The 57,671-nt window shown below is 35.9% G+C and carries 48 protein-coding genes and 1 riboswitch (2 of these 49 only partly in view); of the genes, 30 read left to right on the top strand and 18 right to left on the bottom strand.

The genetic code is table 11. The annotated features are described in order from the left end of the window. From SPD45_RS05020 to SPD45_RS04980, 9 genes are all read left to right on the top strand, one after another. Window positions 1–4,013, top strand: the 3' portion of a protein-coding gene (locus tag SPD45_RS05020; protein ID WP_336266616.1) for a Cna B-type domain-containing protein. Its footprint begins 2,941 nt before the window's first position; only the last 4,013 of its 6,954 coding nucleotides appear in the window; its start codon lies off the left edge, out of view; its stop codon occupies window positions 4,011–4,013. 265 nt (window positions 4,014–4,278) lie between these two features. Continuing rightward, window positions 4,279–5,316: a hydroxymethylglutaryl-CoA lyase gene (locus SPD45_RS05015; RefSeq protein ID WP_442961988.1), complete on the top strand. Its 1,038-nt coding sequence runs from the start codon at window positions 4,279–4,281 to the stop codon at window positions 5,314–5,316. Between the two features lie 180 nt (window positions 5,317–5,496). Then, complete coding sequence (locus SPD45_RS05010) at window positions 5,497–6,066, top strand: helix-turn-helix domain-containing protein (RefSeq protein ID WP_336266622.1); 570 nt, start codon at window positions 5,497–5,499, stop codon at window positions 6,064–6,066. A gap of 29 nt (window positions 6,067–6,095) precedes the next feature. Further along, the gene (locus SPD45_RS05005; RefSeq protein WP_336266615.1) at window positions 6,096–6,485 is read left to right on the top strand and encodes a rhodanese-like domain-containing protein; all 390 of its coding nucleotides are present in this window, start codon (window positions 6,096–6,098) and stop codon (window positions 6,483–6,485) included. Between the two features lie 139 nt (window positions 6,486–6,624). Beyond that, a complete protein-coding gene (locus SPD45_RS05000) occupies window positions 6,625–7,731 on the top strand; it encodes a glycosyl hydrolase lipoprotein (RefSeq protein ID WP_336266614.1) in 1,107 nt (368 codons plus the stop codon). Beyond that, on the top strand, window positions 7,712–8,563 hold the full coding sequence (locus SPD45_RS04995; protein ID WP_336266613.1) for a GGDEF domain-containing protein: 852 nt from the start codon (window positions 7,712–7,714) through the stop codon (window positions 8,561–8,563). The genes SPD45_RS05000 and SPD45_RS04995 overlap by 20 nt, the downstream gene beginning before the upstream one ends. Continuing rightward, window positions 8,553–10,247, top strand: coding sequence for a DUF2334 domain-containing protein (locus SPD45_RS04990; RefSeq protein ID WP_336266612.1), 1,695 nt, complete (start codon window positions 8,553–8,555; stop codon window positions 10,245–10,247). The genes SPD45_RS04995 and SPD45_RS04990 overlap by 11 nt, the downstream gene beginning before the upstream one ends. Continuing rightward, window positions 10,248–11,498: a glycosyltransferase family 2 protein gene (locus tag SPD45_RS04985; RefSeq protein ID WP_336266610.1), complete on the top strand. Its 1,251-nt coding sequence runs from the start codon at window positions 10,248–10,250 to the stop codon at window positions 11,496–11,498. Between the two features lie 111 nt (window positions 11,499–11,609). Beyond that, the gene (locus SPD45_RS04980) at window positions 11,610–13,709 is read left to right on the top strand and encodes a cellulose biosynthesis cyclic di-GMP-binding regulatory protein BcsB (RefSeq protein WP_336266609.1); all 2,100 of its coding nucleotides are present in this window, start codon (window positions 11,610–11,612) and stop codon (window positions 13,707–13,709) included. A gap of 60 nt (window positions 13,710–13,769) precedes the next feature. Here the strand turns inward: SPD45_RS04980 and SPD45_RS04975 are convergent, their stop codons facing one another. Next, window positions 13,770–14,243 (bottom strand): Hsp20/alpha crystallin family protein, encoded by a 474-nt coding sequence (locus SPD45_RS04975; RefSeq protein ID WP_336266607.1) that lies wholly within the window; start codon window positions 14,241–14,243, stop codon window positions 13,770–13,772. Window positions 14,244–14,418: 175 nt separating this feature from the next. On the opposite strand from SPD45_RS04975, the gene SPD45_RS04970 reads away from it, so the two are divergent. Beyond that, window positions 14,419–16,134: an ABC transporter ATP-binding protein gene (locus tag SPD45_RS04970; protein ID WP_336266606.1), complete on the top strand. Its 1,716-nt coding sequence runs from the start codon at window positions 14,419–14,421 to the stop codon at window positions 16,132–16,134. 84 nt (window positions 16,135–16,218) lie between these two features. On the opposite strand, the gene SPD45_RS04965 is transcribed toward SPD45_RS04970, so the two are convergent. From SPD45_RS04965 to SPD45_RS04950, 4 genes are all read right to left on the bottom strand, one after another. After that, the gene (locus SPD45_RS04965; RefSeq protein ID WP_336266605.1) at window positions 16,219–17,934 is read right to left on the bottom strand and encodes an FMN-binding glutamate synthase family protein; all 1,716 of its coding nucleotides are present in this window, start codon (window positions 17,932–17,934) and stop codon (window positions 16,219–16,221) included. A gap of 221 nt (window positions 17,935–18,155) precedes the next feature. Next, a complete protein-coding gene (locus SPD45_RS04960; RefSeq protein ID WP_336266604.1) occupies window positions 18,156–19,340 on the bottom strand; it encodes an MFS transporter in 1,185 nt (394 codons plus the stop codon). Window positions 19,341–19,515: 175 nt separating this feature from the next. Continuing rightward, the gene (locus SPD45_RS04955; protein WP_336266603.1) at window positions 19,516–19,908 is read right to left on the bottom strand and encodes a FixH family protein; all 393 of its coding nucleotides are present in this window, start codon (window positions 19,906–19,908) and stop codon (window positions 19,516–19,518) included. Between the two features lie 12 nt (window positions 19,909–19,920). Beyond that, complete coding sequence (locus SPD45_RS04950) at window positions 19,921–20,523, bottom strand: SCO family protein (RefSeq protein ID WP_336266602.1); 603 nt, start codon at window positions 20,521–20,523, stop codon at window positions 19,921–19,923. Window positions 20,524–20,978: 455 nt separating this feature from the next. Here SPD45_RS04950 and htpG point away from each other — a divergent pair, with 455 nt between their 5' ends. From htpG to SPD45_RS04935, 3 genes are all read left to right on the top strand, one after another. Next, on the top strand, window positions 20,979–22,859 hold the full coding sequence (gene htpG / locus SPD45_RS04945) for a molecular chaperone HtpG (RefSeq protein ID WP_336266601.1): 1,881 nt from the start codon (window positions 20,979–20,981) through the stop codon (window positions 22,857–22,859). Window positions 22,860–23,196: 337 nt separating this feature from the next. After that, window positions 23,197–23,565, top strand: coding sequence for a CidA/LrgA family protein (locus SPD45_RS04940; protein ID WP_336266600.1), 369 nt, complete (start codon window positions 23,197–23,199; stop codon window positions 23,563–23,565). Continuing rightward, window positions 23,558–24,247, top strand: a complete 690-nt coding sequence (locus SPD45_RS04935; RefSeq protein WP_336266599.1) for an LrgB family protein — start codon at window positions 23,558–23,560, stop codon at window positions 24,245–24,247. The genes SPD45_RS04940 and SPD45_RS04935 overlap by 8 nt, the downstream gene beginning before the upstream one ends. A gap of 60 nt (window positions 24,248–24,307) precedes the next feature. Here the strand turns inward: SPD45_RS04935 and SPD45_RS04930 are convergent, their stop codons facing one another. Both SPD45_RS04930 and SPD45_RS04925 read right to left on the bottom strand, forming a co-directional pair. After that, window positions 24,308–25,369: an NAD(P)/FAD-dependent oxidoreductase gene (locus SPD45_RS04930; RefSeq protein ID WP_336266598.1), complete on the bottom strand. Its 1,062-nt coding sequence runs from the start codon at window positions 25,367–25,369 to the stop codon at window positions 24,308–24,310. A 132-nt stretch (window positions 25,370–25,501) separates the two neighbouring features. After that, window positions 25,502–26,731, bottom strand: a complete 1,230-nt coding sequence (locus SPD45_RS04925; RefSeq protein ID WP_336266597.1) for an MFS transporter — start codon at window positions 26,729–26,731, stop codon at window positions 25,502–25,504. A 146-nt stretch (window positions 26,732–26,877) separates the two neighbouring features. Between SPD45_RS04925 and motA the strand changes: the two genes are divergently transcribed. The 3 genes from motA (at window position 26,878) to rlmN (ending at window position 29,753) form a co-directional block, all read left to right on the top strand. Further along, window positions 26,878–27,693 carry a flagellar motor stator protein MotA gene (gene motA, locus SPD45_RS04920; protein ID WP_336266596.1) on the top strand — a complete coding sequence of 272 codons (816 nt, stop codon included), beginning with the start codon at window positions 26,878–26,880 and terminating at the stop codon, window positions 27,691–27,693. Continuing rightward, window positions 27,671–28,462, top strand: coding sequence for a flagellar motor protein MotB (motB, locus tag SPD45_RS04915; protein ID WP_336266594.1), 792 nt, complete (start codon window positions 27,671–27,673; stop codon window positions 28,460–28,462). Before motA ends, motB begins: the two co-directional genes overlap by 23 nt. Before the next feature lie 235 nt (window positions 28,463–28,697). Next, a complete protein-coding gene (gene rlmN, locus SPD45_RS04910; protein ID WP_336266621.1) occupies window positions 28,698–29,753 on the top strand; it encodes a 23S rRNA (adenine(2503)-C(2))-methyltransferase RlmN in 1,056 nt (351 codons plus the stop codon). Window positions 29,754–29,780: 27 nt separating this feature from the next. On the opposite strand, the gene SPD45_RS04905 is transcribed toward rlmN, so the two are convergent. The 7 genes from SPD45_RS04905 to SPD45_RS04875 are packed head-to-tail and all read right to left on the bottom strand — an operon-like array spanning window position 29,781 to window position 35,560. Next, a complete protein-coding gene (locus SPD45_RS04905) occupies window positions 29,781–30,164 on the bottom strand; it encodes a Na+/H+ antiporter subunit G (RefSeq protein ID WP_336266593.1) in 384 nt (127 codons plus the stop codon). Beyond that, window positions 30,142–30,426, bottom strand: coding sequence for a Na(+)/H(+) antiporter subunit F1 (locus SPD45_RS04900; RefSeq protein ID WP_336266592.1), 285 nt, complete (start codon window positions 30,424–30,426; stop codon window positions 30,142–30,144). Before SPD45_RS04900 ends, SPD45_RS04905 begins: the two co-directional genes overlap by 23 nt. Continuing rightward, on the bottom strand, window positions 30,426–30,908 hold the full coding sequence (locus tag SPD45_RS04895) for a Na+/H+ antiporter subunit E (RefSeq protein WP_336266591.1): 483 nt from the start codon (window positions 30,906–30,908) through the stop codon (window positions 30,426–30,428). The genes SPD45_RS04900 and SPD45_RS04895 overlap by 1 nt, the downstream gene beginning before the upstream one ends. A gap of 15 nt (window positions 30,909–30,923) precedes the next feature. After that, window positions 30,924–32,405: a Na+/H+ antiporter subunit D gene (locus SPD45_RS04890; RefSeq protein ID WP_336266590.1), complete on the bottom strand. Its 1,482-nt coding sequence runs from the start codon at window positions 32,403–32,405 to the stop codon at window positions 30,924–30,926. Next, a complete protein-coding gene (locus tag SPD45_RS04885; RefSeq protein WP_336266589.1) occupies window positions 32,398–32,736 on the bottom strand; it encodes a Na(+)/H(+) antiporter subunit C in 339 nt (112 codons plus the stop codon). The genes SPD45_RS04890 and SPD45_RS04885 overlap by 8 nt, the downstream gene beginning before the upstream one ends. A 3-nt stretch (window positions 32,737–32,739) precedes the next feature. Next, window positions 32,740–33,162 carry a Na(+)/H(+) antiporter subunit B gene (locus tag SPD45_RS04880; RefSeq protein ID WP_336266588.1) on the bottom strand — a complete coding sequence of 141 codons (423 nt, stop codon included), beginning with the start codon at window positions 33,160–33,162 and terminating at the stop codon, window positions 32,740–32,742. After that, entirely contained in the window at window positions 33,149–35,560 is a 2,412-nt protein-coding gene (locus SPD45_RS04875) for a Na+/H+ antiporter subunit A (protein ID WP_336266587.1), read from the bottom strand. The genes SPD45_RS04880 and SPD45_RS04875 overlap by 14 nt, the downstream gene beginning before the upstream one ends. A 225-nt stretch (window positions 35,561–35,785) precedes the next feature. On the opposite strand from SPD45_RS04875, the gene SPD45_RS04870 reads away from it, so the two are divergent. Continuing rightward, window positions 35,786–36,463, top strand: a complete 678-nt coding sequence (locus SPD45_RS04870; RefSeq protein WP_336266586.1) for a histidine kinase — start codon at window positions 35,786–35,788, stop codon at window positions 36,461–36,463. A gap of 66 nt (window positions 36,464–36,529) precedes the next feature. Here the strand turns inward: SPD45_RS04870 and SPD45_RS04865 are convergent, their stop codons facing one another. Beyond that, on the bottom strand, window positions 36,530–37,246 hold the full coding sequence (locus SPD45_RS04865; protein ID WP_336266585.1) for an NAD-dependent deacylase: 717 nt from the start codon (window positions 37,244–37,246) through the stop codon (window positions 36,530–36,532). Window positions 37,247–37,325: 79 nt separating this feature from the next. Next, window positions 37,326–38,708 (bottom strand): NADP-specific glutamate dehydrogenase, encoded by a 1,383-nt coding sequence (gdhA, locus tag SPD45_RS04860; RefSeq protein WP_336266584.1) that lies wholly within the window; start codon window positions 38,706–38,708, stop codon window positions 37,326–37,328. 146 nt (window positions 38,709–38,854) lie between these two features. On the opposite strand from gdhA, the gene SPD45_RS04855 reads away from it, so the two are divergent. The 7 genes from SPD45_RS04855 (at window position 38,855) to SPD45_RS04825 (ending at window position 49,186) form a co-directional block, all read left to right on the top strand. Further along, window positions 38,855–39,760, top strand: a complete 906-nt coding sequence (locus SPD45_RS04855) for a LysR family transcriptional regulator (RefSeq protein ID WP_336266583.1) — start codon at window positions 38,855–38,857, stop codon at window positions 39,758–39,760. Between the two features lie 127 nt (window positions 39,761–39,887). Beyond that, a riboswitch (cobalamin riboswitch) is annotated at window positions 39,888–40,099 on the top strand. A gap of 228 nt (window positions 40,100–40,327) precedes the next feature. Beyond that, window positions 40,328–42,514, top strand: a complete 2,187-nt coding sequence (locus tag SPD45_RS04850) for a ribonucleoside-diphosphate reductase subunit alpha (protein WP_442961989.1) — start codon at window positions 40,328–40,330, stop codon at window positions 42,512–42,514. Further along, entirely contained in the window at window positions 42,511–42,945 is a 435-nt protein-coding gene (locus tag SPD45_RS04845; protein WP_336266581.1) for a flavodoxin, read from the top strand. Before SPD45_RS04850 ends, SPD45_RS04845 begins: the two co-directional genes overlap by 4 nt. Further along, entirely contained in the window at window positions 42,926–43,969 is a 1,044-nt protein-coding gene (locus tag SPD45_RS04840; RefSeq protein ID WP_336266580.1) for a ribonucleotide-diphosphate reductase subunit beta, read from the top strand. The genes SPD45_RS04845 and SPD45_RS04840 overlap by 20 nt, the downstream gene beginning before the upstream one ends. 275 nt (window positions 43,970–44,244) lie before the next feature. Then, window positions 44,245–45,420, top strand: coding sequence for an MFS transporter (locus SPD45_RS04835; protein ID WP_336266579.1), 1,176 nt, complete (start codon window positions 44,245–44,247; stop codon window positions 45,418–45,420). A gap of 33 nt (window positions 45,421–45,453) precedes the next feature. Continuing rightward, window positions 45,454–48,621: a DEAD/DEAH box helicase gene (locus SPD45_RS04830; RefSeq protein ID WP_336266578.1), complete on the top strand. Its 3,168-nt coding sequence runs from the start codon at window positions 45,454–45,456 to the stop codon at window positions 48,619–48,621. 415 nt (window positions 48,622–49,036) lie between these two features. Continuing rightward, the gene (locus SPD45_RS04825; RefSeq protein ID WP_336266577.1) at window positions 49,037–49,186 is read left to right on the top strand and encodes a hypothetical protein; all 150 of its coding nucleotides are present in this window, start codon (window positions 49,037–49,039) and stop codon (window positions 49,184–49,186) included. A 108-nt stretch (window positions 49,187–49,294) separates the two neighbouring features. Here the strand turns inward: SPD45_RS04825 and SPD45_RS04820 are convergent, their stop codons facing one another. Then, window positions 49,295–50,908 (bottom strand): long-chain fatty acid--CoA ligase, encoded by a 1,614-nt coding sequence (locus tag SPD45_RS04820; protein WP_336266576.1) that lies wholly within the window; start codon window positions 50,906–50,908, stop codon window positions 49,295–49,297. Between the two features lie 146 nt (window positions 50,909–51,054). Here SPD45_RS04820 and SPD45_RS04815 point away from each other — a divergent pair, with 146 nt between their 5' ends. From SPD45_RS04815 to SPD45_RS04800, 4 genes are all read left to right on the top strand, one after another. Next, window positions 51,055–52,389 carry an MATE family efflux transporter gene (locus tag SPD45_RS04815; protein ID WP_336266575.1) on the top strand — a complete coding sequence of 445 codons (1,335 nt, stop codon included), beginning with the start codon at window positions 51,055–51,057 and terminating at the stop codon, window positions 52,387–52,389. Between the two features lie 15 nt (window positions 52,390–52,404). Next, window positions 52,405–53,010 (top strand): lysozyme family protein, encoded by a 606-nt coding sequence (locus SPD45_RS04810; RefSeq protein WP_336266574.1) that lies wholly within the window; start codon window positions 52,405–52,407, stop codon window positions 53,008–53,010. An 83-nt stretch (window positions 53,011–53,093) separates the two neighbouring features. Next, window positions 53,094–53,471: a RidA family protein gene (locus SPD45_RS04805; protein WP_336266573.1), complete on the top strand. Its 378-nt coding sequence runs from the start codon at window positions 53,094–53,096 to the stop codon at window positions 53,469–53,471. Window positions 53,472–53,534: 63 nt separating this feature from the next. After that, complete coding sequence (locus SPD45_RS04800; protein ID WP_336266572.1) at window positions 53,535–54,707, top strand: iron-containing alcohol dehydrogenase; 1,173 nt, start codon at window positions 53,535–53,537, stop codon at window positions 54,705–54,707. Window positions 54,708–54,725: 18 nt separating this feature from the next. Here SPD45_RS04800 and SPD45_RS04795 read toward each other — a convergent pair whose 3' ends face one another. After that, window positions 54,726–54,971: a DUF1450 domain-containing protein gene (locus SPD45_RS04795; RefSeq protein WP_336266571.1), complete on the bottom strand. Its 246-nt coding sequence runs from the start codon at window positions 54,969–54,971 to the stop codon at window positions 54,726–54,728. A gap of 268 nt (window positions 54,972–55,239) precedes the next feature. Here SPD45_RS04795 and SPD45_RS04790 point away from each other — a divergent pair, with 268 nt between their 5' ends. Together SPD45_RS04790 and SPD45_RS04785 are read left to right on the top strand one after the other, a co-directional pair. Continuing rightward, window positions 55,240–56,145, top strand: a complete 906-nt coding sequence (locus SPD45_RS04790; RefSeq protein WP_336266570.1) for a DUF1002 domain-containing protein — start codon at window positions 55,240–55,242, stop codon at window positions 56,143–56,145. 117 nt (window positions 56,146–56,262) lie between these two features. Next, window positions 56,263–57,671, top strand: partial view of an MFS transporter gene (locus tag SPD45_RS04785; RefSeq protein WP_336266569.1) — the 5' portion only. 115 nt of this gene lie beyond the right edge of the window; the window shows 1,409 of its 1,524 coding nt (coding positions 1–1,409); the start codon lies at window positions 56,263–56,265; the stop codon falls past the right edge of the window.

Below are 57,671 nucleotides of genomic sequence, written 5' to 3'. Positions count from 1 at the left end.
CTGATGCATCTGATGGCTATAATGTTGTAATTAAACAAACTTCAGGTGGCGGTGCGGAAGGAACAGCGGGTTATTTACTCGTCCATAAAATGGATACAACGTATGGTCAAGCACAGCAGCCAATAGAAGGAATTCAATTTGAATTAATTGACACATCGAATGATAAGGTCTTAAAAACAGCGACAACAGATACAGACGGGTATGCAGATTTTGGCCGCTTATTATTCGGAGAGTATAAATTACGTGAAGTGAATACACCTGAAGGTTATGTAGGTTTTGATGAACAAACAATTAAAATTGATAAAGCGTTTATTGTTGGTGAAAGTGAACCACAGGATTATACATTTGAAGTTGAAAACTACAAAGTAAACGGTGATATTGAAATTGTTAAACACGACGATAAAGGCAATCGTTTAGCAGGTGCAGAGTTTACGCTATATAAAGCTGACGGAACAGTAGTCGATACACAAACGACGAATGAAAATGGGGAAATCTTCTTTAAAGATCATGAACCTGGTCAGTATTATGTACAAGAAACGAAAGCACCAAATGGTTTTGTAACAAATGACACGAAATATGAAGTGGAGTTAACAGATACACAGCGTGATGCGATTCAATTGGAAATTGAAAACGAACGTAAATTGACATCTGTAACATTAGAAAAAGAATGGCAAGATGAAGCAAATACGCAAATGCGTCCAGATGAAATAAGTGTCAACCTATTCCGTAATGGGGATTATTTAGAAACGTACACAATGAAAGAAACAGAAGGATGGACGTTAACAGTAGATGGTTTACATGCGGAAGATGAGAATGGTGAGCCGTATGCATACACGATGACAGAACAAGAAGTTCCAGGGTATGCACCATCACTTGATGATTCAGGACTAAAAGTAACGAATACACGTGCAGAAGAACGCGATATTACGATTACGAAAACATGGTATGACGATTATAATAAAGACGGTGACCGTCCTGAAGAAGTGACTGTTGAATTATTCAGGTCGGTAGAGGATGGCGACGAAGCATTAGTCGACACATACACATTAAAAGCAACAGATGATTGGAAACTTACAATTGATAAACTTCCAATGTTTGACGATACGGGTAAGCCGTACAATTATGTCGTGAAAGAACAAGCAATCGAAGGATATGCATCCAAAGTAGATGGCTTCGATATAACGAATACACGCGTAGGGAAAACAGAGGTGCAAGGTGAGAAATTCTGGAAAGATGATGATGATGTAGAGCATCGTCCAGAATCGATTACAGTACATTTAGTACAAAATGGCGAGCACATTGATTCACAAAAAGTAACACCGAATGATGAGGGTAAATGGTTATATAGCTTTGAAAACTTAGAGAAATATGATGATGAAGGTGTAGAATACAACTATTCAATCAATGAAGAAGCTATATCTGGTTACGAAGCAACGTATCAACAAACAACATCCGGTACTATCAATATCAACAATACACGTGTTGGAATGACAAGTTTAACTGGTCAGAAAACATGGGTTGATGGGAATAATGCTGAAGAAACACGTCCAGAATTAATTGAAGTCCAGTTACTACAAAATGGCGAACCATTTGGTAAACCACAAAAAGTAACGGAAGAAAGCAACTGGACGTATGAATTTACTGATTTACCTGCATATGATTCAGAAGGTATTGCTTTCGAATACAAAGTGCAAGAAGTAGCAATAGATAACTATGAAGCTACGTACAATGGTAACAATATTACGAACACACTTGTCGGTGAAACGGAAGTTGCAGTGACAAAAGAATGGAAAGGTGAAGCGGCAGAAAGTGTAGACGTTCAATTACTTGCAAACGGCGATGTAGAGGAGACAGTGACATTAACAGCTGCAAAAGATTGGACACATATATTTGCTAATTTATCAAAGTATGATGAAAACGGCGTTGCAATTGACTATACAGTACAAGAAGTAGCGATGGATGATTACCAATCCGAAGTTACTGGTAATGTAGAAAAAGGTTTTACAATTACGAACACACGTACAGGTAAAACTGAAGTATCCGTTGAGAAAGTATGGCAAGGATCGGAAGAAGAAAGTGCAACAATCAAACTTCTTGCAAATGGGGAAGAAGAGGACGCAGTTGAATTAACAACAGAAAATGATTGGGCACATACGTTTACAGATTTAGAAGCATTTGATAAAGAAGGCCAACCAATCGCTTACACAGTAGAAGAAGTGGCAATCGATGGGTATAATTCAGCCATTACTGGTGATGCTGAAGAAGGATTCACAGTAATAAATACACGTACAGGTAAAACTGAAATTTCCATTACAAAAACGTGGAAAGATGATGGAGAAGAGAAGTCTGATCGTCCAGACTCAATTACAGTAAACTTACTTGCGAATGATGTCGTTGTAAGTGAGCATGAACTAACAGCAGAAAATGATTGGACATTAACGATTGATGAGTTAGCGAAGTACGATGAAGTTGGAGAAGAGATTGTTTACACGATTACAGAGCATGATGTAGCTGGTTATGAATCGACAATTGATGGTTTCGACATTACAAATACTCGTGTGGATGAAAAATCAATTACCATTGAAAAAGCATGGGAAGAAAAAAATGCGAAATATCGTCCAGATAGTATTGAAGTAGAGCTATTCCGTTCGATTGAAGGCGGGGACAAAGAATCTGTTGGCACATATGAAGTATCAGCAGAAAATGATTGGTCATTGACAGTCGATGATCTTCCAGCATTTAATACAGACGGAAAAGCATACAAGTATGAAATCGAAGAAGACGATGTGGCTGAATACAACTCAGAAGTAAATGGCTTCCATATTACAAACACACAAAAAACATACGCTATCGGTGATTATACTTGGATTGACCGGAATAAAGATGGCATCCAGGATGATAATGAAGAGCCACTCGAAGGTGTAACAGTTGAGTTATTTGATGAAGATGGCGAAAAAGTCGGCGAAACAAAAACAGATGAAAATGGTCGATACATCTTTGATGAATTACCAGCAGGAAAATACAAAGTGAAATTCACGCTAACAGAAGAGCAAGCGAAGAAATACAAGTTTACGAAGCAAAATACTGGTGACGATGCTACAAATGATTCTGATGCCAATGAAAATGGATGGACAACAGATATTACGTTAAATGAGAATAATGTTCAGTTAACGAAAGAATATGAAGATCAAGAATTCCATGCATCTGAAGGAATCGATCCAACATGGGATGCAGGCGTCATTGAACTTGTAGACATTGCTGGTACGAAGACGTGGAAAGACGATGATAGTGAAGATCGTCCAAAAACAATTACTGTTAAACTTTTTGCCAATGAAAAAGAGGTAGATGCAATAGAAGTAGAAGGGCCAGAATGGAACTTCAGCTTTACAGGTCTCGATAAGTACGATAAAAATGGTGAAGAAATCACATACACCATTGATGAAGTTGCAGTGGATGGTTATGAGTCAAATATCGAAGGTTTCGACATCACAAACGTTCGTACAGCTGAAACATCTGTAGAAGTAAATAAGGTATGGAAGGGCGACGATGAGTCCTCTCGTCCAGAAGTAATTACAGTTGATCTACTTCAAAATGGGGAAGTAATTGAAACTATCGACATTACAGCTAAGGATAATTGGAAATATAGTTTTACAGCACTGGATGCATTTGATTCAGATGGTGTAGCATATGAGTATACAGTTAAAGAGCATGATGTAGATAGGTATGAGTCTTCTATCAAGGGAACTAAAAATGGATTTGAGATAACAAATACATTTATTCCTGAAGAAGTACCAAATGATTCTGATAAAGAGGATCCAACCAAACCTGAAAAGGAAGATAAAGATCCTTCTAAATCAGGTCAGGATGAACAAGAGGATGAAAAAGGTACACCTGGAGTTGGTGGGAACTTACCAAACACCGCGACAAGCATTTTCACCATTGGGTTTATCGGTGCGTTACTATTGCTATCAGGTGTAGCAATATATCTAGGACGTAAAAGAAACAAAGCATAAATAAAAAAATCTTGCTATGAATCATTTCATGGCAAGATTTTTTTATGCACATTTAGAATTAAAAGAACATAGCTTATCATAAGCGTGGCAGTTTTTCGTGCATAAGAGAAGAAGTTTCTGGGTACAGATAAGGAAGGAAAACAAGCATTGCTAAACAATTCAGACAATTTGACGGTTACTTCAATTATCGGTATAATAGATTCAACAAAGTTGAATATAATTAAACGAGAGTTTAATTTTCGGTTATTTTGAAGGAGGGGAAAGTATGCGTTGGCCAAAAAATGTTCAAATAAAGGAAGTAGGACCTCGTGATGGCTTACAAAATGAGAAAATATGGGTACCGACAGAGGATAAAATTGCATGGATTAATATGTTATCTGAATCAGGTATAAAGGAAATTGAATATTCCTCATTCGTTCATCCAAAATGGATTCCCGCTTTAAGTGATGCAGTGGAAGTTGGAAAAGGAATTAAGCGAAATCCTAATGTGACGTACTCTGCACTTGTGCCGAATGAAAAAGGGTTAGAAAATGCACTTGAAGCAGGCATTGATATGGCGTCTGTATTCATGTCAGCAAGTGAATCACATAATAAATCTAATATTAATAAGTCGATTGAAGAGACGTATCCCATTTTGAAAAACGTCATTGAAGGTGCCAAACAAGAGAAAAAGCGTGTTACAGGTTATGTATCGACGGTGTTTGATTGTCCATTTGAAGGAAAAGTGAATGTCGATGATGTATTACGTGTTTGTGAACGTTTATTTGAATTAGGTGTCGATGACTTATCGCTCGGTGACACGATTGGTACAGCGGTCCCTTCTCAGGTGGAAGATTTACTAGAAGCGGTCATTGATCGTTTTCCAAATCGTAGTATTATTATGCATTTCCATGATACACATGGGATGGCTATTGCGAACATCGTAACTGCGATGCAATACGGTATTACTCGTTTTGACGCATCTTTAGGTGGATTAGGTGGTTGTCCGTACGCACCAGGTGCAGCAGGTAATGTCGCAACGAATGATGTGCTTTACTTATTACAAGGATTAGACATTCAAACAGATGTCGATAGTGCTCAATTACAAGAGGCGACAAAATTTATCCAGAGTGCTTTAAATAAAAAGTTACCAAGCAGAACATTTACTTCCAAATTAAGTGAGGAAAAACAAAAAGAGCGTTACGAAAAATATGAACAAGATGCTGCACCAGAACCAAATGAAGCATATCCACAACGTAAACGTGAAATGATTTATTTCTTTATCAAAAACCAATACGATCGTTTTCGTAGTAAGGCGGAATAACAGACTAGGGCGACAGTCGTCGCTCTAGTTTTTTTGTGGGTATTTCTGCAATGGATAAAGTTTTTTGGACGTGTATTTATAGACCTCATACAAGAGTTGTACAATCATCGCCCTCTTTTTTAAGTTTTTATATAATATGTGTTAAAATAATAGGTAGGTCTTTGAAGGGAGCGAACTCCGATAAGTATCGATCATATAGGAAAAAGAATTAAACAACTACGATTGCGACAGAAAAAAACACAACAACAAATTGCGGATGAATGCAACATATCAAAAAGCTTACTATCAAAAATTGAAAACGGGCAAACATCATCAGCTATAGCGACATTGTCGAAGATTTCTAATGCACTTGATGTACCATTAACATGGCTGTTGGAAGATGATGATGAAAAGAATCTCGTTTTATTAAAAAAAGGAGACCGTCAATCAAAGGTCGGCGATGAACATATGGGCTATTCATTCGAATTATTAGCAAATCGTTCGCCATATACAGGAGTAGAACCGACGATTGTCCATGTTACTCCGAAAGATACGAATTTACGGGAAGAAATGTACACCCATTCGGATGATGAATTTATATACATTTTAAAAGGGACGATAAAACTAGCGTACGATGATGATGAATATATAATGGAACAAGGCGATACAGCCTATTTTACAGGAACAAAGCCACATTTATTTATTCCTGTAGACAATGAAGGGGCAGAGGTGCTTACATTATTCATTGAAACGGAAATGAGTGTAAATTAAAGAAAACGACGATAAAGGAGTGACTTTGTATGTGGTTTGATGTTGTAACGATTGTCATTACATTATTATTTGTCGGTTTTGTTTTTAAGAAAATATTACCTGCACGTGGGGTGGAGCAAATTACGGTAGATGAGTTGCGGCCGTTCTTAAAAGATGAAAATATTCAACTAATTGATGTGCGTCCTGCAGCGAAATATCATGAGTTTCACGTGTATGGGTTTAAAAATATTCCATTAAAAGAAATTCGTAAAGCAGCGAAAACATTGGACAAAGATAAAAAGACGATTTTAATTTGCCAAACAGGTGCTTTAGGAAATGAAGCGTCTAAAAGACTAAAAAATCGTGGTTTTACACATTTAGCAAATGTTCGTGGTGGTTTAAGTACGTGGGACCCGGCACATATTGACCGTACGAAATAAGAGGAAAGCAAAAGGGAGATATTTCACCTTTGCTTTCTTTTTTTATTTAATGAAAAATTTTAGACATCTTCTACATAGCTATATAACTATGGATAGGCTTTTAGTATAATAAAGGTAGGAAATAGGAAAGAGGATCCATATGAGAAAACGAATGATTGTATTTAGTATCGTGACTTTTTTGGCAATGATTGTTTTTGCCATTGTCTATCACGATGAACCCCGTGAAATAAACGAAGAAGTTGAAATATATACGAATGAAATGTCTGCAACGGAATTATTCATTCAAAAATATTTATTGTTGGAAAATGGTATGATTCGTACAAATTTTTCAGATCGAAAAGATGGTAAATTGGCTTTGTCAGAGTCGCTTGGACTATGGATGGATTATTTAGTAGCCAAAGGTGATATGACTCAATTTGAACGAGCATATAAAACGATGAAAGAAGAATTCCAACTATCCAATCATCTATTAAGTTGGAAAATTGAGGATGGAGAAAAAGCACAGACGAACGCATTAATCGATGACTTACGTGTGATTGAAGCGTTATTTAAAATGGGGGAGTTAACGAATAATCGTGATTATATCGATGAAGCGGTGGAGATGGCTAAGGCGATTAAAGACCATCATATAAGCAATGGATATTTTGTTGATTTTTATGATGTGGAACATGAAGAAAAAAATGATTTTACGACGATTTCATATTTGAAGCCAAATGCTCTTTTTTATATGGAAAAGTATAAAGTGTTGCAACCTAATGACGTGACAAACATGTTGACATTTCTTAAGCAACTACCGATAGAAAATGGTTTTTATCCCCAAACATATTATTTAAAAGAAGATCGCTTTGCATTTGAGGAGGAAGTAAATTTAATCGACCAAATTTATATTGGACTTCACCGTGAACAAGCTAGTGTTGATTCAAGTATTTTATTTGATTGGTTAAAAGAGACTTTTTATAAAGAAAATCAGTTATTTGGACGTTATGATGCACAGACAAAGAAGCCAACTGTTACATATGAGTCTGTTGCAGTGTATAGTTTAGCCATTATATACAGTTTAGAAAAAGGGGATCAAATTTTTGCTAAAGATGTATACGATAGAATGATTGAATTACGGGTTGCGGATGAAGGTGATCCTTATTTTGGTGGTTATGTAGCGGATGATAACACTGATACCCACTCCTTCGATAACTTATTAGCTAGCATCGCAGAAAGGAAGTTGAAACATGCAAAAGTTATTCCATAATCGACGTTATATGCTCTTTTTATTTTTTATATTTATATGTATTGTGAGTGGCACTACGTTCATGTTAGCACCCTACGGACAAACAGGAGTACTTTTATTTATATTGCTTTTATTCGTCGGCGCAGTTGGCTTGTTTTTGGGAACGATTGCCTCCTTAGGGGTGACACTCGTTTTATATTTTGTCATTGGGAGCTCTTATTTTTGGGCGACATTACCAGCTAGCATTGTCATTCAAACGGAAATCCCGTTTTTCCTTCTTGTCATATGGATGACTGGATTGTTATTGATAGCACTCTTTTCGGGTGTTTGTGCGACTAGAGTTACCATTTTATTCCGTGAAAAGGAATTACTGGAGGAGCAAATTCGGACAGTGGTGGCGACAGATCCGATTACAGGGTTTGATAATGCGTCACGTCTTATGTTTGAATTAGAAGCTGAATTTAGTAGATCGAAACGATATAGTCGAACATTTTCCTTTTTAATGTTTAAAATGCGCAATTATGATCAATTCCGGCAATTATATGGGGAAATGGAAGAACGCCGTTTGTTGCATCATTTATCTGAGCGTATTTATGCACATACGAGAAAAAGTGATATGCGTTTCCGGGTGGATAAAGATACGTTTGCAATCATTTTAACAGATACTCCTTTTGAACATGTACATATCGTACAGGAAAAAATTGATGAGGATATTCGTACGTTTCGGTTACGTAATAATAAACTAGTGACATTAACTTTCGATTATGGTGACAGTCATTTCGATGATACGTTAGAAAATTATGAAGATATTTTTGTTGATGCAAAGGAACAGGTCGATCAAAATGTCTCGTAAACTATTGATCATTCTATGTATTGTCGTTTGTATCGCATATATACATCCGATTAAAGTTTCAGCGACACCAACAAAGAATGTAGACATATTACTTTTATATGCCAATCAGCAAGATGCGGTGACAGAGAATGTAGCAAAGCTAGACGTTATTTTACATCACTTTTTTGAAGATGTAGTCATCTCTTCTGTTACAGAGGCTACTGAGGAGATGATTGAACAAGCTTCTTTCATTGTGTATGTGGCGGAAGATGACATAGCGCTACGAAAAGATGTAGAGGATGCGTTAAAACAGACTGAACAACCTATTATAACGATTAGTGAACAAACACCTGTATGGATGGACGAATTAGCAACTATACAAAAAAGAACGATGAAAAATGTTAGTTTTGAGCCATATATAGATTCTTTTCCACTTGAAAGAGGGATGGCGTTCACCGAAGTAAATGTGCAAGATCGTAACCGAGTTTTATTATATGGCTATGACGGAAACAAGGCGGTACCATTAATGGTCCAAGTAAAACAACATTATTTTATCGGCATATCAACTTTAGATAATGTTTTGTTACGTCATATCGCAGAATGTTTTCATAATATTTTTCCAAATGATCATGAGGCGAACCAGCTTGCTTATCTTCGTTTAGAAAATATCCATCCGTTAACAGATGTGGAAGCATTGCGTGAAATAGGAGCACTATTAGAAGCACGTAATATACCATATATGTTAATGGTTCGGCCAGCTTATATGGATGAAGAAACGAAACGTGTCACTTATTTAAAAGATCAGAAAGAACTATTACAGTTGCTACAATCATTACAAGAAGCAAACGGTACAGTCGTTTTTAATGGATATATTAATGTGGCGAATGCTTCATATGAATTTTGGGATGGATATTTTGATCAACCAGTGTACAGTGAGCAAGAAGAGCGGGAGCAGTTACTCAGTAAGTCGCAGTTTACAAATAAAGACGATTATGAACAGTATATAGATGAAGTAAGGGAAAAAGAAAGAGCGTTTGTACAAACGCGGATAGAAAAAGGGATCCATGACTTAGCAAAGGTAGATATAGCCCCATTAGCTTTCTCGCCAGTTTTTCATGCGATGAGTCGGGAAGGGTATGCTGTAGCACGAAAACATGCGACATCTTTAGTGGGGAATATCCAATTAATGGATGATACAGCATCATCAATATATGCTCCACCATTCCTCACATCTGCAAGTTTTATGAAAGGGATGACTGTTTATCCCGAAACTGTCGGTGATATTTCAAATACGACAGCAACAGATTTTGCAAATGCGATTGCAAAGTTAGAAATGGCACAAATAGTGCGTGACGGTGTCATAGGGGTAAGTTATCAAACATATTTAGGTCCGGAAAAATTAGAACAAAGTTTAAACACACTGCATCCATTGGGCCGTGTGACATGGCTTGATTTACAAGAAACGGAACAAACTATCCAAACAGAAAAAACAACTATTACTTCGAATAAAACAGAAGGTATAAAAACGATGTATTACTTTACTTGGAAAGATCATATAAGTGAATGGGTGAATCAATTTACATTATTAGAAAAGGTTCTCTGGGTGGTAACATTGTTCGTATGTTTGTTTGTCGTACTCTTTTTATTTTTTGGATTACATTTACGTTTACAGTTAAGGAAGCGACTGTTTAGGGAGAGAAGATAAATGGCGAATACATTATTTATTATTTCATTAATTCTCATTTGGGTCATGCTACTTTATCATATGTTCCTAATGTTAGGTGGCTATTTACATTTTACAAAGTATGAAAGAGTCATACCACAATGGACCCGTAATTTAGGAGAGTTGCCTAAAGTAAGTATTATGATCCCCGCGCATAATGAAGCAGTCGTTATTGGAAACACCTTAAAAGCAATGGTGCAGTTAGATTATCCGAAAGATAAATTAGAAGTCATTGTAATAAGCGATAATTGTTCTGATAATACGAGTGAAATTGCCGGTAAATTTGCTGCAAAGTACCCGTTTGTGAAAGTGGTTGAAACAGAAGGAGAATATAAGGGAAAAGGGAAATCGAGTGCACTTAACTTCGGTTTTAAACATTCAGAAGGAAAATATATAGCTGTTTATGATGCAGATAATACACCAGAAAAAGGCTCCATTTATCATTTAGTGATGGGGCTCGAAAATGACCCAAAGGCTGGAGCGGTTGTCGGTAAATTCCGTGTCGTTAATGCTAAAAAGTCATTATTAACACGCTTTATTAATATTGAAACTATTACATTTCAGTGGATGGCCCAAGCAGGAAGATGGTTTTGGTTTAAAATGGCTACGATTCCTGGAACGAATTTTGCGATTCGGCGTACCATTATTGAAGAGTTAGGTGGTTGGGATGAGAAGGCGTTAGCAGAGGATACGGAGTTAACGATTCGAGTGTATGACCTCGGGTACCATATCCGCTTTTTCCCTGCTGCAGTGACGTGGGAACAAGAACCAGAAGTATGGAAAGTATGGTGGCGCCAGCGCACACGTTGGGCTCGTGGAAATCAATATGTCGTTTTAAAATATATTGGGAAGTTTTTAACATTAAAACGAAGAGTAATAGTTTTTGATTTATTTTATTTCTTTTTTACGTACTTTTTATTTTTCTTCGGTGTCATTTTGTCGAATATTATATTCATCGTTAATTTGTTTTACGATCTCCAATTATCTGTTGGGATTGTCGCGATGGTATTGTGGATTTTGGCATATGCGTTATATGTAACAGAAGTGTTTATCACGTTAAGTATAGAAAAAACAGAAATGACGTTTGTGAACTTTTTAATCGTTCTGTTTATGTACTTTACATATTCCCAATTGTGGATTATTCTCGTCGTTTATTCGCTATATTTAGAAATAAAGCGTGTGTTATTTAATCAAGAAATAAAATGGTATAAAACAGAAAGATTTGATAAATAAAATTGTGCACGTTCGATTTAGTTAAATGCTTTGTTTAAGAAGGACTTCGTTTTTATAAAAGTATTTTCAATGAAAAGTGATATAAGCATAGTTGTTAGAAGGGGTGAAGGGATGAGAGAATCCATTTGGAAGTTGTTGTTTGTGATATGTTTTATTTTCTTGTTCTCGTTTTGGCAAACAGAACAAGTACAAGCAGAAAGTAAACCAACAAAATTGTATACTGGTGAGGAAGACTATGTATTAGAGGGTCTCATTGACCAGAAACAATTTTATTATGACATTCCGACTGAAAAAATAAGTGGCAACAATAATTTTGTTTTACATATTCGTTATTCGGATCTTTTGTTAAAGGATTCAACAGTTACGATTGCTTTAGATGGAGAACCGGTAAAAAGCGTGACAATTAATCCAAAAAAGACGGAAATGGAAATCGATGTCCCATTGCGTGGGGAAATGTTAGAGCGAGGATTTCATCAAGTGACTGTTAGTTTTTATGGGGAATTGGCAGCTGAAATGTGTACAAACGAGGAAAATCCGGCGAATTGGATGACTATATTAGCAGATAGCCATTTTAATTTACATGTAGATAAAGATTTAAAAGATCGAGATAATATGTTGGTCGATTACCCATATCCATTTGTACAAATGGATGGAAGTGATGCTTCATCGACGGTCATTGTTTTGCCAGATGATGCATCCGAAAAAGTAATGTCTGCGGCGTTGAAGTTGACAGGTTATATAAATAGCCAAACAGGGGAGCAGGAATCCGTTGATATAATGTTTGAATCGGATGTAGAAAAACAAGTTAACAAGTTAGATGCACATATGATCGTGATAGGCGAAGTAGATACTTTTTCATCGATAGTAGATGGTATGATTCAAACTGCTGAAGCGGATGTAAAAAAAGATCATCTACTCGTTAAAAATGAAATTATTTCCCTCCCGAAAGGAGACCGTCAAGTAATGTTCGTTTTAGCGAATGACGGAGAAACATTGTCATCGTTAATTCCGATTATTACGACAGATGCATATGTTGATCAATTAACTGGAAATGAGATGGAAATTAAACAATTACCAACTTTGCCAGGGCAAGATCGAAAAGATAAAGTAGATTTTAATAGTTTATCCATTCCATCTATGACGTTAAGTGGTCTGGAGTCATCTTCACCATATTACTTTTACGATGTACCGACATATGTGGACCGTAAAGAGACTAGTTATCTGCATTTAAAGTTAGAAGTAGCAGAAACATTGCGTCACGAATCATTAGCTTCTCAACGATCTGGAGAGCTCGTTGTCATGGTAAATGATGTTCCACACTCTGTCGATTTGAATGAGCTAGAAGAGGATTCAGATGGATTTTTCCGTCTTGCTTTACCTATTAGTTCTGAAACGATACAACAGGGTGATACAATGTCGATTCAGTTTGTTGGACATGGATTGAAGGAGCGCGACATTTGTGTCTTACCAACAGATGAGCGATGGATTTATATTGATGAAGCTAGTTATATTGAGTTTGCTTTAAAAGAGGATGGTACAAACGAGGCAGATTTTTCTAGTTGGCCGCAACCGTTCATTTCTAGTGAGGAAGGTACAAATACATTAGTCGTTGTTCCAGAAAAAATCGATAGAGAAATGTTAAAACAAACCCAAATTGTTATGAATGAACTCGTTACGAAAAATAATATGGCATCTATGGAGCTTGTTCATACGGATAATGTGACGAAAGAACAATTGAAGGATCATCATATTATTTTTATTGGTGATGTTCGTAAATGGGAGGCTTTAAATGATGCGGAGTCTACTTTATTGCAAGTAGATGAAGAGGGAGTTGTAAATGTGTATGAGCATGGATTTGTCGCAGAAGGAGCAAAGCTTGTCACATCGATTCAAGATTCAATATGGAATGATAAGCATAGCCTCGTTATTTTCACATCGGTACATCCAGAAGAAAAAGAATTTGTCAGCTCAGATATCGTTCACGCATTATCAAATGAAAAACTATTCGCCAATATCGTTGTTGAAACAGCGAATACAGATATATTTTCAAATGAAGTGGCATTGAAAGACGGAAGTGATATCGGGAAAGCACCATCAGAAAAATCAACAGAAGAACCGTGGATGCTCTTTATCTTTGTTGGTATGTTCGTAATAGGGTTACTCATTTTCATCGCCGTAGTACGTAATCGACGTAAAGCGATGAAAGAATAGATAAAAAAATAAAGGTTAGGGTTTTCGCCCATCATTTGAGAGCGAAATCCTAACCTTCTTTTATTCTTCCGTATTAATTTTAATACGGCGTGCTTTTGTTTCTTTGTTTTTCGGTAAATGGATGAATAATACTCCATCTTTATTGTCCGCATGTATTTCCTCTACATCGACATTTTCAGGTAATGTAAAAGAACGGAAAAAAGATCCATAATGATGTTCTACTGTATGAAAGGTAATTTCATCATCTTCCACATCTGTATCTTCATGTTTTTCGCTCTTTTCACCTTTTATTTTTAAAATTTGTCCATCAAGTTCAATGTCAATATGGTGAGGGTCAACCCCGGGGATTGCAACTTCGATTGTATAACGGTCTTTTCGCTCGATAATATTGCAAGCGGGCGTGAAACCATCTTTACGATCTAACAACTTACTAGAGAAAAATGGGTCTTCAAAAAAACGCTGAAACATTGTGTCCACTTCATTTTTCAACTTTTTAATTGGTTGTTCATCTGTAATACGTTTAATCGGGTTCATTTCTTATACCTCCTACAATCTTATTCAATTTATATATTTCCTATTATACAAAATATAAACGTAACCATACATAGTTTAAACAAATTGTCACAAATTACTTGTCGCTTCTATTTTTGCACTTCTATTTAGAACACTCTATAATTGCAAGTAGGATTGGAAAGGAGTATACGAAACGATGCTACGTCGATTTTTTGCTTATTATAAACCACATAAACGATTATTTATTATCGATTTTGCGAGTGCAGTTTTCGTTGCTATTTTGGAATTAGCATTTCCAGTAGCTGTACAATGGTTCATCGATGATTTATTACCAGGAAATAATTGGGATCTTATTTGGAAGGTAGGGATTGGCCTACTTCTAATTTATGGTATAAGTTCTGTCTTACAATATGTTGTTACATATTGGGGACATAAGCTCGGTTTAAATATTGAAACAGATATGCGAGAAGATTTATTTCATCACGTACAAAAACAATCCTTTCGCTTTTTTGATAATACGAAAACCGGACATATTATGAGTCGGATTACGAATGATTTGTTTGAAATTGGAGAACTTGCCCACCATGGTCCAGAAGATTTATTTATCGCATGTATGACGTTTATCGGTGCATTTTGGATTATGTTAACGATCAACGTACAGTTGGCACTCGTTATTTTATTTATCGTTCCTCTACTTATTTTCTTTATGACGTATAGCAATATAAAAATGAGTAAAGCATGGAAAAATATGTATGAAGATATTGCAGGGGTAAACGCTCGGATTGAGGATGCAGTCTCAGGTTCACGTGTTGTACAATCATTTACAAATGAACCATATGAAATGGAACGTTTTCGAGAAAATAACGAATTATTTCGCAAGTCAAAATTAGGTGCCTATAGAGTAATGGCAATCGTGACATCAAATATATACTTATTAATGCGTTTTATGACATTAGTCGTGCTCGTATTCGGTGCTTGGCTTAGTTTTACAGGAAAACTTACATACGGAGAGCTTGTTGCTTTCGTTTTATATGTCAATGTATTAATAAAACCGATTGAGAAAATTAGTGCCTTATTAGAATTGTATCCGAAAGGGATGGCTGGGTTTAAACGTTTTACAGAATTATTAGATGAAGAGCCTGATATCGAAGATGAAAAAAATGCTAAAGTCGTCAATGATTTACAAGGAAATATTGCTTTTCAAGATGTCACTTTCACGTACGAAAAGACGCAAGCACCTGTATTGAAAGATTTAAGTTTTCAGGTGAAAAGTGGAGAGACAGTAGCATTTGTCGGTCCATCTGGTGCAGGGAAAACGACGATTTGTTCGCTCATTCCTCGTTTTTATGATGTGAACAAAGGTGCGATAACGATTGATGGGATCGATATTCGAAGGATGACAATGCGCAGTTTGCGCAAAAATATCGGGATCGTACAACAAGATGTGTTTTTATTTACCGGAACATTACGGGAAAATATTGCATATGGAAAACTTGATGCAACAAATGAAGAAATTGAACACGCTGCAAAGCTAGCACATATGGAAGAGTTCATCACAACTTTACCAAATGGATATGAAACACAAGTTGGGGAGCGTGGATTGAAGTTATCAGGTGGTCAAAAACAACGGATTGCAATTGCACGAATGTTTTTAAAGGATCCTTCGATTTTAATTTTGGATGAGGCGACATCTGCACTGGATACGGAAACAGAAGCAATCATTCAACAAGCCTTAATGGATTTAGCAAAAGATCGAACGACATTAATTATTGCTCACCGACTTGCGACGATTAAACATGCAGATCGAATATTAGTCGTTACAAAAGACGGTATCCAAGAAGAAGGAAGTCACGATGAATTAATTGCACAAGGTGGCATGTTTGCACATTTGCATGACATTCAGTTAAGGTAGCAGCGTATTTCTATTAAAATCTGAATGAGCCTATCCATATAAAAAAGCTTGAGACATGGAATACATCGTCTCAAGCTTTTCTATCTAACTTACAATTTCTTTTTCTTTCTTTTCTTTTGAATTATCTAATGTTGTTACATCTGTAGGTGGTTTTTCGACATAGAAAGATTGCATTTTTCTTACGTTATTATTCGATTCTCGAAGTGCAATATGTTGGTGTGTGAATTTCGTTGGCGAATCAATCCCACAAGAAGCGCCTAACATGAATAATCCTTCACGCATCGTACGTAAGTAGTTCGCTGTACGGAAGCGTTTCTCTTCTACGACAAGTCCTTTTTCTAAATGTGGTAAATGGGACGTAATACCAACAGGACACAAGTTCGTATGACATTTCGCGGCATTAATACAACCAACTGTATTCATCGCCGCACGAGCAACGTAAATAAAGTCTGCCCCCAATGAAAGTGCGATCGCCATTTTATCTGCTGTTGCAAGCATACCTGATGCAAAGATTTTCACATTATCACGTACACCGTGACGTAATAATGTATTGTGTAAAATATGGACACCAGAGAAAATTGGTAAACCTAGTCCATCTGCCATCTCTTGATAAGTTGCCCCAGTACCACCTTCAGCACCATCTATTGCGATGAAGTCAGGATGTTTTCCTGTGTCTTTCATATATTTTGCCAATTCTTCAAAGGAACTTTCATCCCCTGCTACTACTTTAATACCTACCGGCTTGCCTGTAATTTCTTGCCAATGTGTGAGCCAATGAAACAAGCCATCCATATCATTAAATAATGGAAAACGGTTGGGACTTTCTACGTCTTTCCCCATGTCAATTCCACGTATTCTAGCAATTTCAGGTGTAATTTTTTCTTTTGGTAATTTTCCACCTCGAACTTTTGCACCTTGCGCTAATTTTAATTCAATTGCTTTCACTTCTGGACGTAATGCATTGCTTAAAAATGTTTCCTCACAATATTCGCCATCTTTTCTTGCCCCGAAAAGACCTGAACTAATTTGGAAGATGACATCTGCTGTTTTTTGGAATAATACTTTTTGTTCGACTAAAAGATCTGCATGGTGCATGACAGATTTACCAAAATGCTCTTCTAATTCAAAGTTTGAACAGTTCGGATTATCTGTTACATATTGCACAACTCTTTCACTTAAACGGTCTACTAATGGTTCTTCAGGACGGTCTGGATTCACTTCGTAAATTCGTGATAAATGGTATGGAGATAATCCACCTTCTCCAGAGTTCATGAAACTACCACCACTAATTGCGACGCCCTGTGTTAATGCTTTTACAGCACTCTTAGATAAAGCACCATAACTCATTGCAGAAACACCGATAAGCCCTTTTACTTTAAATGGATGGCGCCTATCTTTTCCAATTACTTGAATGTTGTCCCCTTTTAAGTACCAAGGTTTAACTTCTGTTGCTAAACGCTTTTCTTTTCGATTAGTTAATGATTCATTTAAAATCTTATACGTATATGTTTTGATTAATTCATCGTTGTCTACACTTAATTCATTCGTATTTAACGGGAACATAGAGTTCGATAAATAAAAGCTAGTTAATGAGAAATCTTTTTTGGAACCAAATCCAACAACCGTGTTTGCATATTTACCAGCTTTTGCAATTGCCTCAGCTGTATCACGATCTACAGGTTTTCCCTCTTTGTCATTCAGGAACCAATATTGGCGCATTTCCGGTCCGATCATCTCGAACACATAACGTAAACGCCCTAAAATTGGATGTGTTTTTAAAATAGAATGCTGATGTTGCAATTTATCCTTCAAGTATAAAACGACGATAAAAATAATCACTGCATAAAAAATTAACAAAGGAACTGTTTGAAATGTTGATATAAAAATAGACAGTTTGATCACCTCTATTAATATAATAGCAATAAAATTTTATTATGAAAGGATAAAATCGCTATATCTCAAAAAGATATAAGTGTAATGCCTTTTCGATATAAGTTAGATGAAAATTAACAGAAAAGTATTTAAAAATCAGACTTTTTCTCTAATCTGCCATGGGCGATATAGTATAAAAGTAACCCGAAAATGATGAAAAATATTAGGTAGAAATACAACTCTCTAAAACCGACTAGTGGGATAAGTGCTCCTAAAAATAAAGGACCTAAGCCAAGTGAGAAGTCGTAAAAAATAAAATAAGTTGCATTGGCTAATCCCATTCGTTCAATTGGTGCTCGTTGAATAGCAATCGCTTGTGTACTAGATTGAAAGTTTCCATACCCAAGACCAATTAATGCTGCTGCAAATAAAAAGGTAGAAGTAGATGTTGCTTTACTAATAAAAAACATACCGATAGCAAAAATAATGATCGTCGGATAAATAACGGCATTTCCGCCGAATTTATCGAGCACTTTACCAGAAATAGGTCTTGTTAATAGAACGACAATTGCGTAAACGACAAAATAAAATGTTCCCGCTTGCACGAGATGAATTGTTTCTGCATAGGTCGAAATGAACGATAAGATACTTGAGTACGTAATACCAATAACTAACATGACAGAAGCAATGGGAATGGAAGAACGTTCAAGGTAATTTGAAAGTTTGAATGTTCCCCTTTTTGTCTCTGTTTCTTCAACTTCAATCGTTGGTGCCTGAATAATAAAGGCGAAAAGGAAACAAACGATTCCAATGGTTAATGAAAAAATAAATACATACGTGTATGAAAAATATTGAATCAGTAAAATTCCAATAAGTGGACCAATTGCTTGCGCTAATACGACACTACTACTGAAATAACCGATCCCTTCTCCAGTTCTTGAAGGAGGAATTATTTGGGAGACAATGGTTCCTGTTGCCGTTGTAGCAAGCCCAACACCAATACCTTGCACAACCCGCACAATTAATAATAAATAAATATTTATATTTAAAAAGTAAAAAATACTTAAAATTAAAAAAATAATAATTCCAACCATTAAAATTCGCTTAGTCCCGAGTTCGTTCATTTTACTTCCGGCATATAGTCGACCAATTAACGCACCAAAAATAAAAATACTGGAAACAAAACCTGCTAAACTTGTACTAGCCTTATATGTATCAATTGCATATCCTGCCATAATGATGATCAACAAAAACATCGACAACATAAGAAAGAAGTTCACCAATGATGTAATAATAAATGTTTTTGTCCATAATTTTTCTCTTTCACTACCCAAAAAATCACTCCTATTATAAGGTGGATAAATCATATACGATTTATATTATATCGAACAATAAAGATGGATGGAACTAATTCATTTTCATAAAAACATAATTTATTTCAAAAACCACGAAAAACGGTACGGTTTACCATTTGTAAGATAAACCGTACCGTTACATATCACATGTATATTATTCTACTGTAACTTCTTTTTTGGGCATTGTATGTAAATGGTTTGCATCCGTATGTGCATACATTTCATACGTGCCAGCCTCTTCGAATGTATGATCAGCAGTATATGTGCCGTCCTCGTTGTTTGTTGCTTCAAATGTGACGCTATTTTCTTCATCGCCACTTTCCCATACTTCAAATTTCACTTCGGCATCTTTCTCAGCTTCTCCACCATATGTTACTTCTGCTAAAAATTCCACCGTCTCCCCTGCTTCCACAGTTTCTGGAAGAATAAATTGTACATCTAAATCTGCTAACTCTTCACTATCATGGTTTGCATGCTCATTCTCGTTACTACATGCAAATAAAAGTACTGCCGGTAAAAGGAATAAAAGTAATAATCGCTTTTTCATTTATATAGCTCCTTATTGTAATAAATTTTTCTTGTTTAAAGATGCAAGATCTTCCATAATTTCATCCAAACTGTCGGCTTTTACTCCGTCATACCCTTTTACGATATTGCCCTCAGGGTCGACTAAGAAAAACCTTGTATCATGCATTACTTCGTCTGAACTTTTCTTCGGTTCTTTTAATAATGCACGGAATGATTTGATTGATAATTCTTTGATCGTATTAAAATCATACCCAGTTAAAAATGTCCATGTTTCAAAATCACTACCATATTCGTTTCCATATACTTCTAACACTTCTGGTGTGTCATAATCTGGATCTACACTGAAAGAAACGAGATGTACAGGGAAATTTTCCTCTGCAATACGTGTTTGTAATTTTGCCATATTGCTCGTCATTGGTAAGCAAACCGTTGTACAATTTGTAAAAACAAAGTCTGCAATCCACCACGTTCCTTCTAAATCATCGAGACTAAAACTTTCGTTATATTGATTGGTAAAAGAGAAATCTGCTACTTCCTCAGACATATTTGTCTCAATTGGCAACTTATCTCCGCAAGCCGTCAATATTAATAAAAGGCTAGCAATAACAACGAAAAAAATCCGCCTTTTAATCATTTTTTCTCTCCTCTATTCTTATAATAATCTGCTATCACCTTCTATTTAAGCATGTTATGCCGCAATTTGCATAAAATTTGATTAGAAAATGTCTACCCTTCTAACATAGCATACGATATGCCAAAAATCTCAACATAGTCATGAACAAACTATGAAGATAATGTGACAAGGGTGAATGGTAGATAAACTCAAAAGTGAACTCATGCATTAAATACCATTATTTCCCAGGAAATATTTTTTAAAAATTGATCGATTGTAAGCATCTTTCTATATTCCCTCTTCTCGCTCCGATATAATACGGGATGATCGATATATTTTTTACATGTAAAAGGGAATGATGGAAAGAGTAGGGTACACAAATTTCTTTAATATTTTAAAAATTGTACATGTTAGTTGAATTTTTATCGTTTCATTTTACAATAATAAGTGGAAGAATCAATTAGGAGGTACTATCTATGGAGAAAAAACAATTCCAAGCAGAATCAAAAAGATTACTTGATTTAATGATCAATGCGATTTATTCACAAAAAGAAGTTTTTTTACGTGAATTAATATCGAATGCAAGCGATGCAATCGATAAAGTGTACTACAAAACTTTAACAGACGATACATTAACATTTAATCGCGATGATTATTTTATAAAAATCACACCGAACAAAGAAGCAAATACGTTAACGATTACAGATACTGGAATCGGGATGACGAAAGAAGAATTAGAGGAGAACTTAGGAACGATTGCTAAAAGTGGTTCTTTAGCATTTAAAGCTGAAAATGAAATAGAGGAAGACTTTGATATTATTGGACAGTTCGGGGTCGGATTTTATGCGGCATTTATCGTGGCAGATAAAGTAACGGTTGTAAGTAAAGCATTTGGTGCAGAGGAAGCTTATAAGTGGGAATCTGAAGGTGCAGAAGGTTATACTATTGAACAATCAGAAAAAGACCATATTGGAACAGAAATTACTTTACATTTAAAGGAAGATACGGAAGAAGAAACATATAGTGAATTTTTAGAGGAATTCCGTTTACGCGATATTATTAAGACATATTCTGACTTTATTCGTTACCCTATCAAAATGGATATTACAAAAAGTGAGCCAAAAGAAGAGAATGAAGAGGAATTTGTTGAATATACAGAAGAAGAAACGATTAACAGTATGGTCCCAATTTGGCGTAAAAACAAAAGCGAATTAACAGATGAAGACTATCGAAACTTCTATCAAGAAAAGCGCTATGGGTTTGATGAACCATTGACACATATTCATACGTCTGTTGATGGAAATATTCGTTACGATGCGATTCTGTATATTCCTTCTACGATGCCATTTGACTTCTATTCTCCTGAATATGAAAAAGGGTTAGAACTATATGCAAATGGTGTACTTATTATGAATAAATGTGCCGATCTATTACCTGATTACTTTAGCTTCGTAAAAGGAATGGTTGATTCAAGCGATTTATCGTTAAATATTTCCAGGGAAATGTTACAACATGATCGTCAATTAAAAGCGATTGAGAAAAATATTACCCGTAAAATTAAACAAGCATTGGAACGAATGTTAAAAAATGACCGTGAAAAGTATGAACAGTTTTATGATGTGTTTGGTCGTCAGTTAAAATATGGTGTATATGCTGACTTCGGTCAAAATAAAGATGTGTTAAAAGATTTATTACTATTTTACTCATCGACTGAGGAGAAATTGGTCAGTTTAAAAGAATATGTGGATCGTATGAAAGAAGATCAAACGACGATTTTCTATGCTACGGGTGAATCGATTGACCGAATTCACAAAATGCCACAAACAGAGGCTGTACGTGATAAAGGTTATGAAATTTTATACTTCACAGAAGACGTGGATGAATTTGCTATTCGTATGTTAATGAACTACGATGAAAAAGAATTTAAAAACGTATCTGATGGAGATTTAGATTTAGAAACAGAAGAAGAAAAACAAGAGGCAGAAAAGGAAGCTGCAGACCATAAACAACTTTTTGAAAAAATGAAAGACATTTTAAATGGAAAAGTTGTCAATGTGAAAGCTTCAACTCGTCTTCGTTCTCATCCGGTTTGCTTCTCAACAGAAGGAGAAGTATCGATTGAAATGGAGAAAGTGATGCAACAAATGCCGGATGGACAAGGAGTAAAAGCGAACAAAGTATTAGAGATTAATATGGATCATGATGTTTTCACAGCGTTAAAACAATCATTTGATACAGATGAGGAAAAATTCGCATTATATACGAACCTTTTATTTAGCCAAGCAACGCTTATGGAAGGTTTACCGATTGAAGACCCGGTTGAGTTTTCTAATGATATTTGTAAAGTAATGGTGTAATATTTAGGGAAATAAAACTAGCATATAGAAATGAGGGATATCCCCTTTTCTACATGCTAGTTTTTTTTATAAGGAAGTCAGTGGAGAACGTACAGGAGAAATAATAAAGTGAATGAACATTGGTCATTCACTTTTTCTGTGCAAATATTCAAAAAACATGATAGATTATGATTATATTATGTAAATTATTTGTACAAATGGATTTTCTGTTTTAGTTGATTGGAAGGATGAAAATTCAAAAGTGTCGTAGGGATATAGAAAGCTTATTATGTAGAGATTCAAAGTAGATTTGAAAGAAGCACTGCTATAAATAAAGAGAGAATGGCGGGGTAGAAAAATGAAGTTATTAAAAATCATATCACAAATTGCTCTATTATTTTGTTTTTATTACATCGGTGTGTTCATCCAACAATCTTTTGGATTATTCATTCCAGGCAGTGTCATTGGACTCGTATTAATGTTTCTATGTTTAATAACTGGCATTGTAAAAGTGAATTGGATCTCCGCTGGTGCGAGTGTCATGGTTACCCATTTAGCGCTATTTTTTATTCCGGCAACAGTAGGTTTGCTAAACTATTATAAATTATTTGCTGGAAAAGGAGTTTTATTACTTGTCATTACGATTATTAGCTCGATTTTAGTAATGGGCGTATCTGGCTTTGTAAGTGAAAAATTGGCGAAAAAGGGAGTGGAAAGTCATGAATGATATAATGATCGCACTCATCGTTATTATTGGAACGGTCATTGCCTATTTGTTTTCAAGATGGCTTTATAAACGTGTCTATACACCCCTTCTATTACCGGTAGCTGTATCGACATTTATCATCGTTATTTTTTTAATTGTGACGAATATATCTTATGATACATATATGATTGGTGGAGAGTGGATCAATTGCTTTTTAGGTCCTGCAGTTGTGGCACTTGCTTATCCGCTATATCAAAATAAAGATGTGTTAAAGGAATTAGCTTTTCCGATGTTAGTCGGTACGTTCATTGGTGCGGTCGTAGGAATTGTTTCAGGCGTGTGGTTGGCAAAGCTCGTTCGATTTGAGGAAGAATTAGTTTTTTCGATTACACCAAAGTCTGTTACGACACCGGTTGCCATGGATATAAGTGAATCGTTAGGCGGCATTGACACACTATCAGCAGTATTTGTAATGGTCGCGGGAATTGCTGGTGCTATGTTTGGAACCTATGTCTTTAAATGGTTCGGTTTAAAAGAGACGATTGGTCGTGGTGTTGGGTATGGTTCCGCATCACATGCAATTGGAACATCTAAGGCATTAGAAAACGGACAGTTAGAAGGTTCCATTAGTACTATTGCGATGATTTTAAGTGCTGTATTCGTTTCGATTATTACCCCATATTTAATTCATTTTATGATGTAGACAATGTATTTTTCAATAATAAAACGGGATTCCAGTACATACTGAAATCCCGTTCATTTATTAGTGACGTTTTTGTAACCATAAAATTCCTGATTTTGTTAAACGTGGCACAAGTCCTGTTAATGATTGTTGGAACATGCTACCAAATCCATCTGATTTCCCTAAAGAACCTAATGTTCCACGTAATTTAATTTCCTTCGGTTTCTTCGGTGTACGTCCATTGACGACATCTGCTAAAATGGCAGCAACTTGTTCACCTTGTAACCCTGCAAGTTGTCCACTTGGGGAGTGAGTCGATGAAACATTATCCCCTATTACATAAATATGTTCGTTGTTTGGCACTTGATAAAATTCATTCGTCATCACTTTATTAAAACGATCTTTTTCAAACGGCAGTGCACGAACGATAGAGTGAGGTTGTACTCCGGCAGTCCAAACAGTTACATCGTTCACATAACAAATACCGTTATTACATACTCCATCTTTTTCAACATATTCTACAACGGAATGGTGGAGTACTTCGACATCATTTTTTATAAACCAGTCTGCCACATATGCTTGAATTTTTGGATCGAATGCTTTTAAAACAGATCCACCACGGTCTAATAAACGAATATTTAAATCTGGGCGACTCTCGCGAATTTCTGCAGCAACTTCAATTCCACTTAACCCGGCTCCAACGATGGAAACTTTTCCATATGCTTTTAAGTTTCCAACGGCAACCCCTGCTTTTCTAGCACGAGAGAAGCTTTGTACACTTTCCGTATACTTTTCTGCTCCTTCAATACCGTGATACGCATCCTCACAACCTAATGATAGTACTAGATAGTCATACGGTAATACTTTACTTTTATCACTAAAATAAATTTCCTTTGTTTCTAGGTCGATTTTTCGAACCGTTCCAAATTCATAGTGCACACGGTCATTTGTTGGATAAGCTGTTCGTACATCCGTATCTGCTGCAGTTCCTGCAACAATTGTATGGAATTCCGTTTTATACGAATGGTATGGATTTTTGTCGACAAGTACAATTTGAACGTCGTCAGGTAGGTTAGCATTAATTAACCCAGTTAAAACTTTTAAACCACCATAGCCTCCACCTAAAATAACTAAATTTTTCATATTTATACCCCCACTATCGATGTCTCGCACTTTTACATTATCTATTATTAAGCGTACCAAATAACTAGTAAAAAAACTAGAAAATATTACTTTAATAATTGACTAAAACAAATAAAGGAAATGTTCTGAATACTACGCCCTGTACCATGCACGAATTTTTGCATCATTTGGTAATAGGAAGGCAAAAATACCTAAAATAGGTAAGGTGGCAACAATCCACATCGTCGGTTGTAATCCGATGGAATCAATCGTAGAACCGAATACGATTGAACCAATCGCTCCCATTCCAAAAGCTAATCCAACGATAAGACCGGACATCGTACCAACTTTACCAGGAACAAGTTCTTGCGCATAGACGACGGCAACAGAAAAGCTCGACATGAGTGCAAGACCGATAATCGCTAGAAAAATAATAGCTAAAACATTGTTCACCATTGGCATTAGTAAGGCGAGTGGCGCTGGAATTAAAAAAGAAAGCAGGATGACTGTTTTCTTCCCGAATCGATCTGATAAAGGTCCACCTAAAAATGTCCCAATTGCTCCCATAAACAAAAAAGTAAAAATATATAATTGTCCTTTTGCAATCGATAAATGATAACTATCCATTGCGTAAAATATGTAAAAGTTTGCCATTGCATTATGGTACCATGAGCGAGCAAACACAATAAAAACTAAGACGATAATAGCGTTTCGCAATGCTTTTTTTGGTGCCTTTCTTTCGACTGTACGAGATGTCGCTTTACGCTCAGCTATTTTGGATAACTGTTTCTTATACCATGTTGCGACATAATATAAAATAATGACTGCCATCGCTGCAATAAATGTAAACCAAATGGATCCGAATTGACCTAAAGGAACGAGGATTAATGCTGTAATTAATGGTGCTAATGCTTGCCCGGCATTTCCTCCTACTTGGAAAATACCTTGTGCGAGCCCTCTTCGTGGTCCTGCTGCTAAATATGCTACTCTGGAACCTTCCGGATGAAACGTTGCAGAACCAATGCCAATGAAAATAACACTAACAAGGATCGTAATGAAGTTTGGTGCGAGTGCCAGTCCTAACATACCGAGCATACTACTCGTTAAGCCGATCGGAAGTGCATAAGGTAACGGATTTTTGTCCGTATACATTCCGATCATCGGTTGCATGACAGAAGCGACCATATTTAATGTAAAGGCAATTAATCCTAGTTGTGTAAAGGTGAGACCTAATGATTTTTCCAAAATAGGAAACATTGCTGGGATAACAGCCTGTAATGAATCATTTAATAAATGACAAAGACTAATTAAAAATAAGATAGAGTAGACAGTAGCATTGTCTGCCTGCCCGACATGTTGTTGTTTTTTTGCAATTGTACTCATACATAGCCTCATTTCTTTTTTGTTGTATATCTATTTTACCTTATTCATCATTTTTCGTGAAGAATAGTAAAAAGGTACTTCATGTTTTTTAATATAAGACGATATAAATAATGGAGCCTTTTTTGGTGGAAGTAGGAGGTAATGTAATGGATAGAACATCAGTCATAGGTGTCATATTAGGAGTTATTGCTATCGGGGTTGGAATGATTTTAAAAGGAATTTCTTTTGAGGCTTTATTAAATCCTGCTGCATTTTTAATCATTATTTTTGGGACGATTGCAGCTGTACTTATAGCGTTTCCAACTCGTGTTATTAAAAATATCCCGAGTTTATTTAAAATTTTATTTTTAGAGCAGCAAAAATATGATGAAAAGGAATTAATTTTAACATTCACAAATTGGGCGGAAGTGACAAGACGAGAAGGAATTTTATCTTTGGAAAAAGAGATAGATCAGATTGAAGATCCTTTTTTACAGTCTGGTATACAAATGGCTACAGATGGACAAACACCTGATTTTATCGAAGCTGTGTTAATGGGAAAAATTGTCGCGATGGAAAGGCGACATGAAGAAGGTGTGGCGGTCTTTACACAAGCGGGAACATATGCGCCAACATTAGGGGTATTAGGTGCGGTTGTCGGATTGATTGCAGCGTTAGGTAGTATGGATAATATGGATGTACTTGGAGCAGCTATTTCGGCTGCGTTTATCGCGACATTATTCGGTATTTTTACCGGGTATGTATTATGGCACCCTTTTGCAAATAAACTTCGTGAAAAATCAAAGCGTGAAGTGCTAATGAAAGAAATTATGGTCGAAGGGATTCTTGCGATTACTGCTGGAGAATCGCCTGCTGTAATTAAAGATAAATTAAGTTCATTTTTATCGGCGAAAGAAATAATTGCTTTAGAACAATATTTGGAAAGCAAGGTGAAAGAAAGTGAAGTGGAAACGGAAGGATAAACAAGAAGAAAAAACGGATGAATCGTGGCTCCTCCCGTATGCCGATATGTTAACATTGCTCCTTGCGTTATTTATTGTTCTATTCGCGATGAGTGAAGTAGATGCAAAAAAGTTTAAACAATTAGCCTCTTTTTTCGAGTCGGAATTTACGAGTGGAGAAGGAATATTAGATAATAATACTTCTATCATTCCAGAAAAAGAATCGAAAGATGAAAATGAAGTAGCAGAGGAAGAGGATGCGGATACATCTGAACAACAAGCAGAATATGAGTATTTACGAGATATACAACAAAATATGGATGCCTATATTAAAGATAATGATTTAATAGATGTAATTGGAACGAAACTAACGGCAGAAGGTTTGTATATTACCATTCGAACAGATATTACTTTTGATTCTGGTAGTGCACAGGTGAAGTCTAGTGGGAAAAAGATTGCTAAGGAAATTTCTCCTATTTTAGAAACGGAGCCCCCGCATGAAATCGTCATTAATGGCCATGCAGATGACCGTCCAATGCATAATGAGCAATTTGCGTCGAATTGGGAATTGAGCTCGATGCGGGCTATTCAGTTTATGTATTTGTTATTAGAAGAAACGGATATTGATCCTAAATACTTTAGTGCACGTGGGTATGGAGAACATCAACCGACTGTTCCGAATACGTCTGATGAAAACCGTGCGCAAAATAGACGAGTTGAATTATTAATTGAACCAAATTATACGATTGACGAATCATTGATTGAAGAAGTAGAAGAAACAACAGAATAACACATTGCATTGAACGAAGCGGTATACATACTGCATGATCTGTTCAATGCTTTTTTTATGGGAAGATATAAAAGAAACTATGAAGGAATCAAACATGATGGATTCAGGCCGTACGAGCAATATGTACTCTAATTTTAAAAGCGAACGTTTACATATGATATTTCCAATTTCCTTCATTTCATCTTCATTTGAATTGTGCTATGATAGGAAAGAATAAGATACGAAAAAGAGGGTAATCATGAAGAAATCAATTTATAGTCTCACTTTTGAAGAGTTGACAGACTGGTTAGTGGAACATGGAGAAAAGAAATTTAGAGGTGCCCAAGTGTGGGACTGGTTATATAAAAAACGGATCGAAGCATTCTCAGAAATGGGAAACGTAAATAAGGAATGTAGACAACTATTAGAAGATAATTTTGTCATTCATTCCATGGAAGAAGAGTTAGTGCAAGAGTCTGCAGACGGTACGATTAAATTTTTATTTAAATTAAAAGATGGTAATTTAATTGAAACCGTGTTAATGAAACATTATTACGGTTATTCGGTTTGTGTCACGACACAAGTCGGTTGTAATATTGGTTGTACATTTTGTGCTAGTGGTATTTTATCGAAAAGCCGTGATTTAGTTGCAGGTGAAATCGTGGAGCAAATCGTGAACGTTCAAAAGTTACTAGATAAGCGAGGAAAAGAAGAGCGTGTCAGTCATATCGTTGTCATGGGGATTGGAGAACCATTCGATAACTTCGATAATTTAGTGAATTTCCTTACTATCGTGAATGATCAAAAAGGGCTTTCGATTGGTGCGCGTCATATTACCGTTTCTACAAGTGGATTAGCACATAAGATTTATGAATATGCAGATCTTGGTATTCAGGTGAATTTAGCTATCTCCTTGCACGCACCGAATGATGAACTGCGTACGAGCATTATGAAAATTAATCGTGCCTTTCCGATTGAAAAATTAATGAAAGCAATCGATTATTATTTAGAAAAATTAAATCGTCGAATTACGTTTGAATATATTATGTTAAATGGTGTCAATGATCAACCTGAACATGCATATGAACTTGCAGCATTATTACGTAATAAGCGTCATTTATCCTATGTGAACTTAATCCCATATAATCCTGTAAGTGAGCATATTCAATATGAGAGAAGTTCAAATGAAAACATCCAGAAATTTGAAGAAATTTTAAAATCAAAAGGTATCAACTGTGGGGTTCGTTTGGAACAAGGAACAGATATTGATGCAGCATGTGGTCAGTTACGAAGTAAACAATTAAGCAAATAAAAAAGCCGACTAATTGGTTCATTCCAATTAGTCGCTTTCTTTTTTCGCTTCCTCTTGTAACCTTTTTTCATAAGCTACTTTTAATTCATCTTCGACCGTTTCATCCGTCATTTTCACGTTTGCACGATAACTTGCTCGTAAAACGAGGTGTCCTGATACAGGTGCCGTAATAAAGACGAACACAATCCCAAGCATAAGACGGACACTGATAACCCCGTCATGGTTCCAGACGAATAAAAAGACACCAATCAATGTCGTTAAAATAGCAACCGTTGTCGTTTTCGTTGCAGCATGTGCACGGGAATATACATCACGAAATCGAATGATGCCAATAGCACTGATTACACTAATGATACTACCTAATAAAATTAAACTAGCAGCAACAAACTCAAATATCTCGTTTACGCTCAATGATCGCACCCCTTTCTAAAAACTTAGAAAAGGAGATCGTACTAATAAATGCAAGTATTCCTAAAACGAGGATGACATCATAAAAAGCTTTCGTATTAAAAATGATGGAGACGATAGCAATCGAGGAAATTAAATTTCCCCCAACGACATCCATTGCAATGACACGATCAGGGAATGTTGGGCCGATAATAATTCGAATGAACGTAATAAAAATTGCAATCCCAAACAAGACAAATGAAGCCATTAACATCCACTCTATCATTATCTCGTCACCTCCATGATCGCTTTTTCAAATGTTTTTAGTGATTTTTCTAAGTCGCTTTTATATCGATTTATATCCATCGCATGAATGTAAAAGACATTTCCTTCCTCATTTACTTCCATAACGACAGACCCTGGAGTTAATGTAAGCAATAACGCTAATGTCGTTACTTCCCATTCACTATGAAGAATCGTTTTATAAGAAAAAATCCCAGGTTCAATATTAATTTTAGGTGTAATAATATGTTTGATTACGACGATAGTGGATTGAATTGTCTCAGATATAAAGATTAAAATTAGCTTTATAATAGAGAGGAAACGATGTAAATAGAAACGACCACCAAAGAAGCGCCGCATCATATAAATAATGACACTACCAACGATAAACCCGACGACGATCGTTTGCCATCTTAGCACATCTTCATCTTTTAAGAGTACCCATAATAAAGCGATAAATAAGTTTAATAAAAATTGTGCTGCCATCATTTCACCCCCTAATTAATGATTGTATAATACTGCATCAATATATATAGACGGGTTCATCAATGTTTCTGCTGCATCAACGATATATACAGCTACTGCTTCTGAACCTAGTCCAAGTAAGAATGTACAACATACTAGTAAGCTCATTGGAAATAATACCCCTTTTCGTAAAGGAATTTCCTCTTCCTCACTAATAATTGTCTCCCCCCAAAAACAACTCATGAAAATACGTAATAAAGAATATAGAACGATAAAACCTGATGCAAAACTAAGTCCTAATAAAACGTAAGAACCTGCTGCAATGGCACCTTGACCGAGCAATACTTTACCTAAAAATCCGCTTAAAGGTGGGATTCCTGTTAACGATAGGACGACGATAAAGAACATCCAACCTAATGCGGGATAGTTTCGAATCAGACCACTCATCTCATCCATACGTTCTGATTTCGTTAAATAAATCATCGATCCCGCTAGTAAAAATAGTAAAGCTTTCACGATCATATCGTGCATCATATAAAATACAGCACCTTCTATTGCAGATGTATGCATAACTGCAAGTCCAACTAAAATGAATCCGACCGTAATGACAACGTTATACGAAACGATTTGGCGAATATTCGTATAAGCGAGAGCTCCGATAGACCCACCAATTAATGTTAATGCAGCCATTATACCAATGATTGTATGTGTAATTTGTTGTTCGTGGTAAAAGAGCAATGTGAACGTTCGAAATAAGGCGTAAATCCCGACCTTCGTTAGCAATGCTCCGAACAATGCAGCGATTGCTGTTGGTGGTTTACTATATGACCCAGGTAACCATTGGTATAAAAGGAGTCCACTTTTTAAGCTGAAAACAATTAAAAAGACTAAGCTAATAACAGTTAAGATTGGTGTTTGGCCTACTTCTTGAATTCGCTCTGATAAATGGGCTAAGTTTAAAGTACCTAATACACCATATAAATACGCAATTGCTATAAGGAATAACGAAGATGAAACGACATTAATAGTAATATATTTAATCGATTCACGTAATTGTGCTTTCGTTCCTCCTAATGTTATTAATGCATAAGATGCGAGTAACATCACTTCAAAAGTAACGAATAAGTTGAATAAGTCCCCTGTTAAGAAAGAACCATTGACACCTGCAATCAAAAATAAAACGAAAGGATAAAAATATAGTTTCTCTCGCTCTTTTCCTATTGTGAAAAAAGCATACATCACACAAAAGATACTAACGATATTCGTCGTTAAAACGAGTAAAGTAGCAAAAGAATCTGCCACAAAGGAAATACCAAATGGTGGCAACCATCCTCCGAAATGGAGGGTCAAAATACCTTCCATTTGAATCGTTTGTAACATGATAAAGCTAATGATTGCATTGATGATTAATGAAAAGAGTGTGAATCCTCGTTGCAATTTAATATATGGTGTAAAAAATATGAGTAATACTCCAGTGATGAGTGGTAACACCATAGGAAATACAATAATATTATTCATGGCGGAACCCCCGTAACTGCTTTAAATCTGTCGTCTTTGTCCGTTTATATACTTGGTATGCAAGGACTAGAAAAAAGGCGGTTACCGCAAAGCTAATAACGATGGACGTTAAAATAAGTGCTTGTGGTAATGCATCTGCATATTCTTCGCTGTTTTCTCCGATAATTGGCACACTACTTCCGTAAAAGCCACCCATTGCCATAATGAGTAAATGAACTGCATGAGTTAGGACAGCTGTTCCTAAAATAACTTTAATTAAATTTTTAGATAAAAGTAAATAGGTTGCAATGGTAACTAATATACCAGATAGGATAATAATGACTGTTTCCATTACTTACACGTCCTCACTAATAGATAAAATAATCGTTACGACAACGCCGACAACTGCAAGGGAAACACCTGTTTCAAAAAGTGTCACCGTTGATATTTCAATTGGTCCGAAAAAAGGTATTTCTATTTCTTTAAATGCTTGCGTTAAAAATGGTTTACCGAATACGACAGCACCAACCCCATCAATGAGTACAAACATGGCACCAACGGCACCTAATATGCGGAAATTAACGGGAATGCCTTTTTGCACAGTTTCCATATCAAAAGCTAATAGCATAAGGACGAAGCTAGATGCCAACGCAAGGCCTGCAACGAACCCCCCACCAGGTGCATCATGACCAGAGAAAAACAAATAAATCGCTAAAGTCAAAATAATAAAGACAACCACTTTGGTGACAGATTGTAATATGACATCATTCGTTTTCATCATGCTTCACCTCCACTTTATCTTTATATTTAATCAATGTATACACACCAATTCCGGCGATAAATAATACGATGACTTCCAACATTGTATCAAATGCACGAAAATCTCCAAGTACAGTATTTACAATGTTTTTAGCACCTGTTAATTCTTCAGATTTCTCGAAGTAAGTGGAAATAGATTCAAATAATCGGCCACTTTTAACAGAAAGGGCAATGAGCGTAAAGGTTACCCCGACAGAAATGGCAATAATAATATTCGTGATTTTCGTTTTACGAGCTGGTTTTTCCTTTTCCCACTCAGGAAGGAAATAGAAGCAAAGTAAAAATAACGCTGTCGTAACTGTCTCTACGACGAGTTGGGTTAAAGCTAAATCTGGTGCTCTAAATAAAACGAAAAACATCGCAATAGCAAAACCGATATACCCATTGACGATAATTGCTGTCATTCTTGATGATGCAAATAAAATAGTCATACCAGCTATAATAATCGATCCGACTAAAATCCAAGCAAATATATTAATGGTAGCATCTCCTTCGATTGAAAAGGCGAATGCGTCTACGTAAAAGAATACTCCTAATAATAAGACAGTGAAAAAACTGAAGATAAATGCGATATAATCACGCAAATAACCTGTCATATAGAAGTTCGTTATTTTATTTGCATATATATCTAATTTATCTAATGTATTGTTGTATAACGCATCAAACGACAATGCGCGTGGAAATACAATGTACACTTTTTTGAAATAAGTTAAATAAACATAAATGATCGTTCCTAGTACAATAATGCCAATCGTCATTTTTAATTCTGTATTAAATCCATGCCATTGTGAGATGGAGCCAATCATATCAGCTGTCACATTTGGATAAATGCTGTAAATAGCAGGTTTAATAATATGGTCCCCTAATATGTTTGGGAAGAAAAATACGAATACGACAAGTGAGCCTAAAATGATCGGTGGGATAAGCATCCCAAATGAAGGTTCTTTTGCTTCTTCTTCATTTTGGATTTTAAATGGTCCAAAGAACGTTTGAAAAACAATCATCATACAGTAAATGAACGTAAAGACGCTCGCTAACCAAGCGATAATTGGGAAAAATGTTGCCATCGTTTGTAAGGATGTAATAGATGCAATATTCATTTCTTTTAATTGAAGCATCGATGTGAAAAACATTTCCTTACTTAAAAAACCGTTAAATGGTGGTAGCCCAGCCATTGAAAAGCTACCAATCATTGCGATAGTAAATGAAATTGGCATGAAGGATGCTAGTCCACCTAAACGTCGTAAATCACGTGTTCCAATTTGATAGTCAATAATTCCAACAATCATAAATAATGCACCTTTAAATGTAGAGTGGTTCATTAAATGAAATAATGCCGCAAAAATTGCCTGTGTATATAAAGTACCTTCTAGTGAAAATTGTGGATGAAAAGATAAAGATCCGACACCAAATAGTGTCATAATTAATCCGAGTTGACTGACGGTTGAATATGCGAGCAATGCTTTTAAATCTGTTTGGCGTATTGCTGTGAACGCACCCCAGAATAATGTAAGTAAACCGATAATGCTCACGAGTAAAAACCAAATCGTCTCCCCACCGAATATAGGGGTAAAGCGGGCAACGATATATATTCCGGCTTTTACCATTGTTGCTGAGTGTAAATAAGCACTGATCGGTGTTGGAGCCTCCATTGCATCCGGTAACCAAATGTGGAATGGAAATTGTGCTGACTTGGTAAATGCACCGATTAAAACGAAAACGATGATCCATGTAAGTAATGGGTCGTTTTTCCACGTATCGGCTTGCGTGATCATTTCGCTAATTTGGAATGTACCAGTAAGATGGTGTAACATTAGGAACCCGACGAGCATAAAGAACCCGCCGATAACGGTAATATGTAGCGCTTTTTTTGCACCGTAACGAGACCCTTTACGTTGATACCAATAAGCAATTAGTAAAAAGGATGAGATACTCGTTAATTCCCAAAACACATACAACACCATTAAATGGTCTGAAAAGACAACACCAAGCATACTTCCCATAAATAATAGTAGGTAAATATAAAACTGTACGACATTTGGATCTGTCGCCAAGTAATATATCGAATACAAAATGACAAGTGTACCAATTCCTGTTATTAATAGACCGAATATGAGGCTAAGCCCATCCATATTTGTCAAAAAATTAATATCAAATGTTGGTATCCATGACATTTCATTCCGGAAAGTTTGTCCAGAAGCAATTTTGGGGATATATGTACTTAATTGAATGAATAAAATGGTGGGAACGATTAATACGAGCCAACCAAGATGAATTTTTTTAAATCGCCTTAGAAACAGTAAAATGATAAGAGCTGTTAAAAAGGGAAAAATAATCGCTAAATGTATTGGAAGCAATTGTTTTCCTCCTTTGTAGTATAAGATTGAGGTAAATTAAATATTTCTTGTTAATTATATACTAAAATATATGTTTTATCACGTATCGGAGCGAAAAATTTATCGAGAAATAAAGGTTTAAAAGAAAATAATATGTTATGATAGAAAAAATGTACGATATGTCGTATAATATGTTGCTATAAATTATTGATTCATATTATTGGAGAAAAGAAAGGGTGTCGTCTCTTGGGTAATATTAAAAGCCATATGGATGAGCGAATTTTAGTTTGTGTATATTACGGTCCTAATGGTGAAAGATTAATTAGGCGTGGGTACGAATTGTCCCAAATGTCGGATAGTCCTTTCTATGTATTAACCGTTGACCGACTGGCATCAGATGAATTTGATGCTGAAAAGGCTAGTTATATTGAACAATGGCAAGCATTATCAAAAGAGTTAGGTGCAGAGAAGTTTATTTTAAAAGATAATGAAACACGACCGATTGTAAAGGCAATTAAAGAGATTTGTTATAAATATAATATTACCCAGGTAATTATTGGGGAAATGCCGCAAAACCGTTGGGAAGAAATTACGAAAGGTTCATTTGTCAACGTATTATTACGGGAACTAGTTTTTGTTGATCTTCATATCGTTTCAGTAGATCGTGCGTTAAAAGTGGCGGACGAAGCGATGTATGAAAAAGGTATTCGTGGTTTCTTACAAAAGGACGAGCAAGGATTTGTCTTATCGTTTACAAAATCAAAGGCGAATTTGTTTGAAGGTGTTTTCTATAAAGAAATTGGAACGGACTTTAATAATGGCATGTTTAAGTTCGTATGTGGTGGAGAAAGCCACCAAGTACGGGTAAAAGAAGACCATGTTATTGATGAAATAAAAGAACCACCAAATATTAATTTGGGATAAATAAAAGGGTAATGGGTATCTTTCTATAAGACACTCATTACCTTTTTATATAACATTAAAAGATAGCTATAACTGCTGATCTATTTCTATCAACACTTCTTTAATACTTTTATCTTGGATAACGACATCTGCAAAACGATCATATTCTGTCGGTTCACGATTTACAATGACAAGCTTTGAACCATGCTCTTTTGCGATTAATGGAAACATATTTGCTGGTGAAACAGATAAGGAAGACCCTAATACGATAAATAAATCAGCATTTTTTGCTTCAATTTCAGCACGTCGAAACGTATCTTCCGGTAAATTTTCGCCAAATAATACGATCCCTGGACGAATCGTGCCACCACAATCACATGTAGATGTCCCTTTTAAATAAACATCTCTTGCATATTCTTTTTTACACGTATGGCAATAGAATACGCGAAAAGATCCATGTAATTCCATGACATTTTCGTTTCCGGCATCAGAATGAAAGGCATCAACATTTTGTGTGATGATCCCTTTAATACGACCGGATTTTTCCCAGTCTGCTAATATATGATGTCCCTTATGTGCTTCATATTTATTAATTTCTGATAGTCTAAATTGATAAAACTCCGTAAATTCTTCTGTGTTATGTACTAATGCATGTACGTTTGCTAATTCACTCGGATTGAATTTCTCCCATAATCCCCGATCTTTGGAACGAAAGTCTGGTAAGCCACTTTCTGTTGACATTCCAGCACCAGTGAAAATAATGGTGTTAGAAGATTCTTTTAGCATTTCTGTTAGTTTATCCAATCATATCCCCTCCATCATGCTCTTATTCATATCGTAGCAAAGAAAAAACGACGAAACAATTTTATTTCGTCGTCCTGTCTTAAATGACTCCTTGCTCTATCATTGTGTCTGCTACTTTTGTAAATCCTGCGATATTTGCTCCGACAACTAAATTTCCCGGATGATCATATTTATTCGAAGCACGTTTGCAGTTTGAATAGATAGTTTTCATAATTTGTTGTAGTTGTTCATCTACTTGTTCAACAGTCCAACTTAGTCTTTGGCTATTTTGCGCCATTTCTAATGAAGAACAAGCGACACCACCTGCATTTACTGCTTGAGCAGGACCGAACATAATATCATTTTCTAAAAAGATATCGATTGCTTCGATGGAACAAGGCATGTTTGCTCCTTCTGCCACAACTTGTACGCCATTTTTTACTAACATTTTTGCAGATTCTTCATCGATTTCATTTTGTGTCGCACAAGGAAGTGCAATATCACATGGAATCGACCAAATTTTAGACCCGTCATCAAAGTATTCTGCTTCAGGGTGTGTTTTGACATACTCGGAAATACGTGCTCCTTCCGAAAATTTAATTCGTTTAATCGTCTGTAGACTTAAACCGTTACGGTCGTACACATATCCACCTGAATCACTACAAGCGACAACTTTTGCTCCTAATTTAATTGCTTTTTCCATTGCATAAATAGCAACATTTCCAGACCCAGATGTGATAACAGTTTTATTTTTAAAATCTTCCCGTTTATCTTTCAACATTTCTTGCACGAAATAAATCGTGCCGTATCCTGTAGCTTCTGTACGCCCTAAACTACCACCATAGTTTAACCCTTTTCCTGTTAATACGCCTGCATGGTACGCGCCTTGGATACGTTTATATTGACCAAACATATAACCAACTTCACGTTTTCCAACACCAATATCTCCTGCTGGTACATCTGTGTCCGGGCCGATATGGCGATATAATTCTGTCATAAAACTTTGACAGAAACGCATAATTTCGTTGTCAGACTTTCCTTTTGGATCGAAGTCTGCTCCACCTTTTCCGCCACCAATTGGTTGACCAGTTAAAGAGTTTTTGAAAATTTGTGTTAAGGATAAAAACTTCATGACACTTAAATTCACACTCGGATGGAAACGAATCCCTCCTTTATATGGGCCGAGTGCACTGTTAAATTGTACACGATACCCACGATTCACATGCGTATTTCCGTTATCATCTATCCACGGAACACGAAAGGTAATGATTCTTTCGGGTTCAATTAATTGTTCTAATATATTTTTTTCTATATATGTGCGATTCTTCACAAACACCGGCACAAGAGAATTTAGTAACATTTTTGTAGCTTGTAAAAACTCCACCTCATGTGGATCACGCGCTTTTATTTTTTCGTAAAGGTCATCCATGTAGTTGATTACTTCTTGTTCTTCCGCTGAAATGACGCGCTCTAGTTGAGTCATGATGCTCGCCTCCCATTTCTTTCTATTCCGTCTATTCTATATACTTCCTCTATTAATAACTTATCATACATGTATCAATCTAAACAATACTATTAATAGATATTATTAATGCTTTTATGAGATAATAAAAATACGAGGTGACAAAAATGGAGTTAAGACAAATAAAATATTTTATTGAAGTTGCAAAACGTGAGCATGTAACAGAAGCTGCAGATGCTTTACATGTGGCACAATCAGCAGTAAGTCGGCAAATTTTTAATTTAGAAGAAGAGCTTGGGGTAGATTTATTTATTCGAGAAGGAAGAACCGTTCGACTAACGAGAATTGGGAAAGTTTTTTTAGAACATATGGAAAAAGCGATGAATGTGATCGATGATGCAAGACAAGAAGTGATTGAATATACCGATCCTAAAAAAGGAACGATTCATATAGGCTTTGCGGCTAGTTTAGCCTCTTATATATTACCTACTGCTATTTTTTACTTTCGAAAACAGTATCCAGATGTGAAATTTGTGCTAAATCAAGGGACACATAGTGAGCTACTTGATTGGGTGAAAAAGGGCGAAATTAATATTGCATTATTAGGACCATTACCACAAGACCAAGATAAGGTGAAAAGTACAGTACTTTTTACAGAAGATATTGTCGCTTTATTACCGAGTAATCATTCTCTTGCAAACAGGTCTTCATTAAAATTAATCGAATTGCGCGATGAATCGTTTGTCATGTTTCCAAAAGGGTTTATATTACACGACGTTATTATGGAAGGATGTTTACAACGTGGCTTTCAACCGAAAATTTCCTTTGAAGGAAAAGATTTAGACGCGATAAAAGGGCTTGTATCAGCGGGATTAGGTGTTACATTAATTCCAGAAGTAACATTGGTCGATTGTTTGCCGCGTGCTACGGTGAAAGTTCCAATTACAGAACCTAGTTTGAAACGATCGGTCGGGGCGATTATTCCTGCTGAACGTGAATTATTACCGACGGAAAAATTGTTCTATCAATTTATAAAAGACTTCTTTATGCGTTTAGAAGTATATCAAAACTAAATCGGTGTTACAAATCCGTCAACATGCTATACCAATATTCGCTAAAATTGTTAAAAATATATTGCATCATAAAAATGAATATGTTAAGATTAAAACACAATATATAGATGATATATAAAATTGAATACACAATATATAGTGATTAAGGTGACGTATGAAAGTCTTAAAAAGGGAATCTAGTGAGAAGCTAGAACTGCCCCCGCAACTGTAATTATGTTATTTTTATGAAAGGACATGCTCACTGTATGTAGTTGTTTTTTTAAGAAAAGGCAACACATATAGGAAGGGGTTCTGGAGATACATATAAGTCAGGAGACCTGCCTAATCGCGTTAGTTTCACTTCTCCGGGGTGAGGGATTTTGGAAACGGCATGGATATTGAAATAGTGCATATTTTGTTGTCTTTTTGGCCGTTTATTCCTCATGCGAATAAACGGCTTTTTTAATATAAAAAATACATATTAGGAGAACACGAAACGAAGCGATCGACATATATAATAGGGGATAATTTTTCAGGAGGGATTTATAGATGAGCATGTTAGAGGTAGAAAACAAGGTAGAAGCATTAATGACGTTGGCACAAGAAGGTTTAAATGTAGATGTCACACCGTATAAAGAAAAGATGTTAAACGCAACAGCGAATGTGACAGGATTAGATGTTCACATTGAGATGATTAAAATTGCATTAGAAAATATTGATGAAGCTAATCCGGATTGGACATACTTTGCCAGTCGTTTATATGCTGCACAATTGTATGAGCAAGCTGCAGCTAACAGAGGATATGACCCAGCTGAAAAATATGGAGATTTTTATACATTAATTGATCAATTAACGAATAAAGGCATTTATACGAATAAATTATTAGAAAAATATACAAAAGAAGAGATCGACCTTTTAGGAAGCAAGATCGAACAAGAGCGCGATAGTTTATTTCACTATTTAGCTATTTATACGTTAGCAACAAGATATTTAGCGACAGACCATGAGAAAAACGTTTTTGAATTGCCTCAAGAACGTTGGATGATTATCGCAATGCATTTAATGCAAGATGAAAATAGCGAGAAGCGAATGGATTATATTTTAGAAGCTTACTGGGCTTTAAGTAATTTATATATGACTGTTGCAACACCGACAATGAACAACGCAGGAAAAACACATGGACAACTTTCTAGCTGTTTCATTGATACAGTCGAGGATAGTTTACAATCGATCTACGATGTGAACACAGATGTAGCACAATTATCGAAAAACGGTGGCGGAATTGGTGTCTATATGGGGAAAGTCCGAGGCCGTGGGAGTGCAATTAAAGGATTTAAAGGAATGTCGAGTGGTGTCGTGCCGTGGATTCGTCAGTTAAACAATACGGCGGTAAGTGTGGACCAATTAGGTACGAGAAAAGGTGCGATCGCGATTTATTTAGATGTATGGCATATCGATATTGAACCGTTTTTAGATTTAAAATTAAATAACGGGGATGCACGTATGCGAGCACACGATATTTTCCCTGGAGTATGTTTACCAGATTACTTTATGGAACAAGTAGAAGCACGTGGTGACTGGTATTTATTTGATCCACATGAAGTAAGACAAGTGATGGGATATAGCTTGGAAGATTTTTATGATGAAGAAAAAGGTGCTGGAACGTGGCGGGCGAAATATGAAGAATGTATTCGCGATGAACGTTTAACGAAAAAGAAAGTACCGGCAATTGATATCATGAAACGTATTATGATTTCTCAGTTAGAAACAGGTACACCGTTTATGTTTTACCGTGATGAAGTAAACCGTATGAATGCAAATAGTCATGCTGGTATTATCTATTGTTCTAACCTTTGTACAGAAATTACCCAAAATCAATCACCAACAGAGTTTTTAGAAGAGTATGTTGAAAATGAAGATGTGATTGTGAAGAAATATAAAACTGGAGATTATGTCGTTTGTAACTTAAGTTCTGTTAACTTAGGTCGTGCGGTACCAGAAGGTGTGTTAGAGCGACTCATTCCGATTCAAGTAAGAATGTTGGATAATGTAATTGATATGAACACATTACCAATTTTACAAGCACAACTGACGAACCAGAAATATAGAGCGGTAGGTTTAGGAACGTTTGGTTGGCATCACTTGCTTGCACTGAAAGGCATCGAATGGGAGTCAGAAGAGGCATTAACATACACGGATGAATTATATGAACAGATTGCTTATTTAACGATTCAAGCAAGTATGGAATTAAGTAAAGAAAAAGGCGCTTACCGTTTCTTTGAAGGAAGCAAATGGCAATCAGGACAATATTTCACTTCACGTGGATATGAAGGAGAAAAGTGGGAAGCATTACAACAAGAAGTACAAGAAAACGGAATTCGTAATGGGTATTTGATGGCAGTAGCACCGAACTCATCGACAGCGATGATTGCAGGGTCCACTGCGAGTATTGACCCGATTTTCCAAGTGTTCTATTACGAGGAGAAAAAAGACTTCAAAATTCCAGTAACAGCACCAGCATTAGATCACAGAACGTATAACATTTATCGTCGTTCTGCATATATTGTGGATCAGCGTTGGTCTGTAAAGCAAAATGCAGTAAGACAAAAGCATATTGATCAAAGTATTTCATTTAATATGTATGTACCAAATACGATTCGTGCGTCTGTCTTATTAAATTTACACGTACAAGCTTGGAAAGAGGGGTTAAAAACATCGTATTATGTTCGATCTACTGCGAACGATATTGAAGAATGTGAGTGGTGTCATTCATGAGAACTTTAATTGCTTATTTATCTTATAGCGGAAATACAGAAGAGATTGCGGAACATATTGAGCGGAAATTAGTATGTGAAGGAATAGAGGTCGATATGTTATCGATTGGCATTGATTATGTACCAGACTTAAGTGAGTACGATTATATATTCCTTGGCACATTTACGTGGGATATGGGTGGAACACCAGATGAAGTGAAAGATTTTGTATTAGAAGTCGGCTATAAACCGAATAATATAGCAGTATTTGGTTCAGGCGATACACAATTTGGCGGAGATGCTATGTTTTGTGGAGCTGTTGATAAATTAGTGAAATTTTATGAGAGTAAGTGGGACGGTTTGAAAATCGAACAGTCCCCAAGAGGCTCCCAAGAAGTATTAATTGATAATTGGCTAGAAGGAGTGTTAGAAGATGTCAGAATTACTGCTTGAACGTGCAAAAACATTAGAACCGCGTAACCCGAACAAATCGACGGGGATTTTCGGTGGAAAATCGAGTGGTATTTTAAATTGGAATGATATTGCGTATCCACATTGGTATAAAATGTATAAACGATTAGTCGGAAACTATTGGCAGGCAGATGAGGTGAACATGTCGAGTGATATTAAGCAGTTCCCTACGTTAACAGACGAGGAACGTGATGCTTATTTAAAAATTATCGGGTTATTATCGACATTAGATGCACCACAGACGAGAACCGCTTTACTGTTTTCATTATATGCAACAGATCCATCTGTCCAGTCAATTATGGCAGTCATCGCGCAACAAGAGGCGGTGCATAACGAATCATATTCATATGTACTATCATCTGTTGTTTCGCTGGCAGAACAAAATGAATCATTTGAACTCGGAAGAAAAGATCCCGTTTTATTAAAACGAAACGAAAAGATTATGCATCATTACAATAAATTTGCCGAAGAGCCAACGATTGAAAACATCCTAAAAACGATGGTCTATACGATTTTATTAGAAGGAATGTTCTTCTATTCTGGATTCGCGTTCTTTTATAATTTAGCACGCCATAATAAAATGGTTGGAACCTCTACTATGGTAAGTTATATTAACCGTGATGAATTAGAGCATGGTCGCTTCATTTCTGAAATGTTCCGTGCAACATTAACGGAAAACCCATCTCATAATAATGAAGAATTTATTACATGGGTATATGATAGCTTCCGTGACTCTGTTGAATTAGAAATTGAATGGTCGACATATGTATTAAAAGATGTGGACGGTATTAATTTAGATGAAATGGCTGGCTATGTGAAATATCGTGCCAATAAGATGTTACGAATGATGGGGTTAAGTGAGTTATATCCAGAGTATACGGAAAACCCGATGAAATGGATTCGTGCCTATGTAGATAATTTTGACGGTACAAAAACGGACTTCTTTGAACAAACATCAAGACAATATACGAAAACAAGTGATTTAAACGGTTTTGACGATCTATAAAATGAAACAACATCATACTGAGGTTTGGATTTAGTTGGAATATCATAGGGAAAGATGAATTGGATGAATGAACATTATAAACGCGACATATAGGTATATTCGCTTTATTCATTCGCTAATTTATGCCTGTATCGATCATTCCCTCCTCTATCCAAACCTCATTTTTTTATATTTTAAATGGGAATGTGCAAACTAATTAAAAACGAAGCCAAATCATTAGCTTTAAATTGGTTTTTCCTTCATGTATACTATTAAGAAGGAAAGGAAGATAATGTATGCAAGATGATCATCAAGATAAGATTTTCACGAAAGATTTCGCATTTATTTGGCTTGCGAACTTTTTTATTTTTTTAGGGTTTCAAATGACGTTACCAACATTACCGATCTTCGTAAAAGAACTAGGTGGTTCAGATCAATTAGTCGGATTAATCGTTGGTATTTTTACATTTTCAGCACTTTTGTTTCGCCCGTATGCAGGACATGCATTAGAAACGAAAGGAAGAGGCCGAGTCTATTTATTTGGTCTGCTTTTATTTATTATATCTGTTGGGACATTCGGCTTCATGACAAGTATGGTAATGTTATTCGTCATGCGTATCATACAAGGAGTCGGTTGGGGATTTTCAACGACAGCCTCAGGTACGATTGCAACAGACTTAATACCTCCAAAAAGACGTGGAGAAGGGATGGGCTATTATGGTCTTTCTGGTAATTTAGCTTTAGCTTTTGGCCCCGCTTTAGGCCTTTCATTAGTAGGTGTTATTTCATTTAAAACACTCTTTTTAAGCAGTGCTGCATTAGGTGTCATAGCATTATTGTTATCGATGAACATAAAATATAAAAAAGTAGCACAGTCTCCTCATAGAACTAAAGTAGCCCGCTTTGATGTATTAGAAAAGTCGGCAATTAATCCAGCAATTATATTGTTTTTTATTACATTGACATTCGGTGGAATTGCTTCGTTTCTTCCGTTACATGCCGTGGAAAAGGGTGTGGCTGGCATTGAAATGTATTTTATTTTTTATGCAGCATTTTTAATGTTATCTCGTATTTTTGCTGGGAAAATATATGATAAAAGAGGAGATTTATATGTGATTCCGCCAGGTGTATTACTCGTGTTTTCTGCGATGTTATTGCTTGCCTGGTTACCGAACACAGTAACGTTAATGGTTGCAGGAAGTTTATATGGATTTGGTTTTGGAATGATTCAACCTGCATTACAAGCATGGGCAGTTGATAAAGCCGAAGCGAACCGAAAAGGGATGGCAAATGCAACGTTTTTCTCTTTCTTTGATTTAGGTGTAGGGATTGGTGCGATAGTGTTCGGTCAGATTGCCTTTTTATTCGGTTATAAATATATTTACATCGTATCCGCAGTTTCTGCGATTGTTGCATTAATGTACTATTTGTATTTAGTTTTCTCAGGAAGACGTAATCCACGTAAAGCTTAAGGAATCGAATTTAACGATAAAGGGTAGATATGGATGGGACAAAAATTAACACATTCGAATATTCAACAATTGTTTTCGCCTAAAATTTATGAGCGAGGTTTACAATATTATCATTTAGGTCGTGTTCATGGGTTAAGTTTTAATAAAAATAGTGATGCTTGGTTTGCAGAAGTAGAAGGAACATCTTCTTACTATGTGGAAGTGGATATGAACAAAATTGATCAAGGGACGATTAAGCCATATTGTGAATGCCCGAGCTTTTCGGTATATCATACGTGTAAACATATCGTCGCTGTTCTGTTGGAAATAAGTGATCGAGAAGAGGAAGCGGTAAAAACGCTGAACCGTTCTTCCGCAGAACATTTTATTCAAAACATTTCCCAATACGAATTACATGATACATCATATGTCATTGATAAAATGCCAATGAATGTAGCGTATGAAGTAAATGTGGAATATACCGGAAAAATATGGTTGCAAATAAAAACGGGAACAGACCATTTGTATGTCGTTCATCAAATTCGTGATTTGTTATACCATTCGTTGCACGGGGAAGAGCATTTCTTTACGAAAAAATTTAGTTTTCGTCCAGAAGATCATTATTTTTTACAACAAGATATCGCTATTTTTGAATTATTACAATCGTCTATTCAAACAGGAGATTTATATACGGATCGCCGTTATGACCCGGGAAATGCTTATGACCGTCGTCATTTACTCATTTCGCCTTCGATTTTACAATTATTGCTTGAGAAATTACAAAAACGGACAGTGTCCCTAACAGAATCAAATAACGAAGCAGTATATACGTCTGTACAAATAGAGTTAGACAAGTTACCATTGCAATTTTCAATAAAAGATCATAAAGATAATTTAGCATTGTATGTAGAGGGAAATGAAGAGACACCGATTTATGATTTAACGATGTACAATGCATTGTACCAAGGAGGAACATTTTACTTTTTAGGACCATTGCAACGAAAATTACTGCATGAATTTGGCCGTATAGAAAAAGGCTCCTTTGCAATGCCGATCCCATCGTCGTTAAAGGACACATTTTTTTCAGAAACGTTACCGAAAATAAGACAAATTACTCCTGTGGAAATGAATGAATCCATTCAGGGTGATATTGTGGAGGCTCCACTGATCGCGAAGTTTTATTTAGAGATGGATGGAGAGAAAATAACAGGGGCGCTAGAATACCATTATGGTGCACATAAAATAGATCCTTTTCAACATACGAAGAAAAAACACCAGAAGATTATTATTCGTGATATGGAAAAAGAAGAACAAATTATGTATTTTATTGAACAGTCGAACTTTAAATATAATGGAGAAACATTGTTCATCCAATTATATGAAGATGAAGAAGTATATGAGTTTTTATATACGATTTTGCCACAGTTGGATGAATATGTTGAAGTATATTTAACAGCAGATATTCAGGCGATGATGGCAGAAATTGAACCGATTCCAAATAGTGCTGTTCGGATTGATGAAACGACAAATTTATTGGAAATAAGTTTTGACATTTCAGGAGTCGAAGAAGCTGAAGTAACGTCGATGTTACAAGCAGTTATGGAGAAAAAACGTTTTTACCGTATGCGAAATGGTACCATTGTGTCGTTGGAAAATGAACAGTTTGAATCGATTCAAAATCTTGTTTCGACGTTGGATATTAAAGATACGCAACTACATGATGGAAAGATTGAATTGCCGGCATACCATAGTATGCAAGTAGATGAATTGCTCGATTTGAAGAAAAGTTATGATCCATCGTTTCGAAAATTATTACAACAATTGCGATCACCAGAACAGACGAGTTATGAGGTCCCAGATCAATTGAATGCGACGTTGCGTGCTTATCAAGAGGCTGGATATCAATGGTTTAAGTCTTTGAGTGAATATCGTTTAGGTGGTATTTTAGCGGATGATATGGGTCTTGGAAAAACGATTCAGACGATTACTTATTTAATGTCTGAGCAATCCGAAAGCCCCCATTTAGTTATTGTACCGTCATCTGTCGTATTTAATTGGAAGCATGAGTGTACGAAATTTGCACCTCATTTAGATGTGGTGGTTATTTCTGGAACGAGGCATGAAAGGGCAACATTGATGGAATTACATGGACAGGCAAATATTTGGGTCATGTCATATGGGACTGCACGTCAAGATATTGAATTATTAAAAGGGTGTTTCTTTCACACATTAATATTAGATGAAGCACAATTTATTAAAAACTATGAAACGAAAACAGCAAAAGCGATACGTGAAATAAATGCGCGTAATTGTTTTGCCTTAAGTGGCACCCCAATTGAAAACTCTATCGACGAATTATGGTCTATTTTCCAAGTTGTATTGCCGGGCCTTATGCCGAAGCTAAAGACTTTTCGTGAACTATCGAATGAGAAAATTGCTAGTTTAACACGTCCGTTTATTTTACGAAGAGTGAAAGAAGATGTGTTAAAGGAATTACCAGATAAAATTGAAACGACCTCTATTTCCGAATTAACCGAGGAACAAAAACATTTATATGTTGGATATTTACAACAAGTGCAACGTGATGCACATGACTCTATTGCTGGAGAAGGCTTCCAAAAGAATCGGATGAAAATTTTGGCTGGAATTACTCGGCTACGGCAACTTTGCTGTCATCCTGCATTGTTTTTAGAAAACTATGAAGGGAACTCTGGAAAATTAACGCGTTTGCTAGAAATTATAGAGCAGAGTATTGCGGATAATAAACGGATGCTCATTTTTTCGCAATTTACATCGATGCATGACATTATAAGAAAAGAGTTAGAGAAGCGTCATATAAATTATTTTTATATCAATGGTGAAACACCTGCGAAAAAACGTGTAGAAATGAGTGAGGCATTCAATGAAGGGGAAAATAGTGTATTTCTTATTTCGTTACGTGCAGGTGGAACAGGATTGAATTTGACAGGGGCAGACACGGTCATATTGTATGATTTGTGGTGGAACCCGGCAGTAGAAGACCAGGCGGCAGGGCGTGCCCATCGTTTTGGTCAAAAAAATGTCGTTCAAGTCATTCGCTTAATTGCTGAAGGAACAATTGAAGAAAAGATTTATGAATTGCAACAGAAAAAACGCGAGTTGATTGACCAAGTGATCCAACCAGGAGAGTCGATGCTTTCTACGTTATCAGAAGAGGATATAAAACAATTATTAAGTATATAACAGAGAATGTTTCAGACATAACTTGAAACAATGTTAAAAAACGATTCACTATTACAAATTAATTATGTTAGAAATGTACAGAGTTTTTCACGGGAAATTGTGAAGTTATTAGCATGCCTTACAGAAGGTTTATTAAGGCCTTTTTTTCCGAAGAATTCTCTGTACGTTTTTTGTCTTTTTGGCCTCGTGCTCAAGCTTTATCGCGGCCATTCTGCATTGGCTTAAATATTTGTTGAGTTTGGATGGATAGGCTGAAATGCCCTTTGTTTGCAATGGAAAAGGGAGTGATGGCAACCTGAAATATATATGTACATACTTTCTTCCTAAAAAAGTTCACAAATTAGACAAAAACACTTGCATAAATAGTCAGAATATTATAAAATATCAACACAAGAAAGTGAAGGGGGAGAAAAAAATGAGAGCTGTAGCGAGTGGTTTTTCGAAATGGGTACTATCATATGTTGCTGTGATCTTTGTCATTATGATTATGCCAGTGTTCCTTATAACGAGTGATGTTTCGACATTGGATAACTTAGTGAACTATATTTTTGGGAACAAACAATAAGAATGAATAGGATGAATGAAAAAGTTGGAAAAAGCAATATGTATCATAACAGAACCGAATGTCCGTTAGCTTTGATTAGGAAGCATTTAACGAACATTCGGTTTTTATTTATTGTTCCATGAAAGTTAAAACAATTTTACGTAATTCACGTTTTAAAAACTTACCGACAGATGATTTAGGTATTTCCTCGACAAATATAACATCATCAGGAATCCAAAAATTCGCAAACTGTGGCTTTAAAAAGTCGAGTAGCTCTTCCTTTGTCACCTTACCATCATAGCCATCATGTAACACCACACATGCAATAGGGCGCTCTTGCCATTTCTCGTCTGGTATAGCTACAACACATGCCTCAAATACAGCCTCATGTGCCATTAGTACATTCTCAAGTTCAACAGAAGAAATCCATTCCCCGCCACTTTTTATAAGGTCACTCGTTCGGTCGATAATTTTAATGGTACCTTCTTCGTCTACTGTTACAACGTCTCCGGTATGAAACCAACCATTGACGAATGATTTCTCTGTTCGATCGTCATTGTAATATTCATTAGCAATCCACGGACCTCGTAATAACAATTCACCCATCGTTTCATTGTCCCAAGGAATATCACCATTTTCATCGACAACTTTCATTTCTAAACCAGGTGCTAATATACCTTGACGTGTTCTTTCTTGAATTTTTTCGTCCATTGATAAGTCTGCTTGATAACTTTTTAGTCGAGAAAATGTAGCAAGTGGTGTCGTTTCTGTTGCACCATAAGCATGGAAGAATGGGATATGATGCTTCTGTTCAAAAGCGCGAATCATGCCGATGGGTGCAGCAGATCCACCACATAGTACACCACGTAAACTGGATAAGTCATAGTTATTTGTGTCGATTTCTTTTAATAAGCCGAGCCAGATTGTTGGAACGCCGGCTGTAATCGTTACTTTATATTCATCAATAAAGCGTGCCAATCGTTCAGGTGTGAATCTAGGTCCAGGCATTACTTGTGTAGATCCAAACCAAGTACATGCAAATGGCATTCCCCAAGCATTTACGTGGAATTGTGGTACGACAGGCATTGCAACATCTGATTCCGATACTGCCGCTGAATCTGCTAGCCCAAGTGCATAGCTATGTAATGCGATAGATCGGTGTGTATACATGACCCCTTTCGGTTTTCCGGTCGTTGCGGAAGTGTAGCACATTCCAGCTGGGTCACGTTCATCAATATCTTCTAAAAATTCGTATGTTTCATCCCCATCACGAATTAAATCTTCATATGAATATACATTTGTTAAGGTTGTTTCAGGTAAGGTATCTTTGTCTGTCATCACTACGAATTTTTTTACAGTTGTAAAGTGTTCATGGAGTTGGTTTATTAAAGGGAAAATATCTTCATCTACAAAAATAATTTTGTCTTCTGCATGATTGATGATATAAATAATATGTTCGGGAGATAGTCGTATGTTGATCGTATGGAGCACTGCTCCCATTCCTGGTGCGGCAAAATAAATTTCTAAATGACGGTGTGTGTTCCACGCGAGCGTACCGACACGGTCGCCTCTTTGAATGCCAAGTTTATCTAATGCACTCATTAAGCTTCGCGTTCGTTTTCCAATTTCTTTGTACGTCAATCGATGAATTTTATCATGTGTTTGAGAGATAACTTCCTTCTTCGGAAAAAAATTCTCAGCACGTTCCATCATAGCACCAATGGTTAATGAATGGTCCATCATGAATATCAGCCCCCTAATCTATTTTCTACTATTATATACTAAAAACAATTAATTGAAAATATAGAATTTTCAAACTTACATTCATTGAATCAAATAAACAAATCGTATGGTAAAATAAAAAGTAAGTTGATAGGAGTCGATATACATTGCAAAGGCAGTATGATTTTACGAAAGGAAATATTTTTAAACAATTAATTTTCTTTTCAGGTCCGATTATTTTAGCGAATATATTACAAACTTCATATCAAGTTGTCGATAGTTTATGGATTGGTAATTTACTTGGTGCAGATGCTTTAGGGGCAGTGGCTGTTTCTGGTGTCATTGTTTTTACACTATTATCATTTGTCATTGGATTAAATAATGCTGCCTTAACGATTTTGTCCCAACAAAAGGGACGTGGGGATGAAGAAGGATTAAAAAAATATGTGAATGCATTCGTCGTTACATTACTTTTCCTATCCATCATCATGGCTATTATTGGGGTTATTTTTGCCGAACAAATGTTACAACTATTACGTACTCCAGAAAACTTAATGCCGTATGCAACTCGCTATTTACAAATTAATTTTATCGGGGTACTTTTTTTATTCGGTTATAATTTTATAAGTACAATTTTACGTGCGGTAGGAGATAGTAAAAGTCCATTACGGTTTGTGTTTATTGCTGTCATCTTAAATATTGTTTTTGATCCGTTATTTATTGAAGGATTTAATTTAGGCGTAGATGGGGCAGCATATGCAACGATACTATCTCAAGGGATTGCTTTTGTATATGGGTTTATTTTTGTAATACGACGCAAGTTAGTCCCTTTTCAAATGCCCAAAATACCAGCGGCAGAAGAAGTGTCGCTTATATTAAAATTAGGGATTCCTGCTGGCTTACAAATGTCTGTTATTTCGGCTGGTTCTGCTGCTATTATGAGTGTCGTGACGACGTTTGGTTCCGCTGTTGTCGGTGGCTTCGGTGCTGCACAAAGATTAGATAGTATGATTATGATACCGGCACAAGCGCTTGGGACGGCGGTAAATAGTATGGCTGGGCAAAATATGGGTGTGAAGAATTGGAAGCGAGTCAACAATATTGCAACATATGGCTTGCTATACAATTTTATTTGTATGAGTGTGATTGGACTTGTTATTATATTGTTTGCACCTTTTTTCGTACAATTATTTATTCGTGAATTAGAAGCGGTACAATTTGCGGTAACATATTTACGTATTATGGCATTTTGTTTTCCATTTCTAGGCATTAATTTTGTTTTAAATGGAGTTGTACGTGCTTCAGGAGCAATGTATCAAGTATTAATATTAAATATTATATCTTTTTGGATATTAAGGTATCCGTTAACGTATTTTTTCTCACAACAATATAATGAAGTTGGTATTGCCATTGGCATGGGAACGAGTTTTGTGATCAGTAGTGTATTAGCTTTTCTATATTATAAATTTGGAAAATGGCGTAAAAAAGAAATATTATCTTAAGATGAGGTTTTTAGGATGAAACAAAAAAGAACAGGGCGGAGTGTTTTATCAATTATATTATTGTTAAGTGGCATATTGGTCACAGTTTCCTTACTTGTTGATCGTCATTCAGATGAAAAGCAGTTAGTGGAAGACTTACAAATATATCATGTAGAAAATGAACGCAAAACCGTTACAAAGTATGCAAAAAAATATGGTGTAGAAGAATATGTAGATGTATTATTGGCAATGATGCTACAAGAATCTGGTGGAAGGGGAAAAGATCCGATGCAGTCATCAGAAAGTTATTGTGGGGAAATTGGATGTATCAAAAGCCGAACCGAATCGATTGAACAAGGGGTCCAATACTTTTCACATGCGCTGGAACGGGCGAATGGTGAGTTGGAGTTAGCAGTTCAGTCCTATAATTTCGGCCTCGGGTTTATTGCATATGTAAAGGAACATGAAACGGATTATAATTTAGATATCGCGATTCAATTTTCAAAAGAAATGTATGAAAAACTAGATGATACGAATCATTATTCTTGTTTACGTAAAGAGGCGGCTAAATTCGATGCGTGTTATGGGGATATTTATTATGTCCGTGACGTATTAGAGCAAAAGAAAAATTTCCAAAAATAACGAAAAGAAGCAATGTAATGGTTTTCATACGGGGAATTAATTGTTATGATAATAATATAGTAAAAAAGAGAGGATGAAATGAGATGAAAGAAATTTTTACAAATAAAGCACCAGAAGCGATTGGACCATATTCTCAAGCGATTGTTGCAGGTGACTTCTTATATGCATCAGGTGCCATCGGTATAAATCCAGAAACAGGAGAAGTTGTGGACGGAATTGAGAAGCAAACGATTCAAGTAATGGAGAATTTACGGACAGTTTTGTTGGAGGCTGGAGCATCTTTCTCTCAAGTTGCGAAATTTACAATATATTTAAGTGATATGAATAATTTTGGTACAGTAAATGAAATTTATGGTCGTTATTTAAACAAGCCATATCCGGCGAGAGCGACAGTAGAAGTAAGTCGTTTGCCAAAAGATGTTTTAGTAGAAATTGATGCTGTAGCGTATTTGAAGGAGTAATGTATATTACTCCTTTTTTTTCCCTAAAGTAGAATGAAAATTCAAATAAAGAGGTGAAAAACGATGCAACCATTTATGTATTATAACCCGACGAAATTATTATTTGGAAAAGATCAAATTAATCAATTAAGTAATGAAATAGGGAAGTATGGCAGAAAGATTTTACTCGTTTATGGCGGTGGAAGTATTAAGCGAAACGGAGTTTATGAAAAAATTACGTATGAATTGAAGAAAGCGAATGTGGAATGGGTCGAATTAATGGGAGTGGCATCCAACCCTAAATTATCGACGGTTCGCCGTGGTATTGATATTTGTAAACGGGAGAAGATTGATTTTATCTTAGCAGTTGGTGGTGGGAGTGTCATCGATTGCACGAAGGCGATTGTCGTTGGAGCGAAGACGGAAGCAGATGTGTGGAATATTATTTGTAGAAAAACGAGAGCGATTGATGGGATTCCTTATGGTTCCATTGTTACTTTAGCAGGTACAGGTGCTGAGTTAAGTTTGAGTGCGGTTATCTCAAATGAAGAAACGAAAGAGAAACGGGCATTTGTTTCCTCGTTTTCACGAGCGAAATTTTCCATTGTCGACCCGACATTAATGATTTCTGTCCCGAAGAAACATACGATAAACGGTGTTGTGGATACGATGAGTCATTTATTAGAACATTATTTTCATCACGGAAACAATACGAATATACAAGACGAATTTTTGGAAGCGGCATTACGTAATGTCGCCACGACAGGAACGAAGTTATTGCAAGACTTGTCCAATGAATCATATCGAGAAACGATCGCTTATGCAAGTTCCATCGCATTAAGTGATCAAATGAATATGGGGTTTATTGGTGATTGGGGTACACACCATATCGAACATGCACTTTCAGCTGTACATGATATTCCACATGGAGGGGGTATGGCAATTTTATTTCCAAAATGGATGGAATATGTACTAGACGATGAAAATGTGAGTAGGTTTAAACGATTTGCTGTAAATGTTTTTGGGGTAGATCCTAGTGGGAAGTCAGATAAACAAGTTGCTCAAGAAGGTATCGAATCATTAGCTAATTTATGGAAAGAATGGGGCGCTCCTTCATCTTTAGAGCATTATGACATTCACGATGATAAGACATTTTCTTTAATTGCACATAAAACGATGGAGACAGCTCCGAATTGTGGGAACTTTAGACGTCTTCAAAAAGACGATGTGCTACAAATTTTACAAAAAAGTTTATAAATAAAAAAGAACTAGAAATTATGCATACATTTCTAGTTCTTTTTCAATTTGTGTACGTATATTATTTAAACATTGTTCAGCTGTTTTTCCGTGTACGAGTTTGCCGTTTACTTGAGCATATGGGCTATTTGCACATAATCCACAAAAAGAGAGGCAACTATTTACGATGACAGCTACTTCTGGATATTCTGATTCAATAATTGTTTCAATATCTAATGTCATAATTGGATTTACACTACAAACGTCTACAACGACTATTCCCAATCTTTCACACTTCCTATATATTTATTCAAATGATGTTTTAAAAAACAGATGTAATGTACATGCACGTATGCTAGTATATTTTATACCTAACATACTAAAAAAGCATATGATTATTTATCTATGTAATATTGTAAACGGAATAGATAGGTTAAAGCAAAGTTACTGCTTTATATATGTGTCGAATATTGTTCATTGTATTTTTACCGTATAAAGCATAAAATATGTATATGGAAATGTCCATTCTTAAAGGAATAAAGGAGATTAGATGATGAAACGAATTAGTAAATTGTTACTCGTAGGAATAGTAGCTTTTGGATTAATGATACAGTTTTCGCCTTTTGTACAGGCAGCAGAAATTGCGAAAACAGAAGAAGATTTATTAGGAGAAACGATTGTCGTTTATGGTGGGAATTTAAATGAGGCACAAAAAGCAGAAGTAAAAGATATTTTAAATGTAGAAGATGGGGATACAGAATATAATGTAACTGGACAAGATATCGCACATTATATTAATGGAGATCCAAACTCAAACATGTATTCTTCAGTAAAAATTACACCGAAAGAAGAAGGGCATGGAATTGCTGTACAAATTTTAACAGCGAACAATATAACGAAAGTAACTGCCGATATGTACCGGAATGCATTGTTAACAGCTGGGATTGAAAATGCAGTAGTTGAAGTAGGTTCACCAATTCAAGTAACAGGCGAATCTGCACTATCTGGTATTTATAAAGCATATGATGCTAGTGGTGTAGAACTTGAACAAGGAAGAATGGAAGTTGCTAATGATGAATTAGAGATTACATCCGATTTAGCAGATAAAGAAGGACTTTCCGAAGAAAAAGTAACGGCATTAATGACTGAAATTAAAAAGGTAATTTCAGAAGAAAAACCAGCAACACGTGAAGATGTGGAACGTATCGTATCAGAACAATTAGATCGCTTAGAAATTACTCTAAATGATGACGATCGTCAATTGCTTATCGATTTATTTGATAAAATGCGTGATTTAGATATCGATTTTGGAAAAGTAAAAGACCAATTAGAAGATATTACATCGACAATTAAAGACAAGTTAGACGATCTTGATTTAAATTTAGATGAAGGGTTTTGGGAAAAAGTAAAAGCATTCTTCAATGATATTATTGACTGGATTGCATCATTTTTTAAATAAGTAAAAACGTGGAAACACGAATACATCTAGATGAAAATAGTACGTTCTTTCATCCGATAACATAGGGTGTATTCGTGTTTTTATGTATGTAAGGAAAAAATTGAAGGATGTGGTTTTGTGCAACAACAATCATATAAATGGCCGATAATTTTATTTACTATCGGGGTATTTATGGCAGGCCTTGATAATGGTATTATTAGTGCTGCCTTAACGACGATTTATCAATCGTTTGAAGTATCGCCGACATGGGGCGCATGGGCGATTACATTATATACATTAGGACTAGCGATCTCGGTACCGATTATTGGGAAGTTGTCAGATCGTTATGGACGTAAAAAATTATTTTTAATTGAAATATTTTTATTTGGATTAGGCTCACTTCTCGTAGCTCTTAGTCCGACGTTTACAATGTTATTAATCGCCCGTTTTATTCAAGCGATTGGTGGCGGTGGTATATTTATTATTGGTTCTACATATGTTTTAACAACCGTCCCAAAAGAACATCAAGGGAAGTTTCTCGGTTTGTTAGGGTCGATGCATGGGTTATCAGCTGTCGTTGGACCGAATGCAGGGGCACTTATATTACATTTAACGGGAAAATGGGAATGGATGTTTTTCATTAATGTTCCGATTGCAATCTTTTTATTTTGTATGGGCCTTTGGAAAATGGATGAGCAAAAACGTACAAGTGAAGGTCGTTTAGATGTGATCGGTGCGGCATATTTATCCTTATTCATTTTATTTATTATGTTGGGCTTAACAAACTTGGATCCACAAGCATGGGTACATAGTATATTATCTGTTGCTGTTTTACCTTATTTTGTTGCAGCATTTATTCTCGGCGTTGCTTTTTTACGACACGAGTATAGAGTGGAAGCTCGCGGAGAAGACCCGATTATTGCGACGAGTACATTGCGTCATGTGCCATTTATAGGAACACTTTTCTTAGGGATTTTATCGGGTGGGTTTCTAGCAACTATTGTATTTATACCGAGTTATGTGGAACAAGTGTTACAAGTCCCTGTGGAGAGCGCGGCTTTCTGGGTAACACCTGTGGCAATAGCATCTGGAATTGGTTCAGGACTTGGTGGGTTTTTAACGGACAAAATTGGTCCTAAAAAAACAATCATGTTATCTGGAATCATCGGTTTTACTGGATTTTTACTGTTTTATCAATTTGTAGACAATATGTTTATGTTCGTCATTGCAAGTATGTTTGCAGGTATAGGATTAGGATTTTTATTAGGTGCACCACTAAATGTATTAATGAGTGTAACGGTTGCTGAAGAGGAGTATGGTTCGTCACTTGGTACATTATCTTTAATGAGACAAATGGGAATGACGATCTTTCCGATGGTGTTTGCAAGCTTTGTTACGAGCAGTGTAAAGCAGTTAGGGACAGACATTCAATCCGTGACAGCGAGCACGTTTTCGATTCCAGCTGGAAACGATGATGCCCTTTATGGAATAATTATGGAAAAAATTGGCCATATGCAAGCAGGACAAGAAAAAGAAACATTGCTTCA

Origin of the sequence: Pseudogracilibacillus sp. SO10305 (genome assembly GCF_037072005.1) — a bacterium.
Classification (GTDB): domain Bacteria; phylum Bacillota; class Bacilli; order Bacillales; family Amphibacillaceae; genus Pseudogracilibacillus; species Pseudogracilibacillus intestinigallinarum.
This window is presented reverse-complemented; position numbering and strand designations above follow the sequence as displayed.

Coding starts and splice junctions, on each gene's coding strand:
- SPD45_RS04995 (WP_336266613.1), top strand. CDS start 7,712: ATGCAAAAGTTATTCCATAATCGACGTTATATGCTCTTTTTATTTTTT.
- SPD45_RS04885 (WP_336266589.1), bottom strand. CDS start 32,736: ATGGAAACAGTCATTATTATCCTATCTGGTATATTAGTTACCATTGCA.
- SPD45_RS04845 (WP_336266581.1), top strand. CDS start 42,511: ATGAGAACTTTAATTGCTTATTTATCTTATAGCGGAAATACAGAAGAG.
- SPD45_RS04805 (WP_336266573.1), top strand. CDS start 53,094: ATGAAAGAAATTTTTACAAATAAAGCACCAGAAGCGATTGGACCATAT.
- SPD45_RS04990 (WP_336266612.1), top strand. CDS start 8,553: ATGTCTCGTAAACTATTGATCATTCTATGTATTGTCGTTTGTATCGCA.
- SPD45_RS04800 (WP_336266572.1), top strand. CDS start 53,535: ATGCAACCATTTATGTATTATAACCCGACGAAATTATTATTTGGAAAA.
- htpG (WP_336266601.1), top strand. CDS start 20,979: ATGGAGAAAAAACAATTCCAAGCAGAATCAAAAAGATTACTTGATTTA.
- SPD45_RS04935 (WP_336266599.1), top strand. CDS start 23,558: ATGAATGATATAATGATCGCACTCATCGTTATTATTGGAACGGTCATT.
- SPD45_RS04980 (WP_336266609.1), top strand. CDS start 11,610: ATGAGAGAATCCATTTGGAAGTTGTTGTTTGTGATATGTTTTATTTTC.
- SPD45_RS04890 (WP_336266590.1), bottom strand. CDS start 32,405: ATGAATAATATTATTGTATTTCCTATGGTGTTACCACTCATCACTGGA.
- SPD45_RS05015 (WP_442961988.1), top strand. CDS start 4,279: ATGCGTTGGCCAAAAAATGTTCAAATAAAGGAAGTAGGACCTCGTGAT.
- SPD45_RS04840 (WP_336266580.1), top strand. CDS start 42,926: ATGTCAGAATTACTGCTTGAACGTGCAAAAACATTAGAACCGCGTAAC.
- SPD45_RS04950 (WP_336266602.1), bottom strand. CDS start 20,523: ATGATTAAAAGGCGGATTTTTTTCGTTGTTATTGCTAGCCTTTTATTA.
- SPD45_RS04940 (WP_336266600.1), top strand. CDS start 23,197: ATGAAGTTATTAAAAATCATATCACAAATTGCTCTATTATTTTGTTTT.
- SPD45_RS05000 (WP_336266614.1), top strand. CDS start 6,625: ATGAGAAAACGAATGATTGTATTTAGTATCGTGACTTTTTTGGCAATG.
- SPD45_RS04850 (WP_442961989.1), top strand. CDS start 40,328: ATGACGTTGGCACAAGAAGGTTTAAATGTAGATGTCACACCGTATAAA.
- SPD45_RS04895 (WP_336266591.1), bottom strand. CDS start 30,908: ATGGCAGCACAATTTTTATTAAACTTATTTATCGCTTTATTATGGGTA.
- SPD45_RS04790 (WP_336266570.1), top strand. CDS start 55,240: ATGAAACGAATTAGTAAATTGTTACTCGTAGGAATAGTAGCTTTTGGA.
- SPD45_RS04970 (WP_336266606.1), top strand. CDS start 14,419: ATGCTACGTCGATTTTTTGCTTATTATAAACCACATAAACGATTATTT.
- SPD45_RS04900 (WP_336266592.1), bottom strand. CDS start 30,426: ATGATAGAGTGGATGTTAATGGCTTCATTTGTCTTGTTTGGGATTGCA.
- SPD45_RS04880 (WP_336266588.1), bottom strand. CDS start 33,162: ATGAAAACGAATGATGTCATATTACAATCTGTCACCAAAGTGGTTGTC.
- SPD45_RS04925 (WP_336266597.1), bottom strand. CDS start 26,731: ATGAGTACAATTGCAAAAAAACAACAACATGTCGGGCAGGCAGACAAT.
- SPD45_RS04955 (WP_336266603.1), bottom strand. CDS start 19,908: ATGAAAAAGCGATTATTACTTTTATTCCTTTTACCGGCAGTACTTTTA.
- SPD45_RS04975 (WP_336266607.1), bottom strand. CDS start 14,243: ATGAACCCGATTAAACGTATTACAGATGAACAACCAATTAAAAAGTTG.
- SPD45_RS04825 (WP_336266577.1), top strand. CDS start 49,037: ATGAGAGCTGTAGCGAGTGGTTTTTCGAAATGGGTACTATCATATGTT.
- gdhA (WP_336266584.1), bottom strand. CDS start 38,708: ATGACTCAACTAGAGCGCGTCATTTCAGCGGAAGAACAAGAAGTAATC.
- SPD45_RS04835 (WP_336266579.1), top strand. CDS start 44,245: ATGCAAGATGATCATCAAGATAAGATTTTCACGAAAGATTTCGCATTT.
- SPD45_RS05005 (WP_336266615.1), top strand. CDS start 6,096: ATGTGGTTTGATGTTGTAACGATTGTCATTACATTATTATTTGTCGGT.
- SPD45_RS04810 (WP_336266574.1), top strand. CDS start 52,405: ATGAAACAAAAAAGAACAGGGCGGAGTGTTTTATCAATTATATTATTG.
- motA (WP_336266596.1), top strand. CDS start 26,878: ATGGATAGAACATCAGTCATAGGTGTCATATTAGGAGTTATTGCTATC.
- SPD45_RS04855 (WP_336266583.1), top strand. CDS start 38,855: ATGGAGTTAAGACAAATAAAATATTTTATTGAAGTTGCAAAACGTGAG.
- SPD45_RS04830 (WP_336266578.1), top strand. CDS start 45,454: ATGGGACAAAAATTAACACATTCGAATATTCAACAATTGTTTTCGCCT.
- SPD45_RS04985 (WP_336266610.1), top strand. CDS start 10,248: ATGGCGAATACATTATTTATTATTTCATTAATTCTCATTTGGGTCATG.
- SPD45_RS04820 (WP_336266576.1), bottom strand. CDS start 50,908: ATGATGGACCATTCATTAACCATTGGTGCTATGATGGAACGTGCTGAG.
- SPD45_RS04930 (WP_336266598.1), bottom strand. CDS start 25,369: ATGAAAAATTTAGTTATTTTAGGTGGAGGCTATGGTGGTTTAAAAGTT.